Annotated in this window: 45 protein-coding genes (1 of these 45 running past the window's edge); 19 read left to right on the top strand and 26 right to left on the bottom strand. The window is 57.8% G+C overall.

Features of this window, described 5'->3' with window-relative positions; all coding sequences use genetic code 11:
- Both GS646_RS22740 and GS646_RS22735 read right to left on the bottom strand, forming a co-directional pair.
- On the bottom strand, positions 1-802 hold the 5' portion of the coding sequence (locus tag GS646_RS22740; RefSeq protein WP_171648933.1) for a glycosyltransferase family 1 protein. The gene continues 374 nt to the left of window position 1, outside the view; the window shows 802 of its 1,176 coding nt (coding positions 1-802); the start codon lies at positions 800-802; the stop codon falls past the left edge of the window.
- Positions 803-837: 35 nt separating this feature from the next.
- Positions 838-1,923, bottom strand: coding sequence for an NAD-dependent epimerase/dehydratase family protein (locus GS646_RS22735; protein ID WP_171676586.1), 1,086 nt, complete (start codon positions 1,921-1,923; stop codon positions 838-840).
- Positions 1,924-2,106: 183 nt separating this feature from the next.
- Here GS646_RS22735 and GS646_RS22730 point away from each other — a divergent pair, with 183 nt between their 5' ends.
- Complete coding sequence (locus GS646_RS22730; protein ID WP_171648806.1) at positions 2,107-3,159, top strand: Gfo/Idh/MocA family protein; 1,053 nt, start codon at positions 2,107-2,109, stop codon at positions 3,157-3,159.
- 2 nt (positions 3,160-3,161) lie between these two features.
- Here the strand turns inward: GS646_RS22730 and GS646_RS22725 are convergent, their stop codons facing one another.
- Both GS646_RS22725 and GS646_RS22720 read right to left on the bottom strand, forming a co-directional pair.
- Entirely contained in the window at positions 3,162-4,106 is a 945-nt protein-coding gene (locus GS646_RS22725) for a hypothetical protein (protein WP_171648808.1), read from the bottom strand.
- A 12-nt stretch (positions 4,107-4,118) separates the two neighbouring features.
- On the bottom strand, positions 4,119-5,012 hold the full coding sequence (locus GS646_RS22720) for a glycosyltransferase family 2 protein (protein WP_171648810.1): 894 nt from the start codon (positions 5,010-5,012) through the stop codon (positions 4,119-4,121).
- 245 nt (positions 5,013-5,257) lie between these two features.
- Here GS646_RS22720 and GS646_RS22715 point away from each other — a divergent pair, with 245 nt between their 5' ends.
- Positions 5,258-6,400, top strand: coding sequence for a glycosyltransferase family 4 protein (locus GS646_RS22715; protein WP_171648812.1), 1,143 nt, complete (start codon positions 5,258-5,260; stop codon positions 6,398-6,400).
- A 163-nt stretch (positions 6,401-6,563) separates the two neighbouring features.
- Positions 6,564-7,808, top strand: a complete 1,245-nt coding sequence (locus GS646_RS22710; RefSeq protein WP_171648814.1) for a glycosyltransferase family 4 protein — start codon at positions 6,564-6,566, stop codon at positions 7,806-7,808.
- Between the two features lie 22 nt (positions 7,809-7,830).
- Here GS646_RS22710 and GS646_RS23290 read toward each other — a convergent pair whose 3' ends face one another.
- The 11 genes from GS646_RS23290 to GS646_RS22655 form a co-directional block, all read right to left on the bottom strand.
- Positions 7,831-9,360 carry a GMC oxidoreductase gene (locus tag GS646_RS23290; protein ID WP_171648816.1) on the bottom strand — a complete coding sequence of 510 codons (1,530 nt, stop codon included), beginning with the start codon at positions 9,358-9,360 and terminating at the stop codon, positions 7,831-7,833.
- Positions 9,361-9,394: 34 nt separating this feature from the next.
- Entirely contained in the window at positions 9,395-10,366 is a 972-nt protein-coding gene (locus GS646_RS22700; protein WP_171648818.1) for an NAD(P)-dependent oxidoreductase, read from the bottom strand.
- A 93-nt stretch (positions 10,367-10,459) separates the two neighbouring features.
- Positions 10,460-11,203, bottom strand: coding sequence for a polysaccharide deacetylase family protein (locus tag GS646_RS22695; protein ID WP_171648819.1), 744 nt, complete (start codon positions 11,201-11,203; stop codon positions 10,460-10,462).
- 3 nt (positions 11,204-11,206) lie between these two features.
- Positions 11,207-12,646, bottom strand: a complete 1,440-nt coding sequence (locus GS646_RS22690) for an FAD-dependent oxidoreductase (protein WP_171648821.1) — start codon at positions 12,644-12,646, stop codon at positions 11,207-11,209.
- Entirely contained in the window at positions 12,643-13,605 is a 963-nt protein-coding gene (locus GS646_RS22685) for a lysylphosphatidylglycerol synthase transmembrane domain-containing protein (RefSeq protein WP_171648823.1), read from the bottom strand. The genes GS646_RS22690 and GS646_RS22685 overlap by 4 nt, the downstream gene beginning before the upstream one ends.
- Positions 13,606-13,618: 13 nt before the next feature.
- On the bottom strand, positions 13,619-14,545 hold the full coding sequence (locus GS646_RS22680) for a glycosyltransferase family 2 protein (RefSeq protein ID WP_171648825.1): 927 nt from the start codon (positions 14,543-14,545) through the stop codon (positions 13,619-13,621).
- Between the two features lie 222 nt (positions 14,546-14,767).
- Positions 14,768-16,273 (bottom strand): PepSY domain-containing protein, encoded by a 1,506-nt coding sequence (locus GS646_RS22675; RefSeq protein ID WP_171648827.1) that lies wholly within the window; start codon positions 16,271-16,273, stop codon positions 14,768-14,770.
- Between the two features lie 161 nt (positions 16,274-16,434).
- On the bottom strand, positions 16,435-17,934 hold the full coding sequence (locus GS646_RS22670) for an NAD(P)/FAD-dependent oxidoreductase (protein ID WP_171648829.1): 1,500 nt from the start codon (positions 17,932-17,934) through the stop codon (positions 16,435-16,437).
- Between the two features lie 524 nt (positions 17,935-18,458).
- Positions 18,459-19,481 (bottom strand): glycosyltransferase, encoded by a 1,023-nt coding sequence (locus GS646_RS22665; RefSeq protein WP_171648831.1) that lies wholly within the window; start codon positions 19,479-19,481, stop codon positions 18,459-18,461.
- Positions 19,481-20,935: a hypothetical protein gene (locus GS646_RS22660; RefSeq protein WP_171648833.1), complete on the bottom strand. Its 1,455-nt coding sequence runs from the start codon at positions 20,933-20,935 to the stop codon at positions 19,481-19,483. Before GS646_RS22660 ends, GS646_RS22665 begins: the two co-directional genes overlap by 1 nt.
- Positions 20,936-20,982: 47 nt before the next feature.
- The gene (locus GS646_RS22655) at positions 20,983-21,132 is read right to left on the bottom strand and encodes a hypothetical protein (protein ID WP_171188992.1); all 150 of its coding nucleotides are present in this window, start codon (positions 21,130-21,132) and stop codon (positions 20,983-20,985) included.
- A 667-nt stretch (positions 21,133-21,799) separates the two neighbouring features.
- Between GS646_RS22655 and GS646_RS22650 the strand changes: the two genes are divergently transcribed.
- Positions 21,800-22,336 (top strand): VPLPA-CTERM sorting domain-containing protein, encoded by a 537-nt coding sequence (locus tag GS646_RS22650; protein WP_171188990.1) that lies wholly within the window; start codon positions 21,800-21,802, stop codon positions 22,334-22,336.
- A 67-nt stretch (positions 22,337-22,403) separates the two neighbouring features.
- Here GS646_RS22650 and GS646_RS22645 read toward each other — a convergent pair whose 3' ends face one another.
- From GS646_RS22645 to GS646_RS22630, 4 genes are read right to left on the bottom strand one after another with little or no spacing between them, the layout of a single operon-like run.
- Positions 22,404-23,288 (bottom strand): glycosyltransferase family 2 protein, encoded by an 885-nt coding sequence (locus tag GS646_RS22645; RefSeq protein WP_171648835.1) that lies wholly within the window; start codon positions 23,286-23,288, stop codon positions 22,404-22,406.
- Positions 23,269-24,093 (bottom strand): CpsD/CapB family tyrosine-protein kinase, encoded by an 825-nt coding sequence (locus GS646_RS22640; RefSeq protein WP_171648837.1) that lies wholly within the window; start codon positions 24,091-24,093, stop codon positions 23,269-23,271. The genes GS646_RS22645 and GS646_RS22640 overlap by 20 nt, the downstream gene beginning before the upstream one ends.
- 31 nt (positions 24,094-24,124) lie before the next feature.
- Positions 24,125-25,666, bottom strand: a complete 1,542-nt coding sequence (locus GS646_RS22635; RefSeq protein WP_171648854.1) for a lipopolysaccharide biosynthesis — start codon at positions 25,664-25,666, stop codon at positions 24,125-24,127.
- Position 25,667: 1 nt separating this feature from the next.
- The gene (locus tag GS646_RS22630) at positions 25,668-26,585 is read right to left on the bottom strand and encodes an ExeA family protein (RefSeq protein WP_253746791.1); all 918 of its coding nucleotides are present in this window, start codon (positions 26,583-26,585) and stop codon (positions 25,668-25,670) included.
- A 608-nt stretch (positions 26,586-27,193) separates the two neighbouring features.
- Here GS646_RS22630 and GS646_RS22625 point away from each other — a divergent pair.
- The 6 genes from GS646_RS22625 to GS646_RS22600 all read left to right on the top strand — a co-directional run bounded on the left by GS646_RS22625 (position 27,194) and on the right by GS646_RS22600 (position 35,576).
- Positions 27,194-27,877: a sugar transferase gene (locus GS646_RS22625; protein ID WP_371732130.1), complete on the top strand. Its 684-nt coding sequence runs from the start codon at positions 27,194-27,196 to the stop codon at positions 27,875-27,877.
- A 77-nt stretch (positions 27,878-27,954) separates the two neighbouring features.
- Complete coding sequence (locus GS646_RS22620) at positions 27,955-30,405, top strand: tetratricopeptide repeat protein (RefSeq protein WP_171648855.1); 2,451 nt, start codon at positions 27,955-27,957, stop codon at positions 30,403-30,405.
- Positions 30,406-30,513: 108 nt separating this feature from the next.
- Positions 30,514-31,125 (top strand): polysaccharide biosynthesis/export family protein, encoded by a 612-nt coding sequence (locus GS646_RS22615; protein WP_171189090.1) that lies wholly within the window; start codon positions 30,514-30,516, stop codon positions 31,123-31,125.
- Between the two features lie 141 nt (positions 31,126-31,266).
- Positions 31,267-32,703 carry a hypothetical protein gene (locus GS646_RS22610; RefSeq protein WP_171648857.1) on the top strand — a complete coding sequence of 479 codons (1,437 nt, stop codon included), beginning with the start codon at positions 31,267-31,269 and terminating at the stop codon, positions 32,701-32,703.
- A gap of 135 nt (positions 32,704-32,838) precedes the next feature.
- The gene (gene xrtD, locus GS646_RS22605; protein WP_171648859.1) at positions 32,839-34,458 is read left to right on the top strand and encodes a VPLPA-CTERM-specific exosortase XrtD; all 1,620 of its coding nucleotides are present in this window, start codon (positions 32,839-32,841) and stop codon (positions 34,456-34,458) included.
- 17 nt (positions 34,459-34,475) lie between these two features.
- On the top strand, positions 34,476-35,576 hold the full coding sequence (locus GS646_RS22600) for an acyltransferase (protein ID WP_171648861.1): 1,101 nt from the start codon (positions 34,476-34,478) through the stop codon (positions 35,574-35,576).
- A 409-nt stretch (positions 35,577-35,985) separates the two neighbouring features.
- On the opposite strand, the gene GS646_RS22595 is transcribed toward GS646_RS22600, so the two are convergent.
- Together GS646_RS22595 and GS646_RS22590 are read right to left on the bottom strand one after the other, a co-directional pair.
- Positions 35,986-37,242 carry a glycosyltransferase family 4 protein gene (locus GS646_RS22595; protein ID WP_253758748.1) on the bottom strand — a complete coding sequence of 419 codons (1,257 nt, stop codon included), beginning with the start codon at positions 37,240-37,242 and terminating at the stop codon, positions 35,986-35,988.
- Positions 37,229-38,491 carry a nucleotide sugar dehydrogenase gene (locus tag GS646_RS22590; protein ID WP_171648871.1) on the bottom strand — a complete coding sequence of 421 codons (1,263 nt, stop codon included), beginning with the start codon at positions 38,489-38,491 and terminating at the stop codon, positions 37,229-37,231. The genes GS646_RS22595 and GS646_RS22590 overlap by 14 nt, the downstream gene beginning before the upstream one ends.
- Before the next feature lie 380 nt (positions 38,492-38,871).
- Between GS646_RS22590 and GS646_RS22585 the strand changes: the two genes are divergently transcribed.
- Genes GS646_RS22585 through GS646_RS22565 form a run of 5 tightly spaced genes read left to right on the top strand, consistent with a single transcriptional unit; the run spans position 38,872 to position 44,192 of the window.
- Positions 38,872-40,434 (top strand): oligosaccharide flippase family protein, encoded by a 1,563-nt coding sequence (locus tag GS646_RS22585; protein WP_171678595.1) that lies wholly within the window; start codon positions 38,872-38,874, stop codon positions 40,432-40,434.
- On the top strand, positions 40,431-41,528 hold the full coding sequence (locus GS646_RS22580) for a glycosyltransferase family 2 protein (RefSeq protein WP_171648874.1): 1,098 nt from the start codon (positions 40,431-40,433) through the stop codon (positions 41,526-41,528). Before GS646_RS22585 ends, GS646_RS22580 begins: the two co-directional genes overlap by 4 nt.
- Positions 41,525-42,469, top strand: coding sequence for a sulfotransferase (locus GS646_RS22575; protein ID WP_171648876.1), 945 nt, complete (start codon positions 41,525-41,527; stop codon positions 42,467-42,469). The genes GS646_RS22580 and GS646_RS22575 overlap by 4 nt, the downstream gene beginning before the upstream one ends.
- Positions 42,469-43,512 (top strand): GNAT family N-acetyltransferase, encoded by a 1,044-nt coding sequence (locus tag GS646_RS22570; RefSeq protein WP_171648878.1) that lies wholly within the window; start codon positions 42,469-42,471, stop codon positions 43,510-43,512. Before GS646_RS22575 ends, GS646_RS22570 begins: the two co-directional genes overlap by 1 nt.
- Positions 43,509-44,192 carry a polysaccharide deacetylase family protein gene (locus GS646_RS22565; RefSeq protein WP_171648880.1) on the top strand — a complete coding sequence of 228 codons (684 nt, stop codon included), beginning with the start codon at positions 43,509-43,511 and terminating at the stop codon, positions 44,190-44,192. The genes GS646_RS22570 and GS646_RS22565 overlap by 4 nt, the downstream gene beginning before the upstream one ends.
- Here GS646_RS22565 and GS646_RS22560 read toward each other — a convergent pair.
- Both GS646_RS22560 and GS646_RS22555 read right to left on the bottom strand, forming a co-directional pair.
- Entirely contained in the window at positions 44,179-45,591 is a 1,413-nt protein-coding gene (locus GS646_RS22560) for an O-antigen ligase (RefSeq protein ID WP_171648882.1), read from the bottom strand. The genes GS646_RS22565 and GS646_RS22560 overlap by 14 nt on opposite strands.
- 71 nt (positions 45,592-45,662) lie before the next feature.
- Positions 45,663-46,877, bottom strand: coding sequence for a right-handed parallel beta-helix repeat-containing protein (locus tag GS646_RS22555; RefSeq protein ID WP_171648884.1), 1,215 nt, complete (start codon positions 46,875-46,877; stop codon positions 45,663-45,665).
- A gap of 534 nt (positions 46,878-47,411) precedes the next feature.
- On the opposite strand from GS646_RS22555, the gene GS646_RS22550 reads away from it, so the two are divergent.
- From GS646_RS22550 to GS646_RS22540, 3 genes are all read left to right on the top strand, one after another.
- Entirely contained in the window at positions 47,412-49,349 is a 1,938-nt protein-coding gene (locus GS646_RS22550) for a right-handed parallel beta-helix repeat-containing protein (RefSeq protein ID WP_171648886.1), read from the top strand.
- Between the two features lie 306 nt (positions 49,350-49,655).
- Positions 49,656-50,369 (top strand): bifunctional 2-polyprenyl-6-hydroxyphenol methylase/3-demethylubiquinol 3-O-methyltransferase UbiG, encoded by a 714-nt coding sequence (locus tag GS646_RS22545; protein ID WP_171648888.1) that lies wholly within the window; start codon positions 49,656-49,658, stop codon positions 50,367-50,369.
- Positions 50,370-50,452: 83 nt separating this feature from the next.
- Positions 50,453-51,304, top strand: a complete 852-nt coding sequence (locus GS646_RS22540; RefSeq protein WP_253746793.1) for a class I SAM-dependent methyltransferase — start codon at positions 50,453-50,455, stop codon at positions 51,302-51,304.
- A 63-nt stretch (positions 51,305-51,367) separates the two neighbouring features.
- Here GS646_RS22540 and GS646_RS22535 read toward each other — a convergent pair whose 3' ends face one another.
- Both GS646_RS22535 and GS646_RS22530 read right to left on the bottom strand, forming a co-directional pair.
- Entirely contained in the window at positions 51,368-53,566 is a 2,199-nt protein-coding gene (locus GS646_RS22535) for a glycosyltransferase family 39 protein (RefSeq protein WP_171676577.1), read from the bottom strand.
- A 209-nt stretch (positions 53,567-53,775) separates the two neighbouring features.
- The gene (locus GS646_RS22530) at positions 53,776-55,251 is read right to left on the bottom strand and encodes an oligosaccharide flippase family protein (RefSeq protein WP_171648892.1); all 1,476 of its coding nucleotides are present in this window, start codon (positions 55,249-55,251) and stop codon (positions 53,776-53,778) included.
- A gap of 232 nt (positions 55,252-55,483) precedes the next feature.
- Between GS646_RS22530 and GS646_RS22525 the strand changes: the two genes are divergently transcribed.
- Positions 55,484-56,545 (top strand): NAD-dependent epimerase/dehydratase family protein, encoded by a 1,062-nt coding sequence (locus tag GS646_RS22525; RefSeq protein WP_171189056.1) that lies wholly within the window; start codon positions 55,484-55,486, stop codon positions 56,543-56,545.
- A 129-nt stretch (positions 56,546-56,674) separates the two neighbouring features.
- On the opposite strand, the gene GS646_RS22520 is transcribed toward GS646_RS22525, so the two are convergent.
- A partial coding sequence (locus GS646_RS22520) for a hypothetical protein (RefSeq protein WP_171679267.1) occupies positions 56,675-57,671 on the bottom strand: 997 nt, incomplete at its 5' end.

The raw sequence follows: 57,671 nt of genomic DNA, 5'->3' as shown, positions 1-57,671 counted from the left end.
GGGCGGCATCCGATGCTGCGCTGGCTTTGAGATCTTCGATATTGTCCCAGAACCGCGCCCCGGTTGTGCGCCCGACAATGGCTAGATAGACGTCGGGTACGTGCGCTAGAATACGGGGCATGGCCTCAATCAGGCGCAGCACATTCTTGTGGCGATTGAAACCGCCCAAATAGACCAGAAGCGGCGCCTCGGGCGGAATGCCATAGGTCTGTCTGGCCTTGATGAGAACGGATTGATCCCCGATCGGACGAAACATGGATTCCGCACCTTCGGTGATGATGTCGATCCGGTCCCGCGGGATATGCAGGAGGCGCGTCAGATCTTTTGCCGAGGCTTCTGAAATCGTCATGACCCGCGTTGCCTGCTTTTTGGCCAGCCAGCATTTTATCTGCCATAGGCGGAAATTGAGGCGTTTGGGAAAGATCAGGTCAGGAAAGCGTTCAGGGATCGTGTCGTGATAACACACAACCGTTGGCCGTCGGGCGGGTAGGGGAAAATAGGAATACACGGCGGGGTAGAAGAAGACATCACATTCAATGCGCCGTGCCGCCCGCGCCATTGTCATCAGATCAGCCCCCCCCCGGGCTTTGGCCCCTGATGAGGCCTCGGACATCGAGGTGTCAGACCCCGCGACAAGGGTTTTCACCCCATCGGGCACCGGCCGTGTGGGCTCCTGATCGAACAGAAGCGTATAGCGGAAACCGCTGTCACGGGCGGCCAGCGCGACAATCAGGTTGCGGGTGAACCGGCCAAAGCCGCGTTCGTTTTCCCAGGATGTGGCGTCAATGGTGATATGGGGCAAAACTCTGAAATCCTGAATACTTTTGTTACGAGATGCTATTTTGGAAATCGCGCCTGCAAATGATCGCGGGTGGCGGCCAGACCAGCCTCAAGGTCATGCGTAGGGGCGTATCCCAGCCGGGTGCGGGCGTGGTCAATCCGGCATTGGCCTTTGGCGGAAAGCAGATCCAGCATGTAGCGGTCGGGGTAAACCACATCCGATTGCGGCAGGTGCTGTTTGACCCGATGTACCAGTTTTTCGAACCTGTCCCGACCTATCCAGACCCGTGCCGCCGCGCTGATCCGCGCGGCCAGAGATTGCGTGTCTGCGCTGTCATCCGGTGTTTCCGGCGACAGACGCGCCTTGAGATCGGCAAGCGGGACGTGATGCACGTTGCCCTGACCAATGATGTCGGCATAACCGTTCAGCAAATCCGACCAGGCAATTGGAGCGGCGCCGGATATAATGAAGCGCTCCTGTTGCAGACCCGGAACGGTTGCCGCGCGCAGCATGGCCAGAACCAGATCGTCCACAAAGACCGCGTTGCACACCCCCTCGGGGTTGGGTAGCACTACGGTTCCCGCCGCCAGCCACGCGGCCAGTTGATCGGTCCAGAACATACTGCCTGGACCATAGACCAGTGTCGGCTGCAAGATCGCCACCGGACAAGCGCCGTCTGTCAGGGCCTGCTCCATCGCTCTTTTGGCCTGCCGGTACTGGCCACCGCCTGCGCGGGCGCTGGAACTGTCTTCGGTCAGGTCCTGTTGAGGCCAGCCATCATAGGTCACAATCGAGCTGATATGAACAATCCGCCCGACTCCTGCGGTTTCGGCGGCTGTGCGCAGCACGTCGAATTGGGCCAGATTATCGGCTGCCGTTGCGCGCATGTCATAAGCCAGGTGAAACAATACATCCTGATCGCGCAGAACAGTTTCCATAGTCGCCCTGTCGGCCATGGATCCGGTCACAACCCGTGCACCCATTCTTTTGAGGGTGGCTGCGCCATGGCGACTGCGCAGCACGACTGTAACCCGGGCACCGATTTGCAGCAGGGCAGGGACAAGCCGCTTGCCAATAAAGCCCGTTGCCCCGGTTACAAGGACAGATGTACCGCCGAGTTGTTCCGATCCTACCGGTGTCACGGTTTACGGCCCTTCCTCAAACCCACGATTCAAAGCAACGTGTTGTATTGCACAAGCCTAGCGCAGGGCAGGTACCTATGCTACTGCGCAGGGGATGAATTCACGATCTTCAATTGAATAGTGTTACACGGTAGGGGGCGCCCAGTTTCAGGTTGCCCGCAGTTATTTTACGAGGAGTAAACCATGCGTATTGGGGTTGTGGGCGGTGCCGGGAAAATTGGCAAACTCAGGGTCGAAACCATCCAAGAATGCCCGGACACGACACTGGCGGCAGTTCTTGATCTGTCCGAAGAAGCGGCGCGCCGCGTGGCCGGGGGGGCTCCGGTCTTTACCGACCCCGCGCAATTCTTTGAGACCGAGATGGATGCCGTGGTGGTTTCTACACCGCCGCATACGCATGAAGACCCCTGCATTACCGCCCTGCAACGCGGCATGTATGTGCTTGTCGAAAAGCCGATGGCCAACAACGTTGAAACCTGCCGCAGGATTCTGGAAACGGCCAAAGAAGCGGGCCGTGTGGTCGCGACCGGGTTCAATATGCGCTATTACCCGGCTTTTGCGTATGTCAAAGACGCCGTGACCAGCGGCAAGATCGGGGATCTCACCCATGTGCGTGCGTTTGGCGGACATGATGGGCTGGCTCATTTCACCCATGACTGGGAATACCGGACACCTACCGCCGGGGGCGGCGCGATGTGGGATATCGGCATTCACCTGACCGACCTGGTGCGCCATTTGTTGGGCGAGGTGACGTCGGTCTATGGCGTGGCGAGCGAAAGCGTCTGGAACCTGCCGGGGTCCGAGGACAATGCCATGGCCGTGTTCAAGAACCCCGAAGGTCTTGCCGCGATATATCAGGCCACCTGGGATGAGTGGCGGGGATATGACTTTGTGATTGAGGCTCATGGTACACACGGCATGGTACAGGGGGCTTATGCGCCGATGAAAAACACGCTGGTGACCCTGACAGAGCCTGGTGGAAAGCCAACAACAACAAAGCGTCAGTATTTCGACATTGCGATTCGGGAAAAGTTGTTCTCTTGGAAATCCACTGCCAAGTTGTCTTTCGCTGCCGAGTTGCAGGATTTCCTGAAGCTGTGCTCAGGTGATCTCAGCGTCAGGATCGCAGATGGCAACGCCGGGCTCCGCTCGATCGAGATTGCCAACGCCGTCGCGGAAAGCACCCGGACCGGCCAGGCCGTCGACCTGCCTGTGCTGGAACCGGTCCGGCCCTGATCCTAGACAATCTCGGGTTCAGTGCCCTGGATGTAGCCGGCTAGCTCACCCAGGGCCCACATGCTGACGATCAGGAAAACAAGCGGAGACGCCCTCCGGAATTGGCGGAGATAGATTTTCTTTTGCCGCTGGGTGCGTAGGTGCCGCAAGAACAGAACAAAAGGCAGAAGGGGAGTCACGGCCGCGCGAAAAAGGCGATGACCCGTCGAAATTTCACCGGTGTGGATGCGGGCATATTTGCGGCCCCAGTGAAACCATTCCACGGCCAGCCTGGATGTTGGGATACGCGGGCGGTACTGCGTTGTGCGCGGGCGATCCGACAATACCAGCTTGTGACCCTTTGCCTGCAGGGCGGCATGAACTGAGGGTTCATAGAAGCGGTGTTCATAAAGCGCGTGCAGCGCGTGCAGCGTGTCGGCTTTGTAACAGGCGTTGGTTGCTGATAGAAAATCGGCCTCACCGGTTGGAACGGGGGCCATGTAACGGCTGAAATCGCAGATATGGATGGCCCAGTTCCAAGTGGTATCATAGCCATTATCGGCACATCCCCCCACCGCCGCCGCCCCGGTCTGTTCCTGTAACTCAATGACAGATGTGATCCAGTCTCGTGCCGGAATACCCCGGTCTTCGATCAGGCCGATCAGGCGTCCCCGGGCAGCTTTGATGCCCTTGGCGCGGCGTATATCCCAGTACCGGTGCAGATCAAGCGCATTGCGCGGCACCATGCCACCAGCCACCACGCCGAGGTCGAGAAACCTGAATGCGGGAAACTCTGATTCCATATCGGCGGCCTCGTGTGAGAGCTGATCATAGGGAATGATGATCTCGGCCGTCTGGTCACCCGTCTGTTTCGTCAGCGCGCGCAGGCATGTGCGCAACGCTTCTTTGCCGTCGACAATCGCGACGATGACCGAGATATCGGGCCGTGACGGATCCTGCTCAGGCATGGCGGATCCCTCTTAGCGGACTTTTGACAAGGATTGCCCGGCCCCGAACCAGTACCCGGCGATCTCGCCTGCCCCCCAGGACAGCGAAAACGGTACCAGAAGTGGAAGGGACAACAGCAGTTGCCGGACATGCTGCCGTTTGGACAGGATGTTCCTGACCACGCGGACATAGACAAGCGGCGGCAGGGCAAAGGCAAAACAGCCCATAAGAAGCCTTTTCCCCAGCCCTTCACCGCGAACGCGGGCCCCGGCGAAGCTTTTGGAATAGAGATATCTCTGCGCCATATAGAGGCCGAACGTGTAATGCATCTTGTGCCCGGCGACGATATCATTGCGCAATATCAGGGTGACGCCTTCGGCGCGCATCCGGTCATGCAGATGGTTTTCCCATTTGCCGTCATCCAGAACACTGTCGAACTGTTGCAGAACGTCACGCCGATAGACTGTATTGTTCCCCGGCAGCCAATCTGATGGTCCGTCTTTCAACGGTGGCAGAACCGCGCTGTATTCACATAGAAACGCCGCCCAATCGATCAGGGTATCGGTTGCCACGTTGTCCACCGGCCCGGCCACAACATCGGATTCTGCCGCCAGTTCGGCCAGCATACGCTCGGTCCAGTTCTGAGGAACAATCACGTGATCCTCGATCATCCCGATTGCCTCGGCCCCGGCGCTGCGGATGCCAACCGCACGCATGTGCGGGATTGTTGCGTCTGCCGCAACTGACAGCACATGAACTTCGGGGAACTCTGATCTGACGCTGCTTACAAATTCAGGGCCAAGGCGCTCCACGGCAATGACCTCGGGCTGGGGGCCCGTCTGGTTTTGCAGCGCCGCCATGCAGGTTCTGAAATCAGCCAGAGAATTGACACAGGGAATGATGACCGAAATCTGGGCCTGTTTCATAATATCTCTCTCCAAAACAGTCTTGTGCAGTGTCCTCAGTCTGGCTCTGCCTGACCCCGGCCTATTAAAGTTTGCCACGGTTGAACATGCAAATGGCGGTCGGGGATGATCATTGTATCGAATACGATGTTAATGTTATCGGATAAGCCAAATTGTATCGTTTGAATGATTACTCACCAAGTCAGTTTTTGGTATCTGCTTCCCCTCTTGTTACACCATTTATGCCCGCAATATTTGGATTCTCCATGCGCCCTGAATCGATCCAAGATAGCCTGAAACCCTTGCGTATCGTACAGACATGCTCTGATTTCGGGTTGGGCGGGATCGCCCGGCACGCGTTTGATCTGAGCACCTGGCTCAAAGCGCGTGGTCATGATCTCTATCTGGCGGGAACACCGGATGAATGGGCCGGGGAATGGGCCGAAGATAGGTTCCTGCCCATCCCGACGCGTTATGTCGGTGGTGATGGAGGCACATTGCCGCGCCGTCTGGCCAATGCAGGGCGTGGGGCTGCCGCGCTACGCCGTTGGCTTGTGTCTTCACAGATCGATGTGATCCACGCGCATGAATCGGCCCCAGCATTGGTGGCGCTGCTGGCACGGCTGAATCTGAATATACCGCTTGTCGTGACCTATCACGGATCGGACCCCCAACGGATCAAAGGGTTTGGAACCATTGCACGTCATGCCGACCTGGTGGTTACGCCCAGCCACCGGGCCGCAGATGATCTGGCCGAGATCGCGGGCATTCCGCAGGACAAGCTGCGGGTGATTGGCTTAGGTATCAAACCGCCGCCCTCGGACACGGCCGAGGATGTTGCTGCGCTGCGCGACACCTTACTGCGCGGTGGCACGCATCTTGTCGTCTCTCTCGCGCGGGTGGCCTATCAAAAGGGCATTGACGTCTTGATCGATTGCGTCGCGCGTCTGAAGGACACCCATCCCGGCTATCGCTTTGTCGTTGTCGGGGATGGGCCGCTGGATCAGGAGATGCGGGCGCTGGCGACACAGCGTGGTCTGGATGAGCATTTGTTTTTCGCCGGACGTACCGAGGTTCCCTATCGCTATTTGCGGGCAGCGGATCTGATGTTGCTGACCTCGCGGTGGGAGGCGCTGCCCATCTCTATTGCCGAAGCGTTCCAGGTTGGAACCCCGGTTGTGGCCACCGATTGTTCGGGTGTTCACGAACTGGTGCATGATACGGTCGGTGCCTGTGTGCCAATCGGCGATGTCGCGGCGATCACGCAGGCTGTTGAGCATATTCTCGAAGATGACCAAAAGCGCGCCGACATGGCAGCCAGGGCCTTGGACAGGTCGAAAGAGAGCCGGTTTGATCCAGACCACATCAATCGGCAGATCGAGGCGCTTTATTTCAGTCTTCTTGACTGAGCTGCGGACAAAAGCTGCATTCCTTTGCAGCATGCCCGCAACACAGCCTGTGAACAGGGCTTCAGGGCAAGTTCCATCTTTCGATCATGGTATGGATCATGCTTTCATATCGGAAAGTCATTGGTAATCCGGTTTGAGTCACATGCAGTCCCTGCGCATTTTGATGTTCACTACATTTTATCCCCCTTATTCCTTTGGCGGCGATGCCATTGGCATTCAGCGCATGGCCCGGGCGCTTGTGGCGCGGGGGCACGATGTGACGGTGGTGCATGACGAAGACAGCTATCTGATCCTGGGCGGCAAGCCGCAGCCCGAAGGGCCCCCTGACGGGGTGCGTCGGATCGGATTGCGCAGCCGCAATGGCATGATGTCGAACCTGCTGACCCAACAGATGGGCCGCCCGGTGATTCATGGCGCGCGCATCCGCGAGATACTGGCCGAGCGGAAGCCGGATATCATCTGGCACAACAACACTTCGCTGATCGGCGGGCCCGGCCTGTTGCCGATGGGAGAGGGGCTGAAAGTCTATGAGGCGCATGAACACTGGTTGGTCTGTCCAACCCACGTTCTTTGGCGGCATGGGCGGGAACTGTGCGATGATCGCCAGTGCTTGCGCTGTGTGCTGAATTACAAACGCCCGCCGCAGTTGTGGCGCTATACCGGCGCACTGGACCGGGCGCTGGATCACATGGATCTGATCATTGCCAAAAGCGAATTTAGCCGCGCCAAACATCGCGAGTTTGGCTTGCGTCAGGAGATGCAGGTACTGCCCTATTTCCTGCCCGATCTGGACCAGAGCGCCTTGCCGGAACCGGCGGCGCATGAACGTCCCTATTTCCTGTTTGTCGGTCGGCTGGAAAAGATCAAGGGGTTGCAGGATGTCTTCCCCGCCTTTGATCGTTACCCGGATGCCGATCTGCTGATCCTTGGCGATGGTGATTACGCGGATGAGTTGAAGGCACAGGCCGCAGGCAATGACCGGATCAAGTTCCTGGGCCGCAAGACACCTGACGAATTGAACGCTTACTATCGTGGCGCACTGGGGCTGATTGTGCCTTCGGTTTGTTATGAAACCTTCGGCATCATCCTGATCGAAAGCTTCCGGCTGGGCACACCGGTGATTGCCCGACGGCTGGGCCCGTTCCCCGAAATCGTCCAGCGGGCAGGGGGCGGAGAGCTGTTCGAAACCGAGGATGACCTGATCGCGGCAATGCGTAACCTTCAGCACCAGCCCGACCAGCGCGCGGTACAGGGTGCTGCAGCACGCCAGGCGTTTCTGGAAATCTGGCACGAAACACCCGTGCTGGAGACGTATGGCGCAGCGCTTGCGCGCGCAGCGCATGATGCAGGAAACCCAGAGTTGGCCGCGGCACTGGAGGGCGGGGCCTTTGAAACCGGTACCGGATAAGCATCCCGGGCGAGCGTTGCTGTCAGGGGGCCAGCGTTCCGATCCGGTGGGCGTTTGCCATGACCGAAAAGGTGATGGTTGTGGCCGGAATGCTGGGCAGGCTTGAGGCATCGACCAGATGCACCCGCGCCAGCCCTTTGGGTCGACCCAGAATATCCGACTGTCCTGCGCGGGGCGTTTCGGCCATGGGCACCGAGCCGCCGACATGAAAGCTTGACCCCACATCGCCGGGGCGGCGGGCAAAGCTGAGCGGGGTCAGCCCGGCCAGTTTCAGCACTTGCGCCAGCCGGGATGTGGCCCGCGCCATGATCTGTTCGGTTGTGTCATTCGGCAGGACCTTGGATACAAGCCGCCCGTCAGGGGCCAGTGTCAGATCAATACGGGCCGAATGGTTGGAATGCAGAAACGCCTGCGCCACGATCAACCGCCGGGCCAGCATATGCCATACAGGGGCCGATCCGGGCAGCTTTGCGCCATAGCTGCGGATCAGATCCTGGGCATAGAACTCATTCCAGGTATAGATCTGGCTGTGCACCAGATGGGGCGAGAGATCGGGGTCATCCAGCTCGATGAAAATCTGCGGCAGAGTGTGATAGGGAACCTGATCAGGGCGGCGCGGGGCGCGCCAGCGGTGAAGACTGGGCAGGAAGAAATGCTGGCTGTCTTGCAATTGCAGGCGGGCAGCCGGATCCGCCGAAGACAGCAACAGCAGGCGCGCCGTTTCCAGAACGCCTGCGGCGACAAAAACGCGATCAGCTTTCAGTTTCTCGCCGCCATCCAGCCGGACGGTGACATGATCGGCCTGCTCCTCGAAAGCATGGGCAAGGCCGCTGCGGTAGCGGAACGCCGTGTGGTGGCGCAGATCCTCAAGTGTTTGCCTGGCCGAATAAATATGCCCCCAAGGGCACCCATGCAGACACTGGCCGCAGTAGCGGCAACCCGGATCCACAGCCAGGCGCGCCATCCCGGCAGAGGCTCCCAAGCGGGCAAGATTGCTTTGGTGGTGCTCCAGACGGTGCAGAATGTGCCCGGCCTGAGGTGATGGGGTCAGTGGAACCCGGTGCTGCATCGGAAAGGCGGGGAACAGGGTCTGCAAGGCGTCTTCTCGCCCGCTGACCGGCAGAAATTTGGCAATCGCCCGGTAATGCGGTGCCAGATCCTGCGCACTCAGCGGCCAGTCGGTGATATCTGCATCCCGGTTGGGCAGGATCGCCGAGCCCCAAAGGTTGGATAACCCCCCCGCCGCATGTGAGGCACGCAATCCGATCTGATCCGGCGCAACCAGTGTGTCTGTACCCGACACCATGGCAAAATCGGACCCGAACCGGCGCACCTGTCCGGGCGGCGTGTCTAACTGAGGGGCCTGCCAGGCCCGAATATCTGCCGCAGACCAGTCTTCAGGATCTGAGGCCGCCATCCGGTCGCGGCGCTCCCGTTCAGAGGCTTCAAGCTCTTCCCCTCCGTCTATCATCAAAACCTGACGGCCACGGTTCAGAAGGGCAATGGCCACCGATACGCCTGCTGGCCCCGACCCGATGACAAGATCGGTCACGGGGTGCGGCCCGTTTGCACCGACAGAAGCGCCCTCATGCGGGAACCGGGCGGGTCATCTCGGCAACGATATCATCGATGATCTGCTGCAGCGTCCGCATCGGGCGGAACCCGGTGACGCGTTGCAGTTTCGAGACATCGGGCAGGCGGCGCTGCATGTCCTCGAACCCTTCGGGATAGACGGTGTCATAGGGGACGAATTGGATTTCCGAGGTCGAGCCGGTTGTTCGAATGACCTGTTCGGCCAGTGCGCGGATCGTGACCTCCTGATCGGTGCCGACATTGAACACGTCACCGCGTGCCTCGGGTAGGGTCATCAGACGGCACATGGCCTCGACCACATCCGCCACATGGCCGAAGCAGCGCGATTGCTCGCCAGTGCCGTGTACCATCAGTGGCGCGCCTTCCAGCGCGGATTTGACGAAATTTGGCAGCACCATTCCGTAACGCCCGGTCTGACGCGGGCCGGTGGTGTTGAAGAACCGCAGCACCGTGACAGGCAGATCGGATTCCCGTGCATGGGCCAGTGCCAGAAACTCGTCCAGCGTCTTGGCGCAAGCATAAGACCAGCGCAGGTTGCGGGTGGCGCCGATGGTCAGATCACCTTCTTCCTGAAAGGGGAAATTGGTGCTTTTGCCATAGACCTCGGAACTGGAGGCGATGAAGGTATGTGTCTTGTCCACCAGCGCTGCATCCAGAACGTTTTCCGTGCCCGCAACATTGGTCAGGATCGATCGGCTGGGTTCATCCATGATCAGCTTGACCCCAACGGCCGCCGCCAGGTGGAACACCACATCCGCCGGTCCAACCAGATCAGCGACCAGCTGGCGATCCAGAATACTGCCTTTGACGAAGGTGAAACCGGGGTGATCCGCAACACTGGCCAGATTGGACATGAGCCCCGTTGACAGATCGTCCAGAGCCGTAACGGTATGGCCATCCCCGATCAGCCTTTCCGTCAGATGAGAGCCAATAAACCCGGCCCCGCCGGTCACCAGAATATGCATATCTATATACCTGTCACTTGTTCTGAACCACTGTGCCGAAGTGTACAACCTGTCCCGCGCCTCCGGCTATAGTCGCGGATAAAAAAGGTTTGCTCACCAAGGCTTCCCCCGAATGGCCGCCCGCACGTTGCGCATCAGTTTGCGTGCCGCAAGATAGGGCCCGCCGCGCCCGGCAAGATGAGCCTTCCAGCGGGCGATGTCGGTGAAATAGAACATCTCGAGCCGCGGCAGATCGTGCATGTCATCACCCGCTTTTGCCACGCCCAGCCTTGTGCCGACCGAGGTGTCGTAATTCCGGGCGACCCGCGCGCGTATGTCCGGGTTCGATGCCCCATAAGGGGGTGCAAAATGGCGAATGGGCTGATCCAGCCGGGCGGTGATGTCCTGACCAGGGCCGGTTATCTCGTCTTCAAGCGCCTCAGGGTCCAGCGTGGTGAGGTCGGGGTGGCTGATACTATGCGCGCCGAAACAGACCCCTTCTTCGGCCAATGCCGCAACTTTGTCCCAGCCCATCAGCGGGCGCGGGGGGACATGTCCGCCGGCCCAGCTGTCACTGCCGCCCATCCGGCCCGAAGGCAGATAGACGATCGGGGTGAAATTATGATCGCGCAGGATCGGCCAGGCGGTGTCGGCGAAATCTTCGAACCCGTCATCGAAGCTGATGATGACCACGCGCGGGGCAGGCGGGTTGGCCAGCGCATCCGGTGTGACCACCGGCAGGCCGGATGCCGCCAGCGCCTGCATCTGGGCCTTGAACACCTCGGGCGCAATCGAGGTCGGTCCCGGCGCATCCGAGATCGAATGATACATCAGGATATCGGCCTGCCAGGCGGGCATGGGTCAGTCTTCCACCACATGGGTGGCAAAGACCTCGCGATACCTGTTCCATTTCGCGCGGTCGACATGGCCCTTGCCGTCAATGCAATCCGCCGCGCCATAAGCCATGGCAAAGGCGTGGTGGGTGTTGTCATGAGCAAACAACCCCTGCCGTCCGAATACGAGCAATCCGTCCATATCTGAGAGCCACTGATCCACCGTATCAAATCGCTCTTCATAGCCCACATCGTAAACCGGATAGGCATGGCTCAGCCGCCGGGTTTCGCAGCGGCGCACCGGTACGGTGACGGGCAGGCCCAGCTGGCCCAGCCATTTGGTGAATTCCTGCCCCAGTTCCTCGTCGGACATGGACCACCATTTTTCATCCGGGTCGCAGGGCAGCTCGGCACACAGAACGGTGACGCCCTTCGGCTCGCCACTGGCGTTATAGTTCTTGGGCTCTGACATGCGGCTGATCGGGATCGACAGTTCGGGGAAGTAATGCGCATCGAACTCGGTGAACTGGTCGGTCTCAAGCACCAGGTACAGCAGGATCATGCCGCGGAACCGGATCGCGCGGGCAGCCTCGACCACTTCCACCGGAGGGTCACCGATCAGGCGCGTCAGCCCGGTCAGCGGGATGGTCGACAGGATCAGATCGCCGGTCATGTGCCGCTCGCCATCTTCGTCACGGATCGTCAACCCGGTGATACGCTTGCCGTCCCGCTCGATGGCGGTGATCTCGGTGTTGAACAGAAAGCTGGCACCGTTGCTTTCCGCACTGTTCCGCATCGCGTCCGAGATTTGTCCGAACCCCTTGCGCGGATAAAAGAACCGCCCCGCCGTTTCGCTGCGCAGCCCCGGCAGCAGGCGCAGCATCTTCATCAGGATCTTGCCGACCGAGCCGCTGCCGACCCGACGTTCTGCCAGTTTCACCGCCAGCTTGTCCGGATCCAGTCCCCAAAGCTTGCGCACGTATGGGAAATAGAAATTGTCCGAAATCGTCGGTCCCAGCCCGTCATAGAGCACGGTCGAGAATGTCTCGGGACCTTCGCTTTTCTTGCGGAAGGGCTTTAGCGCCATGTCCCCGATCAGCGACGCGGCAAAGGGTTTGGGCAGGCGCATCAGCGCATCGGTCAGTTTCAGCGGAAAGTGAATCCATTTGCCGCCCAGCCGGATGCGTCCATGGCGTGGGCGCAGCAGCAGGTCGTCCCCCAGCAGGGCTTTTACATCGGCCAGAACTTCGGGCTCGGCCGCCGGATGAAACCGGTGCGAGCCATAGTCGCAAATCACGCCTTCAACCGGGAACGAGGCCGAATTGCCGCCCGCAACAGGCGCACGTTCGATCACGGTCACGCGGGCCTGTCCAGTCAGCGCGTGGGCGGCGGCCAGGCCAGCCGGTCCAGCCCCCAGAATGATGATATGGGGCTTATCGCCGCTTTGGTTTTGGGAAACATCCGTCACTTGCACTCTTCCTTCTGGGAACTTGCCGGAGTGCTGAACCGCATCCCGGACATGGTCAGAACCAGCGCGCCAAACCCGCCCGCCGTAAACAAAACAACCTGCCAGACAAGCCCCGCGGCCACGACCGCGGCGGCGCTGGCGCCAAAGGGGGCGAGAAAACCGGCCAGCGTCGCCTCGCGCAGGCCCAACCCGTTCAGGGATACAGGCAGCACGGCAATGATCTTGGCCAGTGGCCAGGCAAAGATCCATGGTCCGGCGGCCACATCGACACCAGCTGCGATGGCCAGCCACCAGGCCAGCAAGACCAACAACAGCTGAATCAGAACAGATGCAATGAAGGCCACGGCCAGCGTTCCGGGCTTGCGGCCCATTTGAGCCAACGCATCGGACAGACGATGAGCAAAGCCTTTGCCGGGCAGGGACGGCACATAGCGCCAGGGCAGGGGCAGCAGGCGCGGCAAAGCGACCATGCCCGCCAGCGCCGCCAGCAAGACCAGCGCCACCGGCCAGATCATATGCCCGCCCGCAGCGCTTTCCCATGTCAGGACCAGCCCCAGACAGGACAGGGTCAGCAGGGCCACCATATCGATCAGCCGATCCACGGTTGCGCCCGCAACAACCCGCGCGCCGTCCTTCATCGCTGCCTGCGCCAGACCGGCGCGGACTGTGTCGCCGCCAATCGCACCCGGCAGGCACAGGTTGGCGGCCAGCCCCGCAAAATGCGCCCGGATGGCCAGCGGGGCCGCAAACCCGCGCCCCAGCAGCAGCCACCATTTCAGCGCCGCCGCAACATGGGCCAGCAGAAACAGCGCCAGCACGCAGGCAAAAACCCAGACCGGGATGGCTTTCAGCGCTGCCAAAATCGCCTCGGTCGGCAGAATCCAGAACAGGATCGCCAGCACCACGACCGATCCGGCAACCCGGATCAGCCAGCGCCGTTGACTTGGATCGGAAAACATCCCGCCGCTCCTGTCAGGGTCTCAGATGCAGCCGCGAGATCATGTCGGCGATCAGCCCCAGCGACCAGATCATGATCGCCGCCAGGAACGAGAACACTGCCGTTTCGCTGAGGTTCCAGTAGAACATGTCGACAATGAATTTCACCGTTCCCAGCGTGAAAAACGCCAGACCCAGTGGGATGAACACCCGCAGCGGGTTGAACAAAGTGCTGATACGCAGGATCAGGATGATAAAGTTCAGAAAATCGATCGGCCGGATTTTCGACTTGCCCACCCGTTTACCATATTCGATCGGCGTATAGATCATCCGCTTGCCATTTGACGTCATGCACAGCGTGATCGTGGTGGTGAACGAAAAGTTCTGCGGCAGAAGCGGCAGGAACGGGATCAGCTCGGATTTACGGAACACACGCAGGCCCGAGTTCAGATCGTTGATCTTGCGCTCGGCCAGGAACGACGCAAAGGCGAACAGGAATTTCTTGGCCGGTTTGCGTAGCAGCGGCACGTTTTTCATCGCGGCACCTCGGTCGCCGACCACCATGTCCTGATCGCGGCACATGGCCAACATACCCGGCAGGTAACGCGCGGGATAAGTGCTGTCGGCATCCAGAATGGCGACATATTCATACTGCGCCATCCGCACCCCACGCTTGAGGCTGGCGCCATAACCGGAATTGACATCGTTGAAGGTAACGGTGGCTCCACTGGCTTCGGCCTCGGCGCGGGTGTTGTCCTGGCTGGCATCGTCCACCACGATGATCTCGTAGGGGATGCCCAGCGGTTCAAGGTGGGTGCGCACATCCTCGACTGTGTGACGTACGGCGTTTTCCTCGTTGAACGCGGGGATGACCACGCTCAGGCTCATGCCTTCGACATCTGTCGCAGCCGCTTTACTGGTTGCGGTGCTGTCTGCATCGATCCGTTCTGCGACTTTATTCATGTAAACAGAAACCCTTTATATTCATAATTCATTTAACCCGCTCCGCTTGCAGAATACCCAAGGACAAAGGGGAACTGGTTTAATTCCGTGTCTTGCGTGTTTCATTCAACCACATGTTGACTGAACGTAGACAATAAAATTGACCAAATTAGATCGTTTCGGCGTCAAGAATTGTACCTGTTCAGATTGCATGCGACAGAGATCTTCCGCTTGAAACGCAGTCTACCAGATTGGCTGCCCCAGGCGGAAAGTGATGGTTTGTGTCCTTCCGTTTGTTTCAACCAGTTGCACGATCACATCGTTGGATGAGTCTGCCGGGTCGAGTTGGAAATAGGCGTGTGCAGATTGACCTGCGGGTGTCACCGTCAGCGACTGCGCTGTGCGCCCGTTGATTTCAACCGATGCAGTGTCGACCTCGGGCGCGCCGATCCGCAGTTCGACGTCGAGCGGGGTTCCACGTCTGAGCGGGTCGTCCAGCACCAGATAGGCCAGGGATGCCGGGGCCTTTTCCGGCAGAATGCCAGCCCTTTTGTAAGAGATGGGGCCGTAATTCACATAACCGCCTGCCAGAACTCCCAGCACCAACAGCACATAGGCCCAGCGGAAAATCCCTAGACCACGCCAGATGCGTCTGAGCGGACCATATTGCGCGGCATCCGAGGTCAGCCGGGTGGCAAAAATCAAAGCGCCGGTGAACGCGACACCGGTTGCAACAAGCCCCAGAGCAATCCAGAGCCCCCTTGAAAAGATCCCACCCCAATAGCCATAGTGCAGTTCATCTATCACATGACGCCAGCGGGCAATGTGCGTGTTGTCATAGGGGGTGAAGGCCCCCAGGATCTCGAATGTCACGGGATCAACTGTCACGATGCTGGGTCCCCTGATCTCGGGAATGCTGGGCAGGTGGCCCGAAAAGCTGAGACCGTCCGATTTCCTGACAGGAAGTGCCACGCTTTGGGGTTCAAATCCGGGCAGGGCCTCGCGGGCGCGGGCTTCTGCCTGATCAAGGATGGCGGCCCCGAAGTCGGGTGGTAACCGGGTCTCGCGTTCAACGGACGGCTCAGGTTTTGGCCTGAAACCGTCAATCCCGAAATCGCTCAACATGAAAAAGAAGGCTGTGACAGCACTGATAATGAGAAAGGGCGCTGTCCAGACAGCGGTCAACCGGTGCATCGCGCCGGCCCATGATCGGGAGTCGGCCCCTTGTCTGGGCCGCCGGAAGAATCCCTTCCAGAAACGTCTATACGTAATAAGCCCGCTTATGATCTGAAACAGAACCACAATGGAGGTTGCCGCCACGGCCTTGTAGATGATGCTTTGACCCGAGAGCAGTTTGACGTGAAGCTCCCGCAGAATCCTGTCAAAACCGGGATAGCGCGTCACCTGCACAACCTCTGCGGTTTCGGGATCGGTCCAGTAATTCACCTGCTCCCCCCAACCAGTGCGGCCTTCGCTGCGGTCTACGAACCAGGGGGTTGGGTGCTTGGTGATGGTTTGGACCACACTTTCGGGGTAAACCTCTTTGATATTACTATAGATTTCCCCAAAACTGACAGTTCGATCCTCTTTGGCGGCAGTGGTCCAGACGGCGGGGCGACCGACCGATTCCAGCTCGACCCCGATTACAAGCAGCGATCCGGTCAGAAACAGAAAAAAGAAAAAGATCGCAAAATGCAGACCCAGCCAGGTGTGCAGCGTGAACAAGAGATTGCGCAACTTGCGATTCATTCGAAACCAGGCCGTCAGATACTTTTACGAAACATTAAACGGGACACTGGCCAGAGGCGCAAGAACGCCGGGCAAAGCGACCCCGAAAAGACCAAGGAGATGACCCGTCTGTTCATCAGATGAGCCTAGCGGGGGCGATATGGTTCGCCTCCGTCCTTTGATCATTCGAGGACAGCGCCCTTTTTCTTGAGCTGCGCGTTTGCTGCGCGTTTCTTTTCGGGCTTGGCTTCGAATTCCTCGTGATAGGACCGTTCGACATTGACGTCCCAGACGTCATTGTCTTCGCCCATGATATTGCGCGCCGCATACATGGCCGACAGCATCGAGTGATCCTGGTTGTTGTAACGGTGCAGCCCGTTGCGCCCGACGGTCTGGAAATTTTCGAGCGTTTTCAGCCAGTCGCTGACCGTATCCAGGGCTTCTTTGTATTCACCATCATAGACCGGATAAGCTTTGGGCTGCCGGATCACTGAATAATCGACGACCGTGTCAGCATTTGCCAGGTTCAGCTTTTCAAGCTCGGTGCTGGCCAGTTCTTTGAGCTCTTGGTCAGACGAAGACCACAGCCCGTCGCCTTTCTGGCAGAAATACTCCATCCCGATGGACGAGGTGTTCTGATCCGGCAGCATTTCTGCCGACCAAGCCCGGAAGTTCTGAATCCGGCCCACTTTCACCTTCGGGCTGTGAATATAAATCCAGTTGTCCGGGAACGGATCCGCGTGATCCAGGATCAGGGTCACGATCAGGAAGTCACGATACCGCAGACGGTCCGCGGCTTCGATCACCTCGGGCGGCGGTGGCGGATCAAAGGCATGGATCAGATCGCGCACGGCCATCGAGTTGATGAATTCTTCGCCTTCGACGCGCTCGGTCCATTTCTCGCCGTCTTCATTCCAGTGGCGCACGTCAATCGAGGTCACGCGGTTGCCGTCCCGGTTGACCTGAGTCACTTCGGAATGGGTTTCGACACTGCCGCCTTTTTCCCGGATCAGATCGCGGGTCTTTTCCCACATCATACCGGGGCCCAGACGGGGATACTGGAATTCCTCGATCAGGCTGGCCGTATCATTGGCCCCCGAAATCGCGTTCCAGACCGCTTTGGGCAACGACAGATTCTTGATCCGCTGCGCAGCCCAGTCGGCACGGATTTCAGAGGGCGGAATACCCCAGACCTTTTTGGTGTAGCTGTGGAAGAAGTGCATATAGAGACGTCCACCAAAGCGGTTGACGACCCAGTCTTCAAACGTGTCTTCCTGCGGTCGGGGACGCAGTTTCCACTTAACGAAGCTGCCAATGATCTTATACGTCTCGTACGGGCCGATATTTCCCAGCGCGTTGAAAATGCGCAACGGGTAATCGTAGAACTTGTCACGATAGAAAATGCGACTCAGGCGCTGCACGGTAATGAAATCCGTGCCCATCACCTCGTGCCACATGTCTTCGACTTCCTGCACCTTGGTGAAGAACCGATGCCCACCAATGTCGAAACGATACCCATTATGGGTTTCGGTACGCGAGATGCCTCCGACCATGTCCGAGGATTCATAGACCTGCGGCACATGCTTGTCGCTCAACTTCTGGAGTTCGTATGCTGCGGTCAGGCCAGCGGGGCCTCCGCCAATGACGACGACTGGAATTGTATCTTTGGTCAAATCACTCATACCCACACTAAATGTCACACACAAATTTCTGCCTTCAAACTACAGGAGGTTCCCCCGCTTTCACAACAAATTCCTGTGTCCCGCCGAAATTAATGCGCAGACATTTTAAAACCGGTTCCGCCCACCCTGAGCTGGCGCGATAACGCCTGCAAACGATCTGTCGGGCGGGGGTGGTCAGGCCCGGGTTCGGGATGGAAACCGAGGTCGTTTGAGAAGAGCGAGCCTGGCTATGTTAGCGGTACAACAAGCCCTTGAAAATATAAAGAAAGACAGTAGGGCGTAGAGTAAGCCCTTTTATTTCGCGGGCTCGGCTTGCCGCTGTTCTGAGATACGTTGCCCCGTACCGGGGCCAGATCGCGATTTGCTATGCAGAAATCAAAGGCCAACGCCGAGAGGCAATGCACGTTCTTTCAACAATTCTGCGGCATTGCGCCCATTGTGCAAAAAATATGCGCGCAAGCACCGCAAACCGGCCCGAACCGACTCGGCCACCGACGGCCTTGGCGGGGCAAGATCAAATGCATCTATCCGCGTGTGACGCGCAGCTTCTGCTTCTGCCCCAGCACGTGATATTCGAACAGGCACCAGACATAGACGGTGGCGGAATAGACGTAATAGACCTGATGGTAGAGCAGGCATTTGAATGCAAACCATGGCCCGCCATGTCCAGCCATGGCGCGCACCAGATCCAGATTGGCGATCAGGGCCGCCGTCAGCAACAGCAAGGGCAGGGGCCAGGCCCCCGGCCAGAACGGCAAAGCCAGAAGCGACAACAGCAACAGCCCCGCAATTGCAGCCCGCGCCCGCTCGGCCATCGAGGTGTTCAGGTCATCTGTCAGCCCCTCGCGCGAGATCATCAGCCGGGCCCAGGGCAGGGCGCGGCAGAAGATATCCGTGCTCAGGCTGTTGCGGATGGTCCAGACTTTCAGATGTTTGCCCTGCAATTGCGGCTCGACCAGGATACGGCGGCCGGTGGCCGCGATCCGGTAACCCAGCTCGATATCCTCGATCGAGGGGACCTCGTAGGTTTTGACATCAAAGCCTCCGACCTCAAGAAACACATCGCGCCGGATGGCACCACACCCGGCCCAGAAAGTGCGCGCCTCGCGGCGGGCCCGCTGATGGTGATAGCGGTGCAGAAGGTTCTTGTAGCGTGAAAACCAGGCCTGCCCATCCGGGGCATCGTCATAAGATCCGAACACGGCGCCAACATTGTCTTCGGACATCGCCCGGCGAATATGCTCGGGCCCGTCCGGCCAGGCGATGACATCGGAATCCACAAACCACAGGATATCGCCCGTGGCGTGCTGTGCAGCCAGATTGCGGGCCGCGCCGGGGCCGCCATTGACCGGAGTGGTCAGAACGGTTGCGCCCATGTCGCGCGCCAGCGCGGCCGTGCTGTCGGGGGATTGGTCATCCACCACCAGAACCTGCTGCACCTGATCAGCCTTCAGCATATCAAGAAGGGGCGGCAGGACACGAGGCAGCAGATGTTCGGCGTTATAAGCCGGCATGACCACAGTGATGGAAAAAGACGGGTTGGACATCATGGATCCTCAGCGGAAACGGAGCGCAGCGCCTTGGGGCGCCGGACAAGAAGAAGCAGGGTGGCCGCAAAAGGCAACAGCCACATCACGCGGGCACCGTATCGGGGGGCAGGCTGTGACACCCCTCCGCAGACCAGTGCGTTGACCGCAATTCCAAGCAGCAGAAACAGTGCAAAGACCCTGAAGGGTGTGGCCACCTGCCCGGGCCAGATAATCAGCCCAACCACTATGGCGGCAGAGATCAGGTAGATCACCGCATGAACCGTATCCAGTGGCCCGATCCAACCCTGATCCGCCGTCAGTACGGTGTCATCCAAAACGTCGAACTGGCCTTCCGGCAACCCGGACAATGATTTTACATTACTGACCACCACGTCATTCGGGATGGTCATCACGACGCTGTTGGTCAGCAACTGCTCGGTGGCGTTGCCCGCCAGCGCCAACACGGTGCCAATGGGGCGTGCCGTCAGAACGCGCAGGAAAAAATCGCGCTGCTCAAAGGCAACAGCCTGCTGATCTTCTGCCGTCATCAGGCGGAACGAGCCAAGGTTCTCGGAGCGCTCAAAAATGATATGCGAAGCGGTCAGACGATAGGGGTCATCGGACCAGGACAGAGCTTCGTGCAGCGCACATGTCGCCAGCTCGGATGATGGGCATACGTCATCCAGATATGCCATTCCAGGGCCATCCACGATCAGCCTGGCTGTTATGTGAGGCGTGTAAACCACCTCTTTCTGGGTGGCGGTTTCAACGGCCACCTCGAACACTTTGCGCTCTGCCATGGCAAGACCGGACAGAAAAATCATGAACCCGACTGCAAGCCAGCGGCCCTGTCCGATGCGCAACACAGCGGCCAGTACGGTCAAGGGGAACATCAAAACCGCGATACCCAGATGCGATGGGTGCAGGACGACCGCAAAAAGGCCAAGCGCAAAAATGGCCAGCACTTCGCCAATCTGTATCTGCCGGCCCGATGCGACCACCGCAGCAATCAAGATCAGCATGACCGATGTGAAAATATCGGGCATGATATAAGCCACATAAAAGGGCAGTGACGTTGTCGCAGCCGCCAGCAGGGGCAGGGTGATCAGCACAATAGGCGTACGCCCTGTGGGGGCGCTGCGTTCAAGCAACCGCACTGCCAACCAGACCGCCAGCAACAGCAGTGTTAGCTGAACGACCGCAACCCCACCCAATGCATCCACGCGCCAGAATGCGGCCACCAGCAAGCCATATACGATTGAACGTGACCCGCCCGCAGTTTCATCATCATCCTTTCCCGCCGCCGCACCGGGGGATTGGGCGACTATCCCATCCTGCGGTGCAGGCGCAGGCAGGATCATGGACAAGGCAATGTTGCCCTGCCGGAAATAACTGCCGGTATCGAAATAGACGAGAGGGCCGCGATTGATGGTCAGCACGGTCAGGCAGGCGATGACTGTTGCGGCCAGCAACAGCAGCCCCCCGAACCAACGCGGCGGCCCTATTATGCTTTTCGAGGTCACTTCCACGCCACAACGTCGTGGGACGTTGCCAGGGTAATCAGCCAGATACAGGGCTTAAGAGTTTGCTGCCCGCCCTGCAGGCGCTCGCTGGGGGTCGCATGTTTGTCATCGAAAAAATAATCAGGATAAAAATCAGACGCATCCATCAGCGGTCTCAGCAGCTATGCGCCAGACCGCACCATCCGGTACTGGCGTTTTTAAAATCGATCAGGCGTAACAATGGATAAAGAATATATCCGGACTGCAGAGTTGAACGCCCATACTCAGAATATCACCTTGCCAAAGCTACACGAAGTTTTCCGTGCAACGAAGAACAATTACAAAAGCCCTATAATTTCGCGCTTTTTCCTCAGTTGATGTGCTTTACTCTACTGATCATCTCCACGACGGGAAACAATAAATAAAATTGCAGCTCATTGTAATTTTTTCGTGGAAATAGGACGTGCAATCCCTGCAACTTTCCCCGAAATGCGGCTTGCACACGCATGACCGCGTCGCCTTCGAATTTTGGGCCGTTAAAAGATGGCCTTTCTTCAACTGTTTGAACCTGATTCACTCGAGAATCAGCTCTCAGAGTGAGAGGTTTTAAGTCGCGCCGACCCCAAATGACTGTTCAATATTTGGAAACAGATGCTGATAACTTAATTCATTGTGGCCTCAAGACCCCCTAAGTGGCCATATAAATGACATATTTCGCAGAAAAACACTCGATATGTGTCAAAAGAGTGGGTAGAGTTCAAGTTAAGGGAGTGTGCGTCACGATGGGTTTAGATGTGGCAGACCTCACCGCGACAGTTAACGAGGGTGGAATAGATGTTTAAATCTTTAAAGACCATGCTGGTCGCGCTTGCAGCGGTTGTGTTGATGAGCAGCGCAGCAAGCGCCGTGACAGTGGTCAGCGCAGGCGGGACTTACGATATCAAGTCAGACCCGCTGTTTATTGGAACGGCAACCAGCCCTGGCGGGCCGGGATCTTATGCGGTGAATTTCACATCACCGGTTGATCCGCTGATTGGGCAAGCAAACGCATCGGTTACGATCAATGTCTTTGGCCTGTTCACTGGCCTGACGATGAGCTGGGTTGATACAGCCAACCCATCGAACGTGTTTGCAACAAGCGCGATTCTGGGCAACGGCCTTCAGACAACGCTCAACACGCTGTTCAGCAGCGCATCAACCAGTCTGAGCCAAACACTTGTGTTCTCGTGGGCGGGATCGACCGCACCGACCAACGGTGGGGTGATCGGCTTTGACTTCGATGTCTCGGCGGTTCCGCTGCCAGCAGGTGGCATGCTGCTGCTAACCGCCTTGGGTGGGCTGGCGCTGATGCGTCGTCGCCAGACGGTGTAAAAGAAGCTTCATAACAGATGTTATGTTAAAAGGGCTGCTGATGCGGCCCTTTTTTATTGGTCGCAGATCAGATCCTGCCGCCGGCGGCCTGAAGCAGCATCCAGACCATGCGTGTACATCTGAGCCGGATCAGGGTCGCAACCGCCCGCATGGTTTCACCCGCCGAGCCCAGCTTATTGCTGGCCAACACTTTGGGCGTATGCACAACCGCACTTGCAGGCATGGCTAAACCACGCAACGCCCACCGCAAACGCGCGGACAGATCGGTTCCGTTCAGTTGATACGCTTCTTGCGTGGTTCGACGCCACTTGGCCTTGAGCGCAGGCCAATCCTGGCGTGATGGATGACTGACCCGAAAATCGTCTTCATAGATCAGGCTATAGCCACGGGACACAGCACGCATGGTCCATTCCCGATCTTCGGACACACCGTTAAGGAACCCGCCGATTGCGTCGAACACGTCACGCCGAGTCAGCAGATTACCTGCGCCTGAAAAGCCCTGAACTTCGATGTATCTGCGGAAATTGAAGGCAAAGACCGCCTCGAATGCTTCGGCACCACTGCGGGGCGCCGGGGTTTCGTCAAAGACATCAACGCGCCCCCCGATCAGGTCGGCCCTGTCGGCAATCCTGCGCCCAACCGTCAGCCAATCGGAGGCGGGAACGCAATCGGCGTCGATGAAAAACAACCGCGGGGCCGTGGTCTCGGCAACGCCGCGATTGCGGGCATGGGCCGCGCCCTTTTGGGTTTCCACCACAAACCGCACCTTGGGAAAGGCGCGGCTTATCTGATCCAGAGACACCGGAGAGGCATTGTCGACAACGATGATTTCCGTGTTGGAAATATCATTGTCCGTCAAGGCACTCAGACAGCGTTCCAGCCTGGGAATGTCGTTGTAATGCGGGATGATGACCGCGTCAGCCGGGTGTGTTTCAGTAGTAACCTTGGTCATTGCCGAAAGCTCCGCTGATATAGCGGCATTTGTTCAGGACGATCCCCATAACCTGCGTCAGTTCGGCCAGCTGCCGTTCTGCGACGTCGATATGATCGATACTTGTTTCTTCAGCTGCCGCCAGCAGCAACGCGCAATCGACATTCTTGAGGAACCCGTGGCTGTCATCGCTCACCATCAAGGGGGGCGTATCGAACAGAATAATGTCCGGTTTGAATTCCGCCTCGATCTCTTCCAGAATTTCGATGGCGCGCCGGCTCTGCAGAATTTCGGCCGGATTGCGGGTCTGGGCGTAGTTCAACCCGAAAATCACGTTGCTGCCATGGCGGCGGCCATGATCCCGGAACGCTACAGATCCCTGCAAAACATCCGCCATACTGTGTTCGCCGGTCTGCTGCAGGATATCGGCCAGCCCTCTGCGCCGCAGGTCCAGATCAATCACAATCGTTTTCAGGTCTGCCTGCCGCCCGAGACTGAAGGCAAGGTTGGCCGCCGCCGTGCTTTTCCCACAACCGCTATACGGAGAGGTCAGCGCCACCCGACGCCAGCCATTTGACAGAATCTGCTGCAGCATTTTGGTGCGCAGCATGTCATAAGATCCAGCTGCCTGACCGCCCCCATAAGAGACCAGACGGTTTCTGGAAATGAGGCGCGGCTTGATCTTGATCTCGGGCACAGCTGCCCAGGGATCGGCACCACTTTCCTCGGGTTCAACCTGAAACTCTTCAGGTGCTTGCTGCGGCGGAATCTGCCGGTTTTCCCGCTCTTCACGGGCCTTTTGAATCGCCTGCTGAAGACGGTCCATCACACCCTCCTCAGGATATACAGAACAGACATCACCAGCGAACCTCCAATTTATCCATCACACGTTCGGCGATCAGATCAAGGGGCAGATAATACGTGTGGACAGCCCACACCGCCGCCGGAACACCAACCATGATGGCCAGGATCACCGCGATCCAGGCCAGGCGGTAAACGATCACCTCTTTGCGCGAACGCATGTAAGGGATGGTCGCAATCGGCCACACCTCAAGTTTATTGATCAGATCTTCGGGCCGCCTGACCGAACGGTTCAATAGCTCAAGCAACACGATCAGCCCCAGCCCCAGCCCGATGCCAAACACCGTTCCGCCCCCTGCGATCATCAGGCGGTTGGGTTTGGTCGGGCCGCTTGGGACCACCGGATATTCGATCACCGAAATCCGCTGTCCCTGAGAGGTTACTTCGATCCGTTCGCCCGTTGATGCCGAGGCAAGGCGTGTCACAGCGTTATTGTACTGGGTTTGGATATTATCGTGATCGCGCTGCAACTCGGCCAGCGTAATTGCATTGGCCGGGGTTTGGTCGATCGTCAGGGTCAAATCTGTAAGGCGTTCTTCGATCACGGCGCGTTTATCTTCCTCGGCGGCAATCTGCGAATCAAGCTGCGCCAGCTGAATATCGAGCGCCGAGTTCCCCGTCTGCGTATCGGCAGGCACACTGCCGGCGGCCTGTTCGGCGGCAACGACGTCTTCCAGTCGTTCGATGTGGGCGCGCAACAGTTTGATCTGCGGATTGCTTTCCGAATACAGCACCAACTGATTGTCCAGCTGGTTGCGCAGTTGCGCCAATTGTTGTTGGGCCTGAGTCTGAGCTTGCTGCCCCACACCGACAATCTGTCCGGTCGAACTGTAGATGCTCAGCAGTTTCTCGCGCTGACCTTTGAGCGCAAATATCTGCTGGTCGGTCTGTTCCAGATTGGTCTGCAATGTGCCTTGCTGGGCCATGCGGAACTGTAGGCTGCTGGGAAGCGCATCCGAGTTTTCATTCTGGAATTTCAGGATCCGGGCGCTGCGCTTGTCCAGCTCATCGCTCAGCCGCTCGACCTCCTGTTCAAAAAATTCCAGTGTATCGGACGCTCGCCCCTTACGGTACGAGACATCCAGCTTCTGGATTTCGGTCAGGTATTCGTTCAGCACTCCGGCCGCGATCGCGCCTGAACGCGCCTCAAAGACGATGGTCATCAAGCTGGCCTGATTGCGGCCAGTGCTGATGTGGATATGTGTATTCCGGCGCAGGGTATCGACGATCTGGTCCGGCGTTGCCTCTTGCTGATCAGACAGAACCTCAAAATTGCGCGCAATGTCCAAAAGAACCGGGCGCGTCAGCAGACGCTGCTCTACGATTTGCAATTGCTCGGCCGCAGATGTGTTCACGGTACTGGCCGCCAGGTTGCCAGGAATCTGCGGGGATTCGACAATCAACCGCATCTGGGATTCATATGTTGGAGGCAAAGCTCTGGCGATGATGATCGACGCCACAGACACAATCAGAGCAACGATCAGAAAATACGGAAACCGTCTCAGGAAAATGGAAAAGTAATAGCGAACGGGGCCCATTTCAGACTGTCAGCTCCTTCTCAAGCGAGTTTCCACCAAAAAATACACCATCCTGAACGACCTGGCTGACGATATGTTCGTCGATATCCTTGGTCTCATTGGTCCAGGCATAAAGCAGCGCAAAGTCGCAGAACTGGTTTACGAGCCGCGGCACGCCCCTGGTTTGCTGAAAGACCTGTTTGCAAGCGGCTTCCGTGAACTCCTCACCCGACCCGCCGGCAATCTTCATTCTGTGCCTGATGTAATGGTCGACCGACTCTTCATCCATGCGTTCTAAATGAAAGCTTGCCGCGACCCGTTGCGTCAACTGTCGCATCTTGGGATCCAGAACCAGATCACGCAGCTCGGGCTGCCCGACCAGAACCAGCTGGATCAGCTCATCCGTGTTTGCGTTGATATTGGTCAGCATACGGATTTCTTCCAATCCCTCGACCGTCAGATTCTGCGCCTCGTCAAAGATCAGCACCACGCGGCGGCCTTCGGCATATTCAGAGACCAGAAAATCCTGAAGCGCCCGGAACAATTGCACATAACTGGCGTCATTCTCGATCGGCAACCCAAGAGCGTGCAACACCCATTGCAGCAACTCGCCCCGCCCCCCCTGCGCGTTCGAGATCAACCCTACCGTGATCGAATCTTCCATCTCACTCAGCAAGTGTTGCACAAGGGTGGTCTTCCCGGCCCCGATCTCACCGGTCAGGACAGTGATGGGGGCACAGCTCATGATTCCGAACTGCAACACCGAATAGCCGCGCTTGTGCAGCGGCGACCAATACATGAACCCGGGGTCCGGCAGCAGCGTGAAAGGGCGCCGGTCCAGTCCAAAGAAATCTAGGTAAAATCCGTCTTTGGGAACCATGGTCGCACGGTCGCCTTCCGCTTTGTCACACCCGGTTCTGGTTTCTCGGAAATCATCCAACTTAACACTCTGAACCACCAGAAAACCCTTACAGACACTAACATATCACATGAACCAAAAGTACTTAGTGACGAGCGTGCCATAAAATCAAGACATGTCACACCCCTAACAGTTACATGCGTTAAAAGCCCTCTCAGGCAAATTCAATCAATGCTAATCAGGGTGATTGTTTCCGGAAGCCTCCTTCAAAAACTGCTCAAAATAGTGTCAATCCTGGCACCACATGCCTAAGGCCCATGCGGGCGGACGCCCACTCATTAATACCTTTTTGAGATCAAATTAACGTAAATTTCATCATTGTAGCTCCATTTGACACAACTTCTGGGTCCTCGTACCAAAGTAAGAAGAGCGAAGCCCCTAAATCACCCCTTTAAAACAGCGGTTCTGGTGGTCAGCCAGGGTCCTGTCACATGATTATTGTTTGGCATGTGGTTTGGAATTTGTTAAGAATTGTTCCGTGGAAGTCTGCCAAGTGTTGTTGGTATCGGCAGAGCTAAATTGATATAAATGTATAACATTTTTTATACATAAGTTGAGGTTGAGCATAGCTAGTTCCTGAGTTGAGTAGGTGGTGTTTTGGGTGTTTGTGTGTGCCGGGGGGTTATATAGTGACAATTCATTCGAAAGAGGTGGCCAACCCTGGCTACCCTAAAACTCCGGTTATGCCTGTCGTGGCGCACGGGTCGGGGTTTTACAGAAATGGTGGGAAGCGCATCTTCGATGTTGCTTTCGTGTTGCTGTCGGCACCCTTCGTTGTTCCGCTGATTCTGATGTTTGCCATCCTGCTGCTGTGTCAGGGTGTCACCCCGTTTTATCGCCAGAAACGCGTCGGTCGGAACGGTAAGAGCTTCAACCTGCTAAAACTGCGCACCATGGTTCACGACGCCGAGGCCGTTCTGGAAAAGCACCTTGCCGAGAACCCCGAAGCGCGGGCCGAATGGGACCTCAACCAGAAGCTGCGCGATGACCCGCGGATTACCAAGCTGGGCCCGTTCCTTCGGAAGTCCTCTATGGATGAATTGCCGCAATTCTGGAACGTCCTTGTCGGCGAAATGTCCGTTGTCGGCCCCCGCCCCATGATGGAAACCCAAAAAGAGCTGTACCCCAGCAAGCTTTACTACTCCATGCGCCCTGGCATCTCGGGTCTGTGGCAGGTCTCCAAGCGCAATCAGTCAACATTTGCCGAACGGGCCTATCACGATTCCGAATACTGGAAGACCATGTCCTTTGGCACCGATCTGTCCATTCTGGCCCGGACCGTTACGGTCGTATTGCGCTGCACCGGCTGCTGACATCGCCGTAACATGGCACAGGGATGGACCCGGGCGGGCGCTGTCTGGACACGTCAGGCCCTGCGGGAGACACAACAATGACATCGACCAACACCCCTTTTGGCAAAACGCTGGCGGTCCTCCTGCTCTCCGCCACTCTGTTTCTAAGCGCCTGTGACACCGCCGAAGAACGCGCGGAAGCGCATTACCAGACCGGGCTTGCTCATCTGGAAAACGGGGATGTCGAACGCGCGCTGGTCGAATTCAAGAATGTCTTCAAGCTGAACGGCCAGCATAAAGATGCCCGCCTGACCTTTGCCCGCCTGGAGCGTGAACGCGGCAATGCTCAGATCGCCTATGGTCAGTATCTTTTGCTGGTCGAACAATATCCGGACAATCTCGAAGGACATCAGGCGCTGGCTGAAATGGCTCTGGATCTGGGCAACTGGGAAGAATTGGAGCGCCATGCCGGAGCCGCGCTGGCGCTGGCCCCCGATGATATCGTGATCCAATCCCTCAACAACACGCTGGCCTATACTCAGGCGGTCACGACCGGCAATGAGGCCGAGGCGGAATTTACCGTCCATACAGCCCGCGAAATGCTGAATACCAATCCCGACCTGATCACCGCGCGACAGACGGTCATCGACCATCTGGTCCGGAGCGAGGACTGGCAGGGAGTTGTGGACGAAACCGACACCGCGCTGACATTCGCGCCTAAGAACGGCAGTCTTTACGCCATCAGGCTGCGTGCGCTGCAGGAGCTGTCCAATCCCGCAGAGATCGAAAAGCAACTCACGCATATGATGCAGGTCTTTCCCGGCGACACCAGCGTGGAACAGTTGCTGGTCGAACATCACATCGACAACGGCAATCTGGATGCCGCCGAAGATATCTTGCGGGCGCGAGCCGATCCAACAGCAGAAACAACGCTTTCGGTTCAGCGGCTTATCGCTTTTCTGAACGATCACCGGGGTGCGGATGCGGCCATTTCCGAGTTGGATGCGATCGTCGCGGCCAGTGATGTGCACGCCTTTCAGTTTCAGACCATGCGCGCTGCGCTGAAGTTCCGTTCGGGCAACGTCGAGGAGGCCCTGACAGAAATGCAGGCCCTGCTTGAGAATGCCGAGCGGACCACCCAAACCCGCCAGAGCGAAGTGGAATATGCGCGGATGCTGTTTGTATCCGGGCAGGATGAAGCCGGGCGGGCCGTGGTCGAGAAAGTGCTGGCCGAAGACCCCACCGAGGTCGAGGCCGCCAAACTGAAGGCCGCATGGCTGATCGAGGATGACAACACCGGCGATGCCATCCTTCTTCTGCGCGAAGCACTTGGCGAAGCCCCGCGGGATCCGCATCTTGCAACGCTGATGGCCAAGGCACATGAACGCAATGGTGACCGCGAACTGACCGGCGAAATGCTGGCACTGGCCACAGAGCTTTCCCAGAGCGCCCCCGCTGAATCCTTGAACTATGCCCGGTATCTGCTGGCTGGCGATGACCCGACAATTGCTGAAGGCATTCTGGTCGATGCCTTGCGACGGGCTCCGGACAATGCGGATCTGCTGATTGCATTGGGCGAGGTCTATCTGAGCCAACCGGATTGGGACCGGCTCGATATCGTCCTGCGCACATTGCGGGATATGGACGATCCTCAGGTTCTGCGGCAATCAAAAGAACTTAGGGCGCATATGCTTGCGGGCCAAAAGCGCACGGACGAGCTGGAAGTTTTCCTGAACGAATTGACCCGGGACCCCGATTTCGGCCTGCCTGCCGAGGTTGCTCTGATCCGTCTGATGTTGGCCCAGGGCGATATGACCGGTGCCACCAACCATCTTGAGGGACTGCTGAGCGAAGATCCCGACTCGCTGATCCTGCTCTTCATGAAGGCCAGCATTCTGACCAGCGAAGGACAGTTGGACGAGGCCGAGCGCCTGTATCGTGAAATCCTCGAGACCCGCCCGGATGTCACCCGCGCCTGGTTTGCCTTGTTTGAACTGCACTCAAGCCGCAACGATCCCACCCAAGCACAGGCCATTTTGCGCGAAGCGCTGGCTGCACAGCCGGAAAACCCCGATCTGCTGATGCTGCTGGCGACCGAATATGAACTGGCCGGAGATCTGGATCAGGCCATTGCCGTGTATGAACAGCTTTACCCGCTCAGCAACCGATCCATTGTTGTCGCGAACAATCTGGCCAGCCTTCTCAGCACCCACCGCAGCGACGATGAGAGCCTGCAAAGGGCGCAGCATCTGGCCAGGCGCCTGCGCGGTACGCGTGATCCCGCGTTCCAGGACACCTATGGCTGGATCGCGTACCGGCTGGGCAATTACGAAGAAGCGGTCACATATCTTGAAGCTTCGGCACGTGTGCTGTCGGAGCACCCGCTGGTTCTGTATCATCTGGGCAATGCGTACGCCGCTGTCGATCGGCCGGAAGATGCGCTGCGGGTCTACAAGCGCGCCCAGGCCGCGGGGGGCCCTGTAAATGTATCAGCTGAGTTGAAGGCGGAAGTTCAACGGCTCAGCACAGCGAACGCTGCCGGGCAATAGTGGCAAACTACGCTGCATTTCTGCCGCATATCGCCCTTATCCGAAACGCCGCGGATTGTTTTGCACAAGTCATGGCGGCATAAACAAGAAAAAGTGAGAGATTTGAATATGCGTACAGTCATCGGATCATTGATCGCTCTCGTCATTACCATGGGTATGGCCGTTGGTGCCTGGGCACAGGCCTATCAAATCCAGCCGGGTGACGCTCTTCAGGTGGAAGTTCTGGAAGACCCCACCCTCAACCGAACCGTGCTGGTCCTTCCCGATGGCTCTGTTAATTTCCCTTTGGCAGGGACGCTTCGTGCCGCGGGTCAGTCAACCAACGGCCTCAGCGCGTCTCTCTCCTCGGCATTGGCTTCAAATTTCAACTCGCCCCCGACCGTCTTTGTCTCAATCGCGGCGCTGGCCCCGCCCCCGCTTCCGGGTGCAGCGGCAGCAACCGGACCGACCATTGAGGTTTTTGTCATGGGTGAGGTCAACGTGCCCGGTAAGCACCTTGCGACCGAAGGCACAACCATTCTTCAGGTTCTGGCTCAGGTCGGAGGCCTGACCAACTTCGCGGCTCCCAAGCGCATCGAATTGCGCAGAGCTGATCGTAAAACAGGCGTGATGAACAAGTATACCTACAACTACAATGGCTCGGGCAGCGGGATCAAAGGCAATACCGTACTCAAAGCCGGAGACGTTGTTGTTGTGCCGTCGCGCCGCCTATTCGAATAGGGGCTGATACAGGTGGGGAAAATCGGGAATAAACTGTTCCTTGCAATTGGGGGCAGTGCAGGGGTGATCCTTTCGCTCACGCCTGCTGTTGCACAGCAGACATCCACACAACAAACGCAAACGTCCACGCAGCAGACGACCTTGCAACAGACGACGGCACCTACCACCGTTGTGCAACAAACGCCTAGCCAGCAGCTGATCACCCAGCGGGCCTTGCAAAACCCGGCCCGGCGGGTTGGCCGACCCACAGCCGGGCAGCCGACCGGCACCGGATCGGGTCTGAGCATCACCTTGGATTACCTGTCATCCCTCAGACATGACGACAATCTCAGGCTGACCGACCCATCGCTTGGATCCACCACTTGGTGGGAAAACACCTTGGCCTTAGGGGTTGTGAATCAAACGCCCGATTCAACGCTGATCTTTGACCTCTCAGGACTTTACCGGATCGCCAATGAGCCAATAATCGGAACCGATTCCTCGTTTGCCGACCCATTCGCGCGGCTGGATTATCAGCGCACGCGTGCCAACAGCCAACTGGGGCTTGGGCTGGAGTATCGCGAACAGGACCTGGCCTTTAATCGGTCGCTGACGGATACCAATCTGGACGGAATCATCGACGCCTCGGATGTCATCGGCACCATCGGCGACCGGGTTAACACCCGCGCCGATCTGGATTGGCAGGTTGGCCTGAACGATCCCGTGGGCTTTCAGTTCAACTATAGCTACCGCGAGCGCACATATCAGAACACAATCGACCCCAACCTGTTCGATAACAGCTTCGACGATTACGCCGCGACCACGTTCTTCCGGTTCTCACCGGTGCTACAGGGGACGCTGGACCTCAGCTACAGTGACTTTAAGGCTGAAGACAATGTGCGGACCGACCGGCAGACCACCATCGTCTCGGTTGGGGCGATCTATGACATTTCTGCGGTCACAACCGTCACCGCAAATATCGGCTATAGCCAGGTCGACGAGACATTCCGCACAACCAACACAAATACTGTGACCGAAGACTTTGTGTGGAGCTTTGGCTGGAGCAAAACCCTACCGGACGGGACTGCGGATATTTTGTTGGACCAGACCTTTGGGGTGAACGGAGCGCGGACCAACGCCACATTCGGCCGAAGCTATCAACGGCAGAACAGCTCGCTGAGCTTCAATCTCGGCCTGTCAGATGGCCCGTTTGGCGAAACCACTCCGATCGGTCAGTTGGATTATAGCTACCAACTGCCCAGTTCCCGGATCGGAGCCACGATTCAACGTCGGGTCGGCACCAGCACGCAAAGTCTGGAAACCCGCCAGACACTGGCCTTCCTGACCTATGACTATTTCATCAATCCGGTTTCGGCCCTGTCTTTCAGCCTTGATTACATTGAGCAGGAAGATGAAGGGACCGGCGCGGCCAATCCGCGTCAACGCGGCACGTTCAACGCCTCATATTCCCGCGCCATTACGCGGGACTGGGCCGTGAACCTGGGCTATCAATATGAAATGGATGAACAGAACGGCTTTACGGCTACATCGAGCTCGGTGTTTGTGACGCTTGGACGGCGGTTCACACTCAAACCCTGACCCCTCGCCGAGCCGATTCCTGAATGGCAACAAATATGGCCAATTGGCGATAATTGTTTTTATTTTCGATCAAATCACCGCGACCCGGACGCGGCATAATTCAGGATCGGATTTTATTGTGCATGATGGATGGTGATGCATCATCTCGATTCGAATGACAGCCCCGGCAAAACGCTTGAGGCCGCCCGAAGGGTTCTGCCGGAAATCAATGCAACCGGATTGTTCTGGTTTGCGCTTTTGCTGCTTGGATCCCTGCCCATCTTCTGGATCGGGATCGTGTCACTGGGCGCTGCCTGGAGCACACCGGAATATAGCCACGGGCCGCTGATCCCCATCATCTCGCTGTATTTGTTCCTGCGCGAGTTGCGCAATATGCCCCCACCCAACCCGGTCATTCATGACCGTTGGCCCGGTGTGGCCGTGGTGGCGGTGGCTTTGGCTATCGCCATATTGGGCAATCTGGCCCGCATCCCGGATATCGTCACCTATGCGATGATCATCTGGACCGGCGGCGTCATGCTTACGGTGTTCGGCTGGCAGCGCGGCATACATCACCAGCTGCCTGTGATCCACCTTGTGTTCATGCTGCCCCTGCCGCAATTCCTGTACTGGAAACTGACGATCTTTCTGCAATGGGTTTCATCCGAGCTTGGGGTCTGGTTCGTCCAGATGGCGGGGGTTTCGGTCTTCATCGAAGGCAATGTCATTGACCTGGGCGTCTACAAGCTGCAGGTGGCCGAAGCCTGTTCGGGCCTGCGCTACCTGTTCCCGATCCTCAGCTTTTCGTATCTCTTCGCCCTGCTCTACCGCGGTCCGATCTGGCACAAGGTGGTTTTGCTTGTCTCAGCCGCGCCGCTGACCGTGCTGATGAATTCCGTCCGCATCGGTGTGATCGGTATTCTGGTTAACCAGAACGGCATCGAACATGCCGAAGGGTTCATGCATTTCTTCGAAGGCTGGATCATCTTCCTTTTGTGTGTGGCTATTCTGTTCCTGATGGCCATCGGCCTGCAGCGCATGGCCCCCAATCCGAAACCTTTTGCCGAGACAATCGATCTGGACACCGAAGGGCTGGCTCCGATTGCGCTGCGTATCTTTGGCATCCGCGCCTCGGTTGCGCTGGCGGTGGCGGCCCTGCTGACTTTGGCGATGTCCACGGCCTGGGTTCTGCGCCCTGCGTCCGAAGTGCAGCCGGTTGAACGGGATCCCTTTGTGCTCTATCCCCGCCAGCTTGGAGACTGGTCCGGCTCAACCACCAGCCTTGACCCGCAGGTCGAGCAGGTTCTGGGAGCCAGCGACTATCTCAACGCCACTTATATCGACACCGGCTCGGGTGACTTCGTGAACATGTTCGTGGCCTTTTACGACAAGCAGACCGAAGGCGAAGGCATCCACTCGCCCGAAGTGTGCCTGCCGGTGGGCGGCTGGGAGATTTTCACGCTCGAACCTTATGAGATCAATCTTGGCAACACCCCTTACGGCAGCTTCACAGTGAACCGCGCCGTGATCCAGAAAGAGCTTTCAAAACAGCTGGTCTATTACTGGTTCGAGCAGCGCGGCAAACGCATGGTCAATGATTTCCGCGCCAAGCTGAGCGTTATCCAGGACGGCTTTACCATGGGACGCACCGATGGGGCGCTTGTCCGCTTTGTCACCCCCATCCTGCCGGGCGAAACCGAAGCCGAAGCAGACGCGCGGCTGCAAAGGTTCATGGAGCCAAGCCTGAACCGCCTGCCGCAATTTGTGCCGTTCTGATCCCGGAGGTGCCCGTAATGAGTGACAGCACCAAACACATCTCTGCAGTCAGGGCCGTACCCCGTATCGCGGATCGGGCAGACGGGCGGGACAACAACTTCAACCTGATCCGGATCATCGCGGCCACCCTTGTGCTGGTGGCTCATGCCTATCCGCTCAGCCTGGGCGGCGCGTATGGGCAACCTTTTGAATCCGTTCTGCACGGGCTTTCGCTGGGCATGATGTGCGTGTGGGCGTTTTTCGCGATCTCGGGCTTTTTCATCACGCGCAGCTTTGATCGGAAGCCATCGGCCAAAGCGTTCCTGATCGCTCGGGGGCTGCGCCTGTTTCCCGCGCTGGCCGTTGTCACCCTGATCTCGATCCTGATTGCCGGCTTTGTCCTGACCCAGGCCCCCCCGACGGTTTTCTGGTCAGAGGCTGGTGAGTATTTCATACGCAACATGCTGCTCTTCAAGCTGCAATACGACTTGCCCGGCGTGTTTCAGAACAACCCATATGGGCCCGCAATCAATGGATCGCTCTGGTCACTGTCCTATGAGGTCACGTGCTATGTTGGCGTTCTCATCTGTGGGGTGCTGGGGCTGCTGGGTCACAGAAAGATCTTTGCCGGGATGGCCATCGCATTCCTGTGCTTTTATGCCCTGACCGCCTTTGTCGACCTGAATCCACGTATCGAAACTCTGACCACACTTGGGCTGCCCTTCCTCTCGGGCATGGTGCTTTACCTGTGGCGCGACGAGATTCCCCTGTCCTGGGGCGTGCTGGCAGTGATGGCTGCGCTGGCCCTTGCGGCCTGGCTCACCCCGCTGTTCCTGCCGGTTTTTGCGGTTGCGCTGTCTTATGCGGTCTTTGTTCTGGGATACGCCCAATGGCCGGCTCTGTTACAGTACAACCGCCTGGGGGATTATTCCTACGGGGTCTATATCTACGCCTTTCCCATCCAGCAGCTTGTGGCGCAATCCGGTGTCACAACACCTGCCATCAATATGGCAATCTCTCTGCCCTTCACTTTGTTCTGCGCCGTACTGTCCTGGCATCTGATCGAGGCTCCAGCGATGAAATTACGTCACCTAAACAAACCACCGAAATCGACCGATACCAAACAGGCAGCCGAGTAAACACCGTCTGTCACCAGACGACTGAACTGGTGATCGACACACGCGCCAGTGCGTCCACTGACAGATGGGCGAAAAACAGTGAAGTAGGTGGTCCCGTTCACTTCAGCCCATGGCTGAATTATTTGTAACACAACCACCTTATCCTGTCATAATCACCAAGAGTAAATCGTAGGCAATTTTAGGGATCCGCTTTTTCTCAAATTACCCTCGAAGTAACTTTGCCTTTGAAGGCTATTTCCACACGCTCAAATGCGTTCCGTAGGTATTGTCATACCGCTTCCGCCACACTGAAACATACCGTTATTTTTGAACATTCCTAAGAATGCTCCAACCATGGAACAGTAACATTAGATAAATACATCAAGGCGCATCAAAGCGAAGCGAGCCGCCAAGTAGCCGCCGTAGGGTCCTACCCTTTCCAAATCCGCTTGTAAGCCGCGATCAAGGCAGGCACCTGATGGGGCCAGGCCATTTCCGCTTCGACCCGCGCACGCCCATAACGGCCCATGGCAGCGCGGCGATCGTCATCCGCCAGGAGTTCGGTGATCTTGTCGGCCATATCCACCGGATCGTTGGCCTTGGCATAAAGCGAAGCCTCCTGCGCCGAGAACCGCCCTTCGGTCACGTCGAACTGAACGATGGGTTTCTCGAACGCCATGTATTCGAGGATCTTGTTCATGGTGGATTTGTCGTTCATCTCGTTCACCCGGTCCGGGTTCACGCAGACATCCGCAGTCGACAGGATTTCAAACAGATCCTGATCCGGCGCGCGACCCGTAAAGGTGACATAGTCCGACAAGCCCATCTCAGCCGATTGCGCCTGTAGCTTGTCCAGGCTGGGGCCGCCGCCCACAAGGCAGAACTGGATATCGTCGCGCCCCTGAACCTGCACCAGATGCGCCACGGATTCCAGCAGCAGATCGATGCCTTCCTGATCACCCATGACACCGACATAGCCCACCATGTATTTCCGCCCGTTGCGCCAGCCCGGGTTCGGCGGCAGGTGCTGCAACCGGTTCAGATCGGGGCCGGAGCGGACGATGAACACATCCTCGGGCGCCATGCCGCCGCGTTCGATGGCGATCTTGCGATAACTTTCATTGGTGGCAATCGACACCCGGGCCGAGGCGAAGGTCAGCCGCTCAAACGTCTTCATCAGCTTCCAGAAAAAGCCGCGCTTGTCGAACTTGGCCTCGTAAAGCTCGGGGTTGATGTCGTGGTGATCGAACAGATAGCGCACGCCGAACAGTTTGAAGGGCAGCGCCACAAGAAAGATCAGATCGGGCGGGTTGCAGCCATGGATGACGTGAAAACCGCGGGTGAATTTGATCTTCAGCGCCAGCCAGCTTTCCCAGAACAGCGCCGCGCCATATTCCAACAGATACCCCAGCGCGCCGCTGGCATCCAAAGGCAGCGGGTGGCGATAGACCTTGATGCCTTCGTCTTCCCAGACACGCTCCTCATGCCCCTTGCCGGTGGGACAGATGACCGAGACCAGCGCGCCTGCGGCGGCCAGCGTGCGGGCCTCCATCCAGACGCGGCGGTCGAAGGGCACGGGCAGGTTTTCCACCACAATCAGAACCTTCAGCCCTTTCAGGGGCTGGCTCTGGCGCAATTCCTCGAACGAGATCGGTTGCACGGCGGATACAGGGCTAGTCATATTCATAGGTTCTTACCACTTCTGTATCGCCAAGGTTCAGCTCATTGATGATCCGGTTCGACCCGACCACCAGATCCCAGGGTCCGGCCTCGGCCGTGGCATGGTCCACCAGCAGGCTGCCGACATTGGGCAGATGGGTAAAGGCATAGCCCAGGTTCTGTCCGCGCAGATCGGCAGGCTTGATGGCCGGATCATAGACCGACAGCTGATATCCCGCCTGCAGCAGCCGCCGGGCAATATCGACATTGGGGCTTTCGCGCAGATCGTCGGTTCCGGCCTTGAAGGCCAGCCCCGCCATCAGCACCCTACCCCCTTCGGGCAGACGCGCCATGATGTCCTGCGCCTGATAGGTCTTGTGCGCCTGATTGGTCTGCAACAGGCTGTCGATCAAATGGGTATGCGCGCCCACCTCTCCGGCGATATGCTGCAGCGCGCGAACATCCTTGGGCAGGCATGACCCCCCGAACGCGCCACCCGGACGGGTGTAATAGGCCGAGATGTTCAGCTTGGTGTCCGACACGAAAATCTCGTGCATGGTTTTGGCCGACACGCCCATGCTGTGACAGATGCGGCCGATCTCATTGGCGAAGGCCACCTTGGTGGCGTGCCAGGTGTTGTCGACGAATTTGGTGATCTCGGCCTCTTCAAAGGCGGTATAGAACACCGGCGCATCCAGCCCTTCGTGCATTTCATCCATCACTGCGGATCGGTTGCCGTCTGCTGTACCGACAACGATCTTGGGCGGGTTGAAGAAATCATCCACCGCCGAAGCCTCGCGCAGGAATTCGGGGTTATAGACAATCTCGACCGCCTGCGCCGTTTGATCGCCCAGATAGCTTTGAAAAATCGGCTCGATCAGCTGCCGCACGGTGCCGGGCCGGAAGGTGGACCTGTACGCCACCGTCAAGGGTCGCGCCCGGTCGGGTGAGACAGCCTTGGCAATCTGGCGCGTCACCTCGGCCACGAAGTTCATGTTATGCGAGCCATCTGTGGAACTGGGCGTGCCCACACAAACGATTGCCAGATCCACATCGGACAGATCCGGAATTTCAACCGTGGCCCGGATCAGGTTCCTGCCCAACGCCTCGGTCAGCAGCTCGGCCACTTTGGGCTCCTTGATCGGGGGCTGTCCGGCGTTGATCTCAGAGACCTTGTCGGCATTCACATCAACACCGACCACCGTATGTCCTTGCCGGGTCAGACAGCAGGCCGCCGTAAACCCCACATATCCCAACCCGAAAATCGCAATCTTCATTCCGTCACACCGTTCTAATACTCAGAACTCAACATCTTACGCAGGATCAAAAAATCCAAACCCTCACATACTTGGCATCTTGTCTTGTTTCGTGTCCAATTCCTGACATCGTTACAGGATAATCTTTTTGAAGTCCGGGGCGGTTTTCTGTAAGCGAGTCAAAGCCCACAGGGAGTAAACAGGGTAATCATTTGACATTGAACAACAATAATGTGGATGCAACATAAGGATCAGGTTCACTTACCTCAGTATCAATGACCCGACAGGATTGCCAGAACAGGCCCATCCAAATCGACCCGGAACGGCTCCGGCGACATGCTAAATCGGAAACATTGGAGTAACCAGTTGAGTATTGTTTTAAACTTAGGAACATGGCGCATTTGAAACCACCCCCTGAAGCCGCATCGGGGCAGCGCGCTCCAAACCGCAAGACATCGGTTGTTACAGGGGCAGCGACGCTGTTTGCCTCGAGCATCTTCAGCCAGATCCTTGGCCTTGCGACACTGATTGTCACTGCACGGCTGCTTACTCCGACGGATTTCGGTGTCATTGCCTATTTCGTGATTGCCGTCGCGCTGCTTGAAATCATTCAGCGGGCCGTCTCGATGACGCTGATCCGCCAGCCCGACATCACCGAAGCGCATCTGAACACGGTGTTCACGATGCAGGTTCTGCTGGGGCTTGGTGCTGCGTGTCTGATCTGGCTCAGCACCCCCTTGATGCCAATGCTGGGCTTGCCAGAGCTGACCGAGCTTATTCCGGCGCTTTGCATCATCTCGGTTCTCATATCGCTCAAGAGCCCACGCTTTCCGCTGCTGGAACGTGATCTGCGCTTTGCTTTTGTGGCGGGTGAAGAGGCCATAAGCCGTTTTGTATACACGGTTTTTGCCATTCTTCTGGCCTGGATCTGGCGGGATTTCTGGGCGGTTGTCGTCGCCAATTTCCTGACCCAGGTCGCCCGTGTCATCTGGACCTATTCCACCGCGCCCATGTGGCCCAGACTGACCCTCAGCCGCTGGCGGGACTGCCTGAACATCTCATCCTGGTCCCTGGGGGCCCAGATCACGCAGTTCCTGACAACAAACACCCCCCAGTTGATCATCGGCGCGACCCTTGGCCTGGCGGATGCGGGTACGTTCCGGATCGGCTTTCGCCTGGTATCGCTGTTCACAAATCAGGCCATCGCCCCCCTGGAGCGGGTGATCTATCCGGCACTGGCACATATTTCGCGAACCGACGGCACCACGCAGAAAGCCTTTGAGCAGACCAATGCCATTCTTCTTGGGACCATCATCCCGGTCAGTGTCGGCATGGCGCTGGTCGCCAACCACATGATTATCGTGGTCATCGGCTGGCAATGGCTGGCCGCAGCGCAGGTGATCTGGGTCCTTGCCCCCTTGAAAGCCATCGAAACCCTGCAGGCCAATGTCCGGTCTGCAAGCTATGTCAAAGGCGATACAAAGCGCCTGTGCATCCGAAACAGCATCCTGCTGGTGGTCACCATCGTGCTGATGCTCATTGGGTCGAGCTTTGGCTATTTTGGCGCGATCCTCGGCACTGGGTTGTCCAGTGTGTTTGCGATTTTCCTGACCCTGATCATGGCCCGGGATTTTGGCACAGGCGGCTTTTTCGGACCTATTCTTGTGGCGTGGCGCAGCATTGTGTCCACGCTTGTCATGGTTGCTGTGGTGCTTTTGGTCGGAGGCGCTTTGGGCAACCACGATCAGGTCGGCTGGGCCTTCAACTCACCTGACGATCTGCCGCTGCTGCGTATCCGCTTCCTTGCCAAAGTACTGGCCGGTGTGATCGCCTATGTCGGGGCACATCTGTTCCTGTGGCATCTGTCCAAACGCCCCGAAGGCTTTGAAAGCGCAGCCCTCAACCTTGCCGGCGGGGCGTGCAGGCATGTCTTCACCCGCGGCCCGAGGGGAGAGAACTCATGACCCCAAACATCGGTTGGGGCGCATTCAGCGGGCGGTCCCGAGTATGTCTGGCGCCACATCAGGACGGAAGCCGAGCCGTGACCCACGCTGTCGAACCTTCCCCGGCAGGCGGGACGGACACTGCTGTCGATCTCAGCGTGCTGATCGTGAATTACAACACACGTGACATCACCTCTGCGTCGATCCGGTCGATTTTGGAACACTGCGGCGATCTGCGGGTCGAGATCATTGTCATCGATAATGACTCAAGCGATGGCAGCGTTGCGGCGCTGCGAGCGGACTTTCCCCGCATCGACGTCATCGCAGCCGGGTATAATGGCGGCTATGCCTGGGGCAATAACATCGGCATCCGGCAGGCGCAGGGTCGATACATTCTGGTTCTGAACCCCGATGCACAGGTTTACGATGGCACGCTTGAACGCGCCGTGGCTTATCTGGAAGCCAACCCCGAGGTCGGCGTGCTGGCGGGCCATGTCTCGCTGGAGAACGGCACACAGCAACCCACGCTGTTCCGCGAAATCTCTCTCAGCAGCATTTTCTGGAACATTCTGGTGCCCAACCGCATCCTCAGAAAAACACGGCTGTTCGGGGATCAGCGTTATGCGTCGCGCCCGCGCGACACGGTACAGGATGTCGACATCGTTGCCGGGTGCTTCATGATGCTGCCCAGACATGTTATCGATGAGGTTGGCATGATGAATGACCGGTTCTTCATGTATAGCGAGGAATCAGAATGGTGTTGGCGGGTCCGGCAGGCCGGGCTCAAGGTGCGGTACAACCCCGACATCCGGCTGATGCATTACGGGGCTGTGTCCACCGGGCAGATATCGCCCTGGAAATCCGTTGAAATCGCCAAGGGTCATATTCTGTTTCTGCGCTTCACGCGCGGCCCTCTGGTGGCGTGGCTCGGAACCCTGCTGATGGCCGTGGGCGATGCCCTGCGCGCCCTCTGGTTCTTGCCCAAAAGCCTGTTGCGACCCGGCAACGAAGGGGCCAAAGCCTGGCGGGCCAGGTTTCTGTTTCTGCTCGGCGCGTTGGTCAGACCGCCACACGGACAGACGCCGCCCCATCCCAAGCCGGATCACCCGGCATGAAAGCTCTGGCAAAATCGATCACGCGCAGCACGGTGCATACGCTTCTGGCCCCGTTTGAATCCAGAATGATCGCACAGCACCCGATTGCACGATGGCCCCATGTCTTCATTCTGGGGGCCCCACGGTCTGGAACCTCGCTGTTTTATGAGCTCATGACGACCGGCTTCGAATTCGCCTATTTCTCGAATCTGGCGCACCGCTTCTACAAGACCCCTCTGGCCGCGACCCGTCTGGGCGGATGGATGATCGCACCCCATTCCCCCGCCTATCAAAGCGATTACGGTCATATTTCCGGCTGGGCTGCCCCAAATGAGGGCGGATGGATCTGGCAACGCTGGCTCGAGGATGGGCCCTGGACAGACGAACGCGTTCTGCCGACGCTGCCCGTCGACGAAATCCGGGCAACGCTGGCGGGGATGTCCGCACTGGCTGAGGCGCCTTTCATCAACAAGAATGTCATGCATTCCAACCGCGTCCGGCTGCTGGATGCGCTGTTTCCCAGCTGCCTGTTTCTTGAGGTGCGGCGCGATGCGAGTGACACCGCCCGCTCGATCATCCGGGCGCAACGGCGCAACAAGGGGCCCAAACCCGATCAGCAGGCATGGTGGTCCGTCCGCCCTTCAAATGCGGGCGGCGACACCCTGATCGAACGCGCCTGCCGACAGGTTCTTGGGGTTGCGCAGGACATTGAACGCGATTGCGCCCATATCGGGCCGGATCGACATCTCCGGGTCGATTACGAAGCACTTTGCGCCAATCCTGAACATACCCTGAAAGATGTAGCCCGATTTCTGAGACCCCATGGCCTGCCTGTAACCCCACGCGCCGACGCTCCGGTGCCAACCGGGTTTACCCTGCGTGCTTCAAAACCGCTCGCCGAAGACGAGGAAGCGCAGTTGGTGCGTCTGCTGGCCACCCAACCGATGGCGGTGAAAAGCTGATGTCAGCGCGCGCGCTCTCCCTACGCCGGGTCGCCCCGGAAGACTGGCCTGCCCTCAGCGCGCTGTTTGACGATCTGACCTTTGAGCAGACCCTCACCTATGCGCAGGCAGCGGCTCGCCGGATTGGTGCAGAAGCCGAGTTCATCTGCCTGCAGGATCCGCAGGGCACACCGGTGGCCGCCGCCTGTCTCAGGATCAAACGGGTTCCGGTTCTCAGCAGCGGGATCGCCTGGATTGCGGGCGGCCCGATGATCCAGCCGGTGGATCACCCGTATCCGCCGCCAGATCTGCAACAGGCCATCTTTTCCGCTTTGCGTGACTATGCGCAGAAGGCCGGCCATATCATGCGGCTACGGCTGCCCGCAGCCATCGCGCATGACCCGGCAGCGCTCGACCCGATTGCAGATGCGGCAGGCTTTCAGCCAACGGACCGCTCGCCCCGGCAGCGCACCGTGATCATCGACTGCGCACAGGACGAAGACACCCTGATGCAAAATTTGCACGGGAAATGGCGAAACGCCCTGCGCAAAGCCCTGAAATCCGGTCTGGAGCTTGATATCGCGCCTATCTCGGAAGCTGCTGAGCGGTTTCAGACCTTGTACCAGGAAGTTCAGACCACCAAGGGGTTCCAGACGGATATCCCGCCTGAATTCTACTATACCCTCACGGGCCCGGATTTCTCTCATGACGTTCTGTTCGCCCGACAAGACGGGGTCGATATTGCCGGGATGACCATCGGGCAGGCCGGGCGCAGGGCTGTCTATATCTTTGGCGCCACCACACAGGCGGGCCGCCGCCCCAATGCTGGCCATTTCCTGATGTGGCACTCTATCCTGCGGTGCCGTGACCAAGGTCTGAGGTGGTATGATCTGAATGGCTTGGACCCCGAGATCAATCCCACCGTCGCACAGTTCAAGCTGCGAACTGGCGGCACTGACCTGATGGCCGCGGGCCCGTATGAGTTCCGCCCTGGCGGCCTGAAACCCACTCTGGTCAGCGCTGCCGAGACGGCACATGGCTATTTGAAGAAAGCGCGCGCATGACCGGTTTGGCGGGGATCAACTTTCACGGCATCGGAACACCGCAGCGCGATCTGGAGCCGGGCGAGAGGCCCTATTGGCTCTCGCTCCGGCAGTTTCATGACGTGCTTGACCGGATCGCGGCCGCCCCCGACCCCACCCGTTTCACGATCACGTTCGACGACAGCAACCTGTCGGACCATGACATTGCCCTGCCCGCCCTGGTCGAGCGCGGGTTGCGCGGCCGGTTCTTTGTTTTGACAGGGCGCATCGGACAGGCGGGATCGCTTGACGCCGCGCACCTGCGGGCGTTGTCAGACGCAGGGATGGCGATCGGCAGTCACGGCATCCGGCATGTTGCCTGGACCGGATTGGACAAGGCCGAATTGGTGTGTGAATTGCAGGATTCGCGGACCCAGTTGGAAGACATCTGCGGACATCCCGTGACCGAGGCAGGTATTCCCTTCGGCTTATATGACGCCAGGGTCCTGCGGGGCTTGCAGGCGGCAGGGTATACAGCAGCCTGGTCCAGCGATGGAGGTCGCTTCCGGCAGGACGCGTTCCTGCGCCCCCGCACCTCACTGCAGGGCAGCATGAACAGCTCGGACCTAGACGCCATCCTCTCGGGCCGGATGGCCCCGTTGCGCCGCTTGCGCCGCGCAGTGGGCATGGTACGAAAACGCTGGACCGTTATCGGGCCCTGACCGTCCGGGGCGGCGGTGCCCTCCTGCGTCTGCCGGAACTTCGGGCAACGCGCGCGACCTGAGCCGGGGCGTCCCCCTGGGTTTCAGGGCGAGGCAGATCTTTGGGAAACCGCGTATAGCGCATCGTTTTCTGCTCATCCGCTTCGGGCAACGCACTGGCCTCTCCATCCTGCGTCTCATCCGCATCTAGGATCCAAACACATGCCCCCAGCAGGAACATCAGGAAACAGAACGTGGAATCCCACAGATGTACCGTCACAGCCGACACACACAGGCCGGTCAAGGAAATCAGATAGCCCAACCGCGCATCTGCCAGCGCACCGGTCAGAGGCTTGCGGACAAGCTGCGTATAAATCGCGATCACAGAGCCCAGCAAAAGAAACAGCCCCGGGAACCCATGTCGCATGGTGATGACCAGCCAGAAATTGTCGACGCTGTTCAGCAGATACATCCAGGCCGGGCGGGTCCAGTCATTCAAGCCAATCCCGAAAATCGGATTTCGCATGATGTCATCTGTTGCGAAGTTGAACGTATTGATCCTGGCCCAGGCTGTCCCAGGCGTCAGTGTCATATGTGTTGCAAAGATCTCGAACACATTTCGGTTCGAGCCGATTTCGGCAATCAGCATCAGAAGCCCGAAACCGGACAGCAGGATCTTCCACTTGCTTTTCACAAAGCGGAACGTCCAGTTCCAGCCCATCAGCGCGCCCTGAATGATGACGTTCAGGAATGCCCCGGACGACAGCGAGCAGAACACAGCCCCACCAACGATGGACACGTAGCCCAGTTTCGAGGACAGGGATTTCCCCCAACCAAGTACATACCAGCACAGGGCAAAGGCCGGGGCACAGAACACCCCGAACAGGATCGGATGCGGCATCGTCGTTTGCGCCCGCAACAGCCCCAACCGGGGCGGGAACACCCATTTCTGATAGACGCTCAGCACTTTACCGAAGATATCCAGAAGCGGGGTCTTGCCCGTCACGGTCTCGAATATGGCAAAGGGCAGCAGGATCAGAATGACGATCAGGAACCATTTCACAAAATACCGAAACGCCGCCAATGACCTGATATACGTGCGGGCGATGAAATAGGGCACCAATGTTTCGATCATGAAGATCCCGACAAACTGCCAGAGCTCGACAACCCCATGGTTGACCAAAAAGCTCAGGCTGGCCCAGAACGCAAACGCCACGACCAGCAGATCAATTGACCGTATCTTGCCAGCCTTGCCCGTCAGCCATCCCAAGACAGCCGGGATCATGAAGACAAGCAGAATAAGCCGGTACCCGCTGAGCCTCAGCCCGAGGAACTGGAAATAGAACGGCATTGCAAACGATACGAGCAATAGCATCAGGACCAGCGGCCCTGTTGTCCGAGTGTCGGTCTGGGTTGCCACGCGCACCGTCATTCAAACGCCTGCCTGCGGGGGGATGCAATTCTGGGTACAGACATACCTGTCATCATGTCTCATTTTTGTGTTGGATAGCTTTCCGCCAATGTCGATCCGGCCTTCAGACTGTCAACAAGACTGCCGGGGCGCACGCCATATTCGTTATACCCCTGCCTCTTCCCAAGCGCATAGTAAATGAACTGACTGTCATAGAAGCCATTCTTCGACGGGCTTTCGCTTTGTACAATGGCATTGTTGAGCACCACCCAGTCACGCTGCCCTTCATATCCAATGATCTGCGAGGTGACATTCTGTTCGATCACCACAGAGCTGGAGTCGGACGAGATGTTGATTGCCGGAGAGGAATGGCCGCCGGGGACATGGATCAGCGAGTTTTTTCGGATCGAGATATTGTCCGATCCATGAATCGATATGCCGTGGATATGCGCATTGTAGATCATGTTGTTTTCAACCAGCACGTTGCGATGCCGCATGACGGGCAGATTGATATCCTTTCCATCCTGACCAGCCCAGATGGTCTGCGTGTAGTCGCCCCGACCAACATCAAAGATATTGTCGCGAATGACGATGTCGGATGACCCCCGGGGCGTGACCCGCATGATCTGAATCATGTCGCTGTGATCTTTCGACCCCACCGCCCTTTGGAAATCAAAGAAATGGTTGCTCGCTATGGTCAGCCCCGTTGCGGCATCAATATCGATCCCATCTGACCGGATGATGTGGATCTGATTGTCCGCGAACACCAGCCCCCCCGACCGGATCGTCAGAACCGCTGCCCACCATTTGCGCAGGTCTGACGCGATCACCTGGACATTGTTGCTTTCAAGAATGCGCAGCCCGATCCCATAGGCCTTGCCGTCGATGACAGAGTTGGTCCCATAGGCATAATCACCATCCAGAACCGAATGCGTGATCTTGATGTTTTCGCTGTTGCTGACCTTGAAGGGAACGGTGAAATGCGGGTCTCCTTCCCGGAAGGTGTAATCGAAATAGAGCCCTTCGAGTGTCACATTCCTGGACCCTTTCAGGTTCAGCCCGGTGAAACAGGCGGGTTTATCGGGGTTCGCCGAACGGATCACCACCGGCGACTGGAACGACTTGCGCAGGTTCAAGGCGCCGTAATCCCCCGGTGCCAGCAGAAAGGTCTCGCCGCCCTGGGCCTGTTGCAACGCAGCCGCCAGGGATCCTGCATCTGACACAGCCTGCCCTGCCGCAGCGGGGGGCAGTCCGATTTTGAAATCATCGGTCGCACAGGATGTCTCTGCAGCCAATGCGGAACTCAGAAGAAAAACGACCCCTCCCGTCAGGGCAAGAAGCCTTGATCCAAACATGACGCACCTTTCAAATCACTACCTGTGGGAAAGTGTAGGCGAGGCTTTGGGCGCTGTCTATCAAGGCGCGACTTGCCCCACCCGAGTACCACCCCACGATTGCACCCCCACCGGCCCCACCAAAGGCAAGGCCCAGGCTTCCCTTACGGCACCGGGCAATTACCTGCCGACACCTGGTGGATATACGCGAGGACACGCCTGAATTGTGGCAGCTATGTGTCCATTGTTGCGATAGGGGAATCAATTTGCGAATTGTCCGACAACCGCTAAGGGAAGAGGAACAATTCCCGGTATCGAGTTTCGTGCACGCTCACAAATCCAGAGCATTTAGACAACATTGTCTACAAACAGGCACAAGTTTCAAAATATAGCCGCACTTTGGCCTCTGTGTCGCCGTCGCGCGACTGTTTCCTCCGATCTGGGTGAGCGGGATCATGTGCGCTTTCGGGCGCTTACGAACTCAGAAGGTGTAGAATGTCTACAACAATCACAGTATCCTCCGCAGCAGAGCTGAACCAGGCTCTGTCACAGGCGACCGGAGGCGAAACAATTCTGCTTGCGGCAGGCGATTATGGGGATCTGAGCCTGAACGGGACTCAGTTCGCGTCGACCGTAACAATCAAGTCTGCCGATCCGAATGCCCCGGCCAGCTTTTCCACGGTCAAGCTGAACCAGGCCTCGAACATCACGTTCGACAGCATCAACTTCGACTACTCCTACAGCACCGGGGATTACTATTTCCAACGCCCGTTTTCTGTGAACTACAGCTCGAACATTACCTTCACCAATTCGGTCTTCGATGGGGATTATTCCGGTGGTGCGGGCACCGGGGTCGGGCTGGGCATCAAAAGCTCTGACAATGTCTCGGTCACTAATTCGGAATTCAAAAGCTGGTGGAAAGGCGTCATCGCCACCAACTCTGACGGGGTCGACGTCGTCAGCACCAATATCCACTCCATCCGGTCTGACGGTCTGGTGTTTGACAATGTCGACAACATTCTGGTCGCCCAGAACTACTTCCACGATTTTGGCGCGATGCCAGGGGCAAGCGATCATCGCGACATGATCCAGGTGCAGCGCGCCAACGGCAGCGGCAGCGATAATATCACCATCCGCGACAACATCTTTGACATGGGCAATGGCGACCACACCCAGACCATCTGGATGGGAGGCGACGGCAAAGATACCAGCGACCCGAATGTCATGCATCACAACGTGCTGATTCAGGGCAACACCATCTATAATGGCCACTTCCACGGTATTTCCATTGATGGCGCGAACGGGCTGACAATCACGCAGAACTCGGTCCTGCATCTGGATGTGGCCTCTCTGACCGGTGGCATCGAGATCCCGGTGATCAACGTGACCTCGGGCTCTAAGAATGTGACGATCGACTACAATATCGCGTCGCAGGTACGTGGGTACACAGGGCAATCCGACTGGAACGTGTCCAACAACGCCCTGATCCAGCCTGGCGAATATGCTCAGAACTTTACTTATCAGGCAACCGCGCAGGCGAACGGCTATACCCAGTATGTCGTCAAACTTGGCAGCCTGGCCGACACATTGGGCGCAGGCTCGCTCTATACCACCAATCCTCCGGGCACCTCTCTGGACTTGCTGACGAGCAATACGCCCGTGTCTCCTCCGACGAACGGAGGGAGTCAGCCTTCCATTAGTCCGACCCCGCCTCCTGCAAATCAGCCGGGAACGGACCAACCCACAACAGACCCGGATCAACCCGCGAGCGGCGCTGACCAACCCGATACAGGCTCGAACCAACCCGCAACCGATCCAGATCAGCCCGATACGGGCACCGGACAACCGATTGTCGACAATCAGCAGACAACTGGCGGGCAGCAGCAACCCAGCACCGGTCAGTCAACTGTTGGGAGTACCCCCCCCGCCACACCGATCGACACTTCAGGAGGAAGTGTCGGGCCCGAAGCCGTCTACGTTGCCATCGACCTGCATCGGGGCGGAGGCAGCTCAGAACCCGATTTCAATTCCTGGTTCTCCTTCAACGCGAACCAAAACGGCAATCTTTTTGCGGCAGCAAACAATGCCGGCCAAAGCAACAGCCTTTTTGCGACGGCGAACAATGCCAGCCAGAGCGGAAATCTTTTTGCGGCAGTGTCAAACAGGGATGGTGGCCTTCGTGACAACTTCCAGTTCATGAATTTGGACCGGAACAACGACGCACCAGACCAGATCAACCTGTTCGTCAATCAAGCCGCCAGGCAGTTTCAAACCTTTTCCGATGACAACAGCGCCTACAATATACCCCAAGGCTTCGGCTGGTATACGGGCGGTCAGGAACAGGTCCGGGGCTTCGGTGACTTCTTTGCAACTGAAGATGATGCGAATACCTTCGAAGGGTCTTTTGGACACCTTTATGATTTGTTCGCCTGACGGCAAAAATCCCCCCAAACGAGGGTGATTGATTACCATGACATGAGCGGGCTTCAGTTTCTGGGGCCCGCTCAGGTCTTTTCCGACCCCATGTCGCGCAAAACGTGCAAACCTCTGGGCATCTGTCTTTAGGAGTTGCATTCATTCATCTAAAAGATCAGTCAGACGATCACGGCACATCCGTGCCACATGTATTAAAAAGAGCTTCTTTGTCGCGCCTGTTTTCTGTGGCGGGCGCAAGGCGTTGGTAAATATTTTTGGCTTTTGGTGAAGCGCTGCATCCAAAGCCGGGTTTCGGAGGAATGAATGGCGACATCGGACATACGCTGGCATACCGAATGCAGGCGGGATTACCTGGATACGATCTGGGACGTCATCACGAATGAAAAACCGGCCCGGATCATGGAAATCGGCGGGACAACCAGCCGTTCGACCAGCGACAGACCCCTGCCCGATCATGTCCAGTCCTTTACCATCAGCGACATCAGCGCCGAAGAACTGGCCCACGTCTCGGATGAATTCGACACATTACAGATCAATGCTTGTGGCGATGTCAGCCATGTGGACCAGAGATTCGACCTGATCATGTCGAAATTCTGCGGCGAGCACATGCCGGACGGCAAGCAGTTCCACAAAAACATGCACCATCTTCTGGCAGATGGCGGCCTGGCCATTCACCTGGTTCCGACCATCTTTGCCTCGCCTTTCCTGATCAACTGGCTGTTTCCCGAACAGCTCACCCGCAAGGCGGTTCAACTGTTGCAGCCCCGGCGCTTCGACAACAAGAACACTGGCAAATTCCCTGCCTATTACTCGCTGTGTCGCGGTTCGACCCGGTATATGCAGAACGCGCTGGCGGATGTCGGGTTTTCCGACATCAAGGTGCATGAGTATTACGGGCACCACTATTATGATAAGCTGTTCGGTCTGCGGCAGCTGGATGCGGGTCTGTCACGCATGTGCGCCCGCAAAGAATGGTCGTTCTATTCGTCCTACGCCATTATCATGACCCGAAAATGAGGATTTTGCGCCCGCCCCCTGTTTCTTTCGATAAGCTCAGATCCAGAAACCCCGAGCTGCGCCCAACTCTGTAGATTTCTTAAATGGTACGATCCAAGGCAAACGTGATGATGAACTCCAAAAGCTATCAGGCCTATCAGAACAGTCCCTATAAAAGTAAAAAACACAGCACCTATTTCGATGTGTATGACACGCTTTTTACGCCCTATATCGGCAAGGACATCACCTTTATCGAGATCGGGGTTCTGGGCGGTGGCTCATTGTTCATGTGGCGCGAGTTCTTTGGCCCCCAGGCCCGCATCATCGGCGTTGAGCTGAACCCCGAGGCAAAGCGATGGGAACAGGAAGGGTTCGAAATCTTCATAGGCAGCCAGAGCGATCCGGACTTTCTGGAAAATTTGGCCAAACAGGTCGGCGAAATTGACATCCTTCTGGATGATGGCGGCCACACATACGAACAACAGATCATCACCACCGAATGCCTGCTGCCGCATATCCGCGAAGGCGGTCTGCTGGTCGTCGAGGACACCCACACCTCTTACATGGAAGGGTTCGGGTTCAAGAGCCGCTCATTCATAAAATACGCCACAAACATGGTGGATCGCATCAACAAACGCTTTTCCAAGCTGGTCTCCGAGGCGTCAGAAAAGCGGGTCTGGGGGATCCGTTTCTATGAATCTTTCGTCGTGTTCGAAGTAAACCGCAAGGCAACCTCCGTCGCCTCGGCCCCAACCGACAATGGCGGAAAGGACCTCGATGCAAAGGATTTCCGGCACGCCGACAACCAGGCCTATGAGCAGTTTCTGAACAAATCTCAGAGCATGTCGGCGCTGAAAGCCATTCCGGGCATGAGAACCCTCGCCCGACTGGCGCGGCACCTGATTGCGCTGCCTTCCGACATCAAACGCTCCAAGAGACTGAAGGAGTATTTCTGACACTCCGTCAGAGGGTCCGACCCCAGCCATTGCCGGGACCGCAGCAGCCCTGCACGGGCGGCGTTACTCCAAATCAGCCAGAGAGACGGGGCCGCTGATCACCGCCACCCGATCCCGGGTTGATGAACGCCCATCGACGAAGAAGATCACCCGGTCCGGATAAGCTGCGGCAATGTCACGATTGCTTTCAGGTCCCAGATCACGCGCAAAAAGAGGGCTGTCCGAAGTGGCGCTGAAATCGTTCAGCCAGAAGGCGCTGCCGAACTCTTTGTCCACATCTGTCGAGATGAACATCAGACTGTTACGGTATTGCTCCTGCCGGGCAAGGTCCTGATATTCCGCGTGATAGCCATTGATCCCGGGGTATCGGTTGAACCCCAACCAGCTTTCGAACACCAGAACCGAGCACAGGCACAACAGGACAATCCCGCCGCCGATCCGCTGCGCCACCAGAGCCGCAGGGTAGATGCGGGTCAACCTCTGCACAGCACTCACCACCCCAAAGGCGGTCAGGATCAGCAGCGGCACGATCATCATGAACCAATAGCGTGGTCCGGCAAAAAACCCGCCATAGAACCAGAACAGGGCGTAAAACCCGGCCGTCACAACGATGATCACGGCCATCGCGGCGGTCAGTCGGGTCCATTGGCCCCACAAGACGAAGAACAGCGCGAAGGCCAGCGATGTCCCACCCCAACCGAACAATGAGAAGTTGAGCTCATACAGGTTCTGCTGCGCGTTGATCAGGGCTTCCAACGGGCTGTGCCCCTTGAAGACGTCGACATTGCCCCAATCGGGTGCGCCGATATCAGGGCCAAATCCCAATGCGTTGGATCCCGGACCCCAGAACTTGTCGTAATAGGTGTTCAACGGGGTCGAGAACGCATCTCCGGTCAGGTGGATCACATAAGGAAAAATCAGCCCCCCGACCGCGATACAGCCCAGACCAAAGGCAATGACGGTCTGCCAATGACGTTTGTCTTTCAGAAAACTCAGCGTCCACAGCCCCGTCAGCACCCCCATGTAGAACCCTTCCAGCGGTCTGGTCATCACAAGCCACCCCAAAAGCGCCCCGGCAATAAACGGCAAGAGAACCGAGGGGCGTTCCCGTGCCTTCAACAACAGGACCCAGGCCCCCAGGATCAAAGCATAGGTGAAGGTATGGATCAGCTGCGTCGCCGCCATCGAGATGTACCAGGGCGAGATCGCCATAAGCAGGGCCGCAAGATTGGCGGTCCCCCGATCGGTCAGCACCCTCATAAAGCGATGCAGCAGCAGCACGCTGATGGCCGCCAGCAACGGGTTGACGATCCAGGGCATTCCGATCTGCAGACCAAAGGCCAATAGCACCGGCCAACCGGGAAACGTGGTCACAAACCATCGGTCCTGATAGCTGTCCATCAGGTAGTGGTCGAATGCGTCGGTTGACGGTGGGATCGGCAGCGTCACCAGACCGTCGGCAAGATAGCGGGCATGGAAGACATATAGAATATCGTCCAGATGCGGCACGCCCCTGAACGCCGCCAAGCTGATCAGGGTTGAGATCAGGAAAAGCCCGATCGCCAGGCAATAGGGAAAGGCCCGGTCAAATCTGCGTATCTCATCGCCGCTTCCGGGCAGGCTGAGCGATTTCGCAAGCCGCGTGCTCAGGCCGGTCAGCCTGTCTGCTGGCATGGCGGCCAGAATGGCGACGAAACTTGCAAGGTTCAGGCCCGCGAATAGGGAACCGATGATCACATGTTTAACCAGTCTGGGATAGGTTTCAGAGGCGATGAAATCCATCACCCCCTTTGACGCCGCAACCATCACCAGCAGGAACAGAACCACACGCACCCACCCCAGATCTGAACACGCCCGGATGACGTGACCCACAAGCCTGTGCCGCCACCATACCAGCGCGGTCGCGGCCCCCTGGGCCGCGATCACGGCCAGCATGGAATATACGAAAAGCGGCGGCGAAAAACGGACATGCTGAAACCAGACCGGGCTTCGTATAGCCAGCTGCGCCCCCAGCCCGGCCACAAAAAGCGCAGCGGCCAGACCAGCCAGCTGCCAGGGCGTACGCAAGGTGACGCTGATCGCAAGCACCGCAACCGAGGCAATCATCAGCCACCAGTATTCGACACGAGACAAAGCCGCCGGGCTGACAGCCCCGGTCAGGGCAAGCACAAACAGGGCCATGGCGCAAAGCCCTAGGGCAATCCTGGGCAGGATCAGTGGGCTACCCTCTGAGCCCGTCACATTCTGCGCATCGTTCATCATACCAATCTCACTCGTAACACAATTACAGACCCAATCCCTTTTGCCGAAAAATCCCCAAAAAACCGCGATGTGTCATCAGCGGACCTCCGGTCACAACCTGATGGTACTCAAACACCCTATACGTCAACGACGAGGAACAGCTTTCGGATCAATGGCGGCTCTCCCCGGGACGTTTCATTTTAAAACCAACTTTAACATCCCACCCCCCTTCATGGCGAGGCATGCGTAAACGTGCGCAGCCGGGCAACAGCGCCCGGCATGAAGCAAAACAGGATCAAACCCACAGATCCGGCCCCGATCAGAATTGCCGACGCAACATAAAGCGCATCGGGAATATGACCAAGCATCGCCAGCCGCCATGTCCCGACAATCAAGGACATCCCTGCGGCAAGGACCAGCGGTGCCTTGAGGACACGCAGAAACTGCAGGGCCGAAATGCCCTCGGGCACATGGGTCGCCCTCATGCGCAGCGGTAGGGCCACCAGTGCCCGTACCGCCACGGCAGCAGCGGTTGCAACCGGGCCGTACCGGCTGGCCAAGGCAATCAGGATCAGGCCAAGGACGGCCTCTGCAAGGGTAGCCCATAAAAAGGGTTTCGGCCTGTCGACGGCCAGCAGATAGGCCTCTTGAATGGACGTCAGAGAAATCACCGCATAAGCCAGGCACAAGAAAGGCAGGATCTGACCGGCCTCGCGCCAGTCGGGGCCCAGAAGAAGTTCGACCAAAGGATAAGAAATCAGGGCCAAACCCGCATAGGCCACAAAGCCGCTGATAGCGGCAAGTTCAGTCAGGTCCAGATAAAATCCCGCCGTCGCGTCCCGCTTGCGGCGCAGCTCGGCTACGACCGATTGCGCCACGCCCTGAAGGTTTTTGACAAACACGGTCAGAACGATCTCGGCCAGCCGCGCGGCAAAGGCAAACAAGCCCACCGCACGCGGATCGGCAAAATAACCCAGCATGACAGTTGGTGTCTGAAAGATGACCAGTGTCACAAACCGCAATTGCAGAACCCGAGGCCCCAGTCCCCGCACCAGCGCCAGTTCAGACCGGGAAGGCCATTTTCTGGGCACCCACCCTGCTGCGATAAAGGTCAGAAGGCTGTTGACCGCAATTTCGGTCAGGCGCTGACCCACAAGGCTCCAGGCGCCAAACCCGTTCAGCGCCATCCCGATGCCCACGCTCCCCCCCAGCATCACCCCGACAACCGTGCGGATCGCCAGTGTCTTATATGCCAACCGCCGCCTGAGCAGCGCCAGCGGAACCCCCGCCGCGGCGATCATCAGAACGGTCGGGCTGGCCGCAATCAGCAGCGGGGTGACAATTGGCTCTTTGTAAACAATCGCCGCGATATGCGCGATTACCACCAAAACAAGAACGATCACCACGGAAAGGGCCATCAGAACAGCAAAGGTGGCCTCGAGCCGTCCGGGTTCAATTTTGTGCCGCTCGACGATGGCCTCAGCGATCGTGTCACGGACCAGAAACTCACCCAGAAACAGGAAGGCAAACGCCATCGAAACAATGCCAAAGCTTTCCACCCCGATCAGCTTGGCAATGACCAGAAAAATAAGGGCTGCTGCAATTTGCTCCACCCAGCTGGCTGCTGTGCTCCAGGCCACGCTGGTGGTGAACTCTCGTTTCATCGACATTCCGTTGCTGGCAAACAGGTTTCCGACGGCGGCCATTCGATCGCAAATTCCACACGACCCGGCCGTCTGAAACAAAAGCGTGCACACGCAGCAAAAGCTGTCAATCGGGGTTGTTGACGGGCGGGATTTTTGCCGTCAGAGTTTTCATCGGAACGGTGGAGCGTTCATTGTTTTATCGGCGTTTGCCCAAGCTGGCCCGGTTTTCTGCGGCCATCGGATTGCGCGGGCGGCGAATGTACAGATTGAGTTGGTTTGAAAGGATTGAAAAATGGATTGGTCTTCAAAGAACGTGCTCGTGACAGGCGGGTGTTCTTTTATCGGATCCCATCTTGTGGAAAGCCTGGTCAAGCGCGGCGCATATGTCCGGGTTGTTGACGACCTTTCCAGCGGAATTCGCGAAAATATCGACGACGTCCTGCAAAGCGGCCGGGTGGAATTTGCCGAGGCTGACCTGCTGGACCCGACAACCGCCGCCAAGGCCGTATCGGACATGAATGTCGTGTTTCACCTGGCCGCCACCCATGGCGGGCGCGGCTATATCAGCACCCACCAGGCGGCCTGTTCGACCAATCTGGCGCTGGACAGCATCATGATCCGCGAGGCGCACAAGGCCGGGGTTGAACAATTTACCTTCGCGTCCTCGGGCTGTGTCTATCCGACCAGCATCCAGGCTGACCCCAGCGAGACCCTGTATCTGACCGAAGATCTGGTGAAACCGCCCTATGAGGCCGATGACCTTTATGGTTGGGCCAAGCTGATGGCAGAGCTGTCGCTCAAGGCCTATCACGAAGAGCATGGGTTCAAATGCGCCTCGGTGCGCTATTTCACCGCCTATGGCGAACGCTGCCCGGCTAACCACGCGGTGGTTGCAATGATCGGGCGGGCGTTCCTGCAGCAGAACCCCTTTATCGTCTGGGGTACCGGAGAACAGATCCGCAACTGGACCTATGTATCGGATATCGTCGAAGGCACGATCCGCGCAGCTGAGCGGATCGAGGACGGCACCGCGATCAACCTGGGCACAATGGAACGCACATCCGTTTTGCAGGCCGCACAGATGATCCTTGAGCGCACCAACCGCGATGCCGAGATCAAGCGAGATCTGAGCAAACCAACCGGCCCATACAACCGGGTGGCCGATAACAGCCTGGCCAAGACCCTGTTAGACTGGGAGCCCGAAGTCAGCTTCTCGGACGGGCTGGACCGTACGATCCGCTGGTATTTCGACAGCCATGACCGCGAGGCTCTGGCGCAGGATTTCGAGGAATCCCTGACAGAACGCGGACTGGAGAAACCAGGGCGGCAGATCGCCCGCGCACAGGCCAGCTGAACCGGGCACGGCCCCGGACCCTGGTCTCTGAAAACATCGAAACACCCGAAGCATAGGCCGCTTAAGTCGCTGATACTTCGGGTGTTTCTCTTTATTTCAGTGCGCCCCCTGCCCTACGCGCCGCAGGGTCTAGCCTGGACGGTCGATCTTTTCATAGTCGAAACACATTTCGGCCAACGACCGGAGCACCCAATCAAACCCCGCAGAAATGAAACGCCCCGACATCAGAGGTGGCTTTGGGGCCTTTTCCCCCTCGGCCACTTTCGTGTTCAGCGGGCGCGGGCGGGATCCCACCATGACTGTGTCTTCCTGAACCGAGACAACCTTTTCCAGCGCCAGACCGTTCTCGGACAGCATTTTCCACAGCGCGCAGAGCAGCCTGATACAAGGCACGGCAACAACGGACAGGGCCTTGCGGCGCGCCCGCATCGGTTGCGTCTGATAGTTCAGGTCGATGAAATCCACATCCCGGTTCAGGGTTGCTGCCATCTCGCCGACGGCCGCGTGGCATTTTATGATGTACTGGCACCGCGACAGCAGCAACAGATCCACAAGAACCTCGATCCCGCGCGCGGCCTTTTCGTCGGCATCATGAAAGCGGTTATCATCCGTATCGCTGAGGGATTTTTCTGAATAGGAAATGATCTTGTCCGGATAGGCCTTTTCCAGATCCTTGAGCCACTGCCGCTGATCGGTGGCCACAAATATGCCGCCACAGTCCGGATGCTCGGCCAGATAGCGGTTGATATAAGGGAAATACTCTTCGGGGACGACCTTTCTGGACAGGTTGGGCCCGACGCCAAAATCGAACTTGTCCGAGCCCCGCAACTGCAACCCCAGCGTATGCTCGGGGAATTTTGCGTCGTGGAACCTGTCCACCTGCCGCATGAGCGATGCCTTGAAGCGTACAGTACCATCGTCCAGAAACGCGCGGGCCTTGTCCCGTTCCTGTTGCCACCAATCCGCAGGATATGGCCCGTCCGCCCGGTTTTCGACGCTGCGATAATAGCCGTAGGGGTTCATGAACCAGCTTCTGGGCTCCCACCGATACAGCCGCATCAACTCGGACGCCGTGGACAGGGTATAGACCCGTTCAGCCTGTATCAGAGCCTGAATCTCGTCGCCC

Source organism: Ruegeria sp. HKCCD4315 (genome assembly GCF_013112245.1).
Lineage (GTDB): Bacteria > Pseudomonadota > Alphaproteobacteria > Rhodobacterales > Rhodobacteraceae > Ruegeria.
The sequence above is the reverse complement of the archived record's forward strand: the minus strand, read 5'-3'. Positions and strand labels throughout refer to the sequence as shown.

What these genes read in the sequence shown, in the direction of transcription:
- GS646_RS22730 (WP_171648806.1), top strand. Translation starts at nt 2,107, where the DNA reads ATGCGTATTGGGGTTGTGGGCGGTGCCGGGAAAATTGGCAAACTCAGG.
- GS646_RS22725 (WP_171648808.1), bottom strand. Translation starts at nt 4,106, where the DNA reads ATGCCTGAGCAGGATCCGTCACGGCCCGATATCTCGGTCATCGTCGCG.
- GS646_RS22720 (WP_171648810.1), bottom strand. Translation starts at nt 5,012, where the DNA reads ATGAAACAGGCCCAGATTTCGGTCATCATTCCCTGTGTCAATTCTCTG.
- GS646_RS22715 (WP_171648812.1), top strand. Translation starts at nt 5,258, where the DNA reads ATGCGCCCTGAATCGATCCAAGATAGCCTGAAACCCTTGCGTATCGTA.
- GS646_RS22710 (WP_171648814.1), top strand. Translation starts at nt 6,564, where the DNA reads ATGTTCACTACATTTTATCCCCCTTATTCCTTTGGCGGCGATGCCATT.
- GS646_RS22700 (WP_171648818.1), bottom strand. Translation starts at nt 10,366, where the DNA reads ATGCATATTCTGGTGACCGGCGGGGCCGGGTTTATTGGCTCTCATCTG.
- GS646_RS22695 (WP_171648819.1), bottom strand. Translation starts at nt 11,203, where the DNA reads ATGCCCGCCTGGCAGGCCGATATCCTGATGTATCATTCGATCTCGGAT.
- GS646_RS22685 (WP_171648823.1), bottom strand. Translation starts at nt 13,605, where the DNA reads ATGTTTTCCGATCCAAGTCAACGGCGCTGGCTGATCCGGGTTGCCGGA.
- GS646_RS22680 (WP_171648825.1), bottom strand. Translation starts at nt 14,545, where the DNA reads ATGAATAAAGTCGCAGAACGGATCGATGCAGACAGCACCGCAACCAGT.
- GS646_RS22675 (WP_171648827.1), bottom strand. Translation starts at nt 16,273, where the DNA reads ATGAATCGCAAGTTGCGCAATCTCTTGTTCACGCTGCACACCTGGCTG.
- GS646_RS22670 (WP_171648829.1), bottom strand. Translation starts at nt 17,934, where the DNA reads ATGAGTGATTTGACCAAAGATACAATTCCAGTCGTCGTCATTGGCGGA.
- GS646_RS22665 (WP_171648831.1), bottom strand. Translation starts at nt 19,481, where the DNA reads ATGTCCAACCCGTCTTTTTCCATCACTGTGGTCATGCCGGCTTATAAC.
- GS646_RS22655 (WP_171188992.1), bottom strand. Translation starts at nt 21,132, where the DNA reads ATGGATGCGTCTGATTTTTATCCTGATTATTTTTTCGATGACAAACAT.
- GS646_RS22650 (WP_171188990.1), top strand. Translation starts at nt 21,800, where the DNA reads ATGTTTAAATCTTTAAAGACCATGCTGGTCGCGCTTGCAGCGGTTGTG.
- GS646_RS22645 (WP_171648835.1), bottom strand. Translation starts at nt 23,288, where the DNA reads ATGACCAAGGTTACTACTGAAACACACCCGGCTGACGCGGTCATCATC.
- GS646_RS22640 (WP_171648837.1), bottom strand. Translation starts at nt 24,093, where the DNA reads ATGGACCGTCTTCAGCAGGCGATTCAAAAGGCCCGTGAAGAGCGGGAA.
- GS646_RS22635 (WP_171648854.1), bottom strand. Translation starts at nt 25,666, where the DNA reads ATGGGCCCCGTTCGCTATTACTTTTCCATTTTCCTGAGACGGTTTCCG.
- GS646_RS22620 (WP_171648855.1), top strand. Translation starts at nt 27,955, where the DNA reads ATGACATCGACCAACACCCCTTTTGGCAAAACGCTGGCGGTCCTCCTG.
- GS646_RS22615 (WP_171189090.1), top strand. Translation starts at nt 30,514, where the DNA reads ATGCGTACAGTCATCGGATCATTGATCGCTCTCGTCATTACCATGGGT.
- xrtD (WP_171648859.1), top strand. Translation starts at nt 32,839, where the DNA reads ATGCATCATCTCGATTCGAATGACAGCCCCGGCAAAACGCTTGAGGCC.
- GS646_RS22600 (WP_171648861.1), top strand. Translation starts at nt 34,476, where the DNA reads ATGAGTGACAGCACCAAACACATCTCTGCAGTCAGGGCCGTACCCCGT.
- GS646_RS22595 (WP_253758748.1), bottom strand. Translation starts at nt 37,242, where the DNA reads ATGAATATGACTAGCCCTGTATCCGCCGTGCAACCGATCTCGTTCGAG.
- GS646_RS22590 (WP_171648871.1), bottom strand. Translation starts at nt 38,491, where the DNA reads ATGAAGATTGCGATTTTCGGGTTGGGATATGTGGGGTTTACGGCGGCC.
- GS646_RS22580 (WP_171648874.1), top strand. Translation starts at nt 40,431, where the DNA reads ATGACCCCAAACATCGGTTGGGGCGCATTCAGCGGGCGGTCCCGAGTA.
- GS646_RS22575 (WP_171648876.1), top strand. Translation starts at nt 41,525, where the DNA reads ATGAAAGCTCTGGCAAAATCGATCACGCGCAGCACGGTGCATACGCTT.
- GS646_RS22570 (WP_171648878.1), top strand. Translation starts at nt 42,469, where the DNA reads ATGTCAGCGCGCGCGCTCTCCCTACGCCGGGTCGCCCCGGAAGACTGG.
- GS646_RS22565 (WP_171648880.1), top strand. Translation starts at nt 43,509, where the DNA reads ATGACCGGTTTGGCGGGGATCAACTTTCACGGCATCGGAACACCGCAG.
- GS646_RS22550 (WP_171648886.1), top strand. Translation starts at nt 47,412, where the DNA reads ATGTCTACAACAATCACAGTATCCTCCGCAGCAGAGCTGAACCAGGCT.
- GS646_RS22545 (WP_171648888.1), top strand. Translation starts at nt 49,656, where the DNA reads ATGGCGACATCGGACATACGCTGGCATACCGAATGCAGGCGGGATTAC.
- GS646_RS22540 (WP_253746793.1), top strand. Translation starts at nt 50,453, where the DNA reads ATGGTACGATCCAAGGCAAACGTGATGATGAACTCCAAAAGCTATCAG.
- GS646_RS22535 (WP_171676577.1), bottom strand. Translation starts at nt 53,566, where the DNA reads ATGATGAACGATGCGCAGAATGTGACGGGCTCAGAGGGTAGCCCACTG.
- GS646_RS22530 (WP_171648892.1), bottom strand. Translation starts at nt 55,251, where the DNA reads ATGGCCGCCGTCGGAAACCTGTTTGCCAGCAACGGAATGTCGATGAAA.
- GS646_RS22525 (WP_171189056.1), top strand. Translation starts at nt 55,484, where the DNA reads ATGGATTGGTCTTCAAAGAACGTGCTCGTGACAGGCGGGTGTTCTTTT.